This is a genomic window from Stagnimonas sp. FW305-C-60 (assembly GCF_058782965.1).
Genome location: NZ_JBYSYF010000001.1, coordinates 222344 through 277577, shown reverse-complemented (window position 1 = coordinate 277577; position 55234 = coordinate 222344). Strand labels below are relative to the sequence as shown.

Sequence of the window (55234 nt, the reverse complement as noted above, 5' to 3'; positions counted from 1 at the left end):
GCTGCGCGCCAGCTATGGCCAGAAGCTCTCGGCCCTGGCCTCGGCGCAGTCCGACCTCGCCTACCAGCAGACCCATGCCCGCCGCATCCGCGAGCTGCGCGGCAGCGGCGCGGTCTCGCAGTCGGAAGTGGACGACGCCAGCCACACGCTGGATGTCGCCGGCAACCGCGTGCAGGAGTTGCAGCACGATCTGAACGAGGCCTTGGCCCAGCTCAATGGCGATCTCCGGGCGCCGGTGGAAACCCATCCCACCTATCTCGCCGCTGCCGCGTCGCTGGAAAAAGCCCGCCTAGACCTGCAGCGCAGCACCCTGAAGGCGCCCATCGATGGCATCGCCAGCAAGGTGCCGGACCCCGGCACCTACGCCATGCCCGGCCTGCCGGTGATGAGCGTGGTCGCCGAGGAGGAATCCTGGGTGGAGGCCAACTTCAAGGAGTCGGAGCTGGAGCACCTGCGCGTCGGCGCACCGGTCAGCGTTGCCATCGACGCCTACCCGAACACGCAGTGGCAGGGGCGACTGGAAAGCATCGGCCAGGCCACCGGCTCGGAGTTCGCGGTGCTGCCGGCGCAGAACGCCAGCGGCAACTGGGTGAAGGTGGTGCAGCGCATCCCGGTACGGGTGCGGCTGGAGCACCGCGCCGACGAGCCGCCGCTGCGCGCGGGCATGAGCGCCGAGATCAGCGTCGACACCGGAGCCCGCAAGCACTCCGGCATCGCCCGCCTGATGTCGGCCTTCGGGCTCGGCAGCGCCGAGGCGGCGCAGTAGGCCGCCGCTGGCCATGAGCCGCACGCCCGCCGCCCAGCGCGGCCTGGTCGCCGCCTCGGTGATGGCGGCGACCCTGATGCAGACGCTGGACTCGACAATCGCCAACGTCGCCCTGCCGCACATGCAGGGCGGCTTGGGCGCCTCGCAGGAGCAGATTTCCTGGGTGCTGACCAGCTATATCGTCGCCGCCGCCATCGCCACCGCGCCCACCGGCTTCCTGGCCCAGCGCTACGGCCGCAAGCGGGTGTTCCTCACCGCCGTGGTCGGCTTCACCCTGGCCTCGATGCTGTGCGGACTCGCCACCTCGCTGCCGCAGATCGTCGCCTTCCGCCTGCTGCAGGGCCTGTGCGGCGCCTCGCTGGTGCCGCTCTCGCAGCTGGTGCTGCTCGACACCTATCCCAAGGAGCAGCACGGCGCCGCGATGTCGCTCTGGGGCATGGGCGTGATGGTCGGCCCCATCATCGGCCCGACTCTCGGCGGCTGGCTGACCGAAACCTATAGCTGGCGCTGGGTGTTCTACATCAACCTGCCGGTCGGCATCCTTGCCTTCATGGGTCTGTCGGCGGCCTTGCCGGCCGACGCGCCCAAGCGCGGCCTGCGCCTGGACGGCCTGGGCTTCGCGCTGCTGAGCCTGGCCATCGCCTCCTTGCAGCTGATGCTCGACCGCGGCGAGACCAAGGACTGGTTCGGCTCGCCCGAGATCGTTCTGGAAGCCGCGGCGGCGGTGCTGGCCTTCTACCTCTTCGTGGTGCACACGCTGACCGCCCGCGCGCCCTTCCTCTCGCCGCGCATGTTCGCCGACCGCAACTTCGTCACCGGTCTGGTGATGATCGGCATGGTCGGCGTGGTGCTGTTCGCCACCGCCGCGCTGTTGCCGCCGTTTTTGCAGAACCTGCGTGGCTTTCCAGTGATCCTCACCGGCCTGGTGATCGCGCCGCGCGGCATCGGCACCATGGTGGCGATGAAGCTGGTGCCGAAGGTGATCGACCGCTGGGGCGCACGGCTGCCGATCGCCGCCGGCCTGATCGCCACCGCCTGGTCGCTGCACTGGATGACCCGGTTCAGCCTGGACGTGCCGATCTGGGAGCTGGTGGTCTCGGGCGTGGTGCAGGGTGCCGGCCTGGGGCTGGTGTTCGTGCCCTTGAGCACGCTCACCTTCGCCACCCTGGCGCCGGAGCATCGCGGCGATGCCACCGCCCTGTTCAGCCTGGTGCGCAACATCGGCAGCAGCATCGGCATCGCCATGACCTTCGCCTTCCTCAGCCAGAACACCCAGGCGGCGCATGCGCGGCTGGCGGAGCACATCAACCCCTACAACCCGGCCTTGGCGGAATACGCCAACGCCGCCGGTGGCCTGAGCTCCAGCGCCGGCCTGCTGACGCTGGAGCAGGAGGTGCAGCGCCAGGCCAGCCTGCTGGCGACGCTGGCCGACTTCCAGTGGATGATGTTCGGCGTGCTGTTGGTGCTGCCGCTGGTGCTGCTGTTCCGCAGTCCGCGCCGGGTGGCGGCGCCGGTCGAGGCGCTGATCGACTAGGGCGATGCCGTGGCGCAGGCCTCCGGCGCCAGCGTGGTGGCCAGCCGGGTGGCGTGCTGGCGCAACTCCGGCACCGCCGTCGCCTCCCAGGCCTGCGCCTTGAGGAAGGGGCCGACGTAGTGCAACACCCGGGACGCAGCGCCCTGCCGGTTGATCAGGGCGTAACGCTCGTCCACCAGCAATCCCAGACCCAGCTCATCCGGGCAGAGCAGGCCGTCGCGCCGCAGCTGTTCGATCAGGGGTTCGTTCATTACCCGGGTATCGCCTTCCGGGCCGGTGCAATTGATCACCGTAGCGACCTCCAGGGTTTCCGACCGCGTCTGTCCACGGCGGCGCCAGTGCACGCGCACCGAGCCGTCGGCCTGCTCGTCGAATTCCCGTACGCGCCCGGCCGCGACCTGCAGCAGCCCGTCGCCGATCAGGCCGGACAGCGCCGCTGCCAGCTGCGGTGCGCAGCGGTGGCGGTGCACGTCCCAGAGCGCCCGCAGATGGCGCAGGAAGCGCCGGCGTTCGTTACTGGGCAGCTGCCGCCAGATCGCCGGGGTCGCCGAGCGCAGCCCGCCGATCACATCGCGCCAGTCTTTGCCCAGCGCCTGCTCACTCGCCACCAGCTGGCGGAGTGCGCGCAGCCAGCCGCGGGCCGTGGGTGGCGTCGCCAGGAAGCGGGCCGGCAGATGGATTGGCGGCGGCTCGTTGCGGGCGTCGCGATGCGCCAGCGGCAGCAACCCGCGCCGGGAGATGGCGTGCATCGGCGCCCGCTGGCCACGACCGACCAACGCCAGGGCGACATCGAGCATGGTCAGCCCGGTGCCGATCAGCAGCACCGGTCGATCCGGATCCACCGACTCCAGCACGCCGTCCTGCCAGGGGTCGCGGATATAGCGGGGCGAAACGAAAAACTGCCGCGCCGAGGCCGGGACGGGCGGGTCCGCGGGCGAGAAATTGCCCAGGGCCAGCACCACCCGGTCGGCGGACAGCAGGGCGCCGCTGGCCAGCACCAGCCGCGCCCTGGCCCTCTGCTCGTCGACTTCGATGCGGGTGACGGCGTCGAGCCGGGTCTGGAACCGCTCCGGGTAGCTTAGGCGGGCACTGTCCAGCAGCGACTGCAGATAGTCGCCATACAGCCGGCGCGGCACGAAGCTGCCGGCGTCGTAACTGGGGTCGACGGTCTGCACATAGCGCAGGAAGCTGCCAGGGTCTTCGTCGAAGGCCGACATTCGCCCCGCTGGCACGTTCAGCACATGCTCCAGCGCGTGGGTGCCGTAAGCCACGCCGCGCGCCATTGCGTGGCCGCGATTGATCAGGACCACCCGGGCGCCGCTGGCGAGCAGCCGTAGCGAGGTGAGTGTTCCGGTAAAGCCGGCACCGATGACCACCACAGTTTTCATCAGCTTGTTCTCCCTAGCTGCGCTCATTTCGGTGAACGCAGCTTTCGCGCCAACCGCCTATGGCAGCTCCCCCGTCTCAGTCCGCGTAGCGGTCGGTGGCCTCGATCAGCGCCGAGAGGATGCCCGGCTCGCTGGCGGCATGGCCGGCGTCACCGATGATCTTCAGCTCGGCCTCGGGCCAGGCGCGGTGCAGATCCCAGGCGCTCTTGATCGGGCAGACCACGTCGTAGCGGCCCTGCACGATCACCGCCGGGATGTGGCGGATGCGGTCGATGTTGGCGAGCAGCTGGTCGTCGCGCTCGAAGAATCCCCGGTTGATGAAGTAGTGGCACTCGATGCGCGCGAAGGCGTCGGCGAACTTGTCGTCGCCGTAGCGGGCGATCATGTCCGGGCTCTGCAGCAGCTTGCTGGTGGCGCCTTCCCAGGTGCTCCAGGCCTTGGCGGCGGCGGCGCGCACTTTCGGCTCGCTGCTGGTCAGTCGCCGGTAGTAGGCACTGACGTAGTCGCTGCGCTCGGCCTCGGGGATCGCGTCGCGGTAGGCCTCCCACATGTCCGGGTAGATCCAGTTGCAGCCCTCCTGATAGAACCAGTCGAGCTCGGCCTTGCGCAGCAGGAAGATGCCGCGCAGGACCAGGGCCAGCGTGCGCTCGGGATGGGTCTCGGCATAGGCCAGCGCCAGCGTCGAGCCCCAGCTGCCGCCGAACACCACCCAGCGGTCAATGCCGAGCAGGGCGCGGATGCGTTCCATGTCGGCGACCAGATCCCAGGTGGTGTTCTCGCGCAGTTCCGCGAAGGGTGTGCTCTTGCCGCAGCCGCGCTGGTCGAACAGCACGATGCGGTACTTGTGCGGGTCGAAGAACTGCCGCTGCCAGCCCTCGGTGCCACCGCCCGGCCCGCCGTGCACGAAGACGATGGGCTTGCCGTGGGGGTTGCCGCTCTCCTCGACGTAGAGTTCGTGCAGCTCGGAGACTTTCAGGCGGTGAGTGCGGTAGGGCGCGATGGCAGGGTAGGGCGTGCGCAGGGGCATGGGCTTAGGTCGTCGGCAAATTCCTTGGGGAGCTTAGCCCAAGCGCGGCCTGGATTTTGGTCAGGGCAGCGTGCGCAGGAAGCCATACAGCAGCACCGCGAAGCCGCCGATCTCGGCGACCACCAAGAGCCACATGAAGCCGTGGATGGCGAGGGCGGGCAGGGTGGCCTGGCCCAGGCGATGCGGCGCGCGCAGCTGGTTGTCGGTATCACGCAGCAGGCCGTGCAGCACATAGGTGGAGATCGCCAGCGCGAAGAACAGTAGCGGTGCCGCCACCGCCCACAGCGTGCCGGCGGGAGTCAGCGGCGAATAGGGGACGAATTCGCGCAGCAGCAGGGCGCTGAATGAGTACATCAGGCTGCTGCGATGGGCGATGTCGACATAGACCGGCGCCGTGGCTTCCGGCGAGCGGACGATGCAGAGGTATTTCCACAGGCCGGTGAGCAGACCGGTGAGAAAGAACAGGCCAGCGGCGAGCAGGCAGAGTTGGTCGGCGGTCATGGTCGGGGAGGGCGACGAGGTCGGAGTCTGGAGCTTAGCGGCTGGGGCGCGCCGCGATCGCGGCATGGATATTGTTTGCATAAAGTGACAGGCCCCAGGCTTGGGGCTAGCATCCACGGTGATTTCGCTACTCCACGCAGGAACGCCTCCTCCGATGCCGCTGAACCGCAAGCTGACTCTCGCCTTTCTGGTAGTTGGCAGCTCCGCTGCCCTGGCGGATGTGACGGTGCCGGCCCCGGCGCCGGTGATCTACGAGGCCCCGGCGCCAACCGCCATCCCTGCCAGTGCGCCGATGCCGGCCAGCGCGGCTCCGGCAGCGCCGCTACCCGCCCCCGCGCCGGTCGCGCTCAAGGCCAAGGCGGAGCCGGTGGACCCTCTGGCGCACGAGCGCGCGCTGTTTCCGCGTCCGGCGGCGCTGAAAGGCAATGTCGCCTTCTGGCGCAAGGTGTTCGCCGAGTATTCCGAGCGCCAGAGCGTGATTCACGACCTGCGCAAGCCCGAGCGGGTCTATGCGGTGCTGGATTTCCGCGACGAGGCGAAGACGCTGGGGCGCGTGCAGCTGTCCAATCTGCAATCCGCCGAGGAAGCGCGCAGCAAGAAGCGCATCGAGGCGGCGCTGCGCCGGGCTGCCGCCCAGCGCGACAATCCGGAAGTGCTGGACGACGAGGCGCGCAAGCTCGCCGCCCTGTTCGCCGGCGACCGCGGCGGCCTACGCGAGGCCGCCGACAACGTCCGTAGCCAGCGCGGCCTGCGCGAGCGCACCGGCGAGGCGATGGCGATTTCCGGCCAGTACCTGCCGGAGATGGAGCGCACCTTTGCCAACGAGGGCCTGCCGCGGATGCTGACCCGGCTGCCGTTCGTGGAGTCGAGCTTCAACGTCGAGGCCTATTCCAAGGTCGCGGCGGCCGGCCTCTGGCAGTTCATGCCCGACTCGGCGCGCATGTACATGCGCTTCAACCATGTCTCCGACGACCGCCGCGATCCCTGGACCTCCACCCAGGCCGCCGCCGAGCATCTGCGCGACGACTACCGCGTGCTGCAGGACTGGCCGCTGGCGGTCACCGCCTACAACTACGGCCGCGGTGGTCTCGCCCGGGCGCTGAAGGAAACCGGCGGCAACTCGCTGGACGACCTGCTCGCCAACTACAACAACAAGCGCTTCGGCTTTGCCTCCCGCAACTTCTATTCGGAGTTCCTGGCTGCCGCCGATGTCGAGCGCGACTGGCGCGAGCATTTCGGCGACATCCAGCGGCGGGTGCCGCTGAGCTTCGAGACCGTGACCGTCGAGCGCTACACGCCCTATCGCACCCTGGTGCGCCTGGCCGGCGGTGACGATGCCGCGTTCGCGCGCCTGAATCCCGGTTACCGCGCCGAGGTGGTCAACGGCAAGCTCTATGTGCCGGCCGGCGACCGCATCCGCGTGCCGGTCGGTCGTGCCTCAGCTTTCCGTGCCGGCTACCAGCAGCTGGCCAGCAACGAGACCTACAGCCAGCAGCGCGAGATTTACTTGGCGCACCGGGTCGGCAAGGGTGACACCCTGGGTGGCATCGCCAAGCGCTACGGCGTGTCGCAGAAGACGCTGATCGCCGTCAACGGCCTCAAGAAGGGCCGCATCCGCGCCGGCCAGACGCTGAAGGTGCCCAACGACGGCGACTTCACGGCGACGACCCTGGTGGCCAAGGCCGAATCCGAGCCGGGTAGTGGCAAGCGCCACGAGATCGCCATGGGTTCCACTGGCAGCAAGAAGGCCGCCAAGCCGGCGGCCAAGCTCGCCACCCGGGTGCACAAGGTGAAAAGCGGGCAGAGCCTGTCGGTGATCGCCGAGCGCTACGACACCAGCGTGCGCCAGCTGCTGGAACTCAACGGCCTCAAGGACGCCAGCCGCATCCGCGCCGGCATGAAGCTGAAGGTGCCGGCGGCCTGAGCCGCCACCGCCTCGTCGCGTTTGGCGGGTGCCTTCAGGCGTCCGCGTTACTGGCAGGCGCCGGGGCGCTGTCGTCGATGCCGACCACCGTCAGCGCGATGCGCCCTAGCAGCCATTCGATCAGATCCTGGCTGACCTCCGCGCGGCAGGTCTCGTTGAACAGCTCGTGGCGGGCGCCGGGGTAGACCTTGATCTCGATGAACTCCAGCCCGGCCATGCGGTAGGCGGTGGCGAGCTGATGGCTGCCCAGGCCGTTCTGGCAGACCGGGTCTTCGCCGCCGGCCAGCAGCAGCACCGGCAGCGAATTGGGGATGCGCACCAGCCGCTCGGGCGCGGTCAGCGTCTTGCCGGCGTGCAGCAGCTCGGCCCACAGCGAGGCGCTGCAACGGAAGCCGCAATAGGGGTCGGCGACATAGGCGTCGACTTCGGCGGCGTCGCGCGACAGCCAGTCGGAGCCGGTGCGATTGGGCCGGAACTTGCGGTTGAAGTCCTTGAAGGTCAGCAGCTCGGCGAGCGCGCTGCGGTGACCGGCACCCAGCAGCAGCGCTTCCGCGCGCATCAGCCGCTCGCCGAGCGCGCGCAGCGGACCCATGCTGGCGCTGGTGGCGGAAAGGATGGCGCCGGCCAGGCCTTCGCCGTGTTCCACCAGGTAGTGCTGGGTGAGAAAGCTGCCCATGCTGTGGCCGAGCAGGAACAGCGGCACGCCCGGCTGCTCGCGCTCGATCAGGGCGCGCACGCCGTTGATCGCCGCCAGCGCCGTGCTCCATTGCGAACCGCTGCCGAAATGGCCCAGCGACTTGGTGTCGGGCGCGGTCTGGCCGTGGCCGGGCAGATCCTGCGCATACACCGCCAGGCCCTGGGCATTGAGCTGCGCGGCCAGGCGCGCATAACGGCCGCCGTGCTCGGCCATGCCGTGGACGATCTGCACCACGCCCTTCGGCCGCTGCGCGCACTCCCAGGCATGCACCCAGGCGCGCTGGCCATCGGGCAGTAGGTGGTGCTGGGCACTGGTGGGCATGAGCGAGCCTTGGGGAGTCTGGTTATGGGATGCTGAACTGCTATCGAGCAGAATCTTCGCCGGAATCCGCCGGCAAGTCTGCAAATATCCTGCCCAAGGTCCAGCCCGGCCGGATCGGGCGCGGCGCCACCACCATCTGCGAGGAGTACCGATGAGCTTCCTGCTCGCCATCGACCAGGGCACCACTTCGACGCGCGCCATCGTCTTCGACCGCGCCGGTCGCAACCGCGGCGGCGCGCAACGCGAGCTGCCGCAGTCCTACCCCGCCAGCGGCTGGGTCGAGCACGACGCGCTGCGCATCTGGGAAGACAGCCTGGGCTGCGCGCGCGATGCGCTGCGGGCGGCCGGCATCGAGGCGGGCCAGCTGGCGGCGCTGGGCATCACCAACCAGCGCGAGACCACGGTGATCTGGGACCGCGCCAGCGGCCAGCCGATCGCCCCCGCCATCGTCTGGCAGGACCGCCGCACCGCCGAGTTCTGCGCCGCGCATGCCGGCCGCAGCGACTGGCTGGCCGACAAGACCGGCCTCTTGCTCGACCCCTACTTCTCCGCCACCAAGATCGCCTGGCTGCTCGACCAGGTGCCGGGCGCGCGGCCGCGCGCCGAGGCCGGCGAGCTGGCCTTCGGCACCGTCGACAGCTGGCTGCTGTGGAATCTCACCGGCGGCCGCGTCCACGCCACCGACGCCAGCAACGCCAGCCGCACCGCGCTGTTCAACATCCACACGCAGCGGTGGGACGAGGAGCTGCTGGCCTTCTTCCGGGTGCCGCGCGCGCTGCTGCCGGAGGTGCGCGACAGCGCCGACGACTACGGCATCACCGAGCCCGAGCTGCTGGGCGCGCCGGTGCCGGTGCGCGGCATCGCCGGCGATCAGCAGGCGGCCACCGTCGGCCAGGCCTGTTTCACGCCGGGCATGACCAAGTCCACCTACGGCACCGGCTGCTTTCTGGTGCTCAACACCGGCAGCCAATGCCTGCGCTCGCGGCACCGCCTGCTGTCCACCGTCGCCTACCGGCTCAACGGCCGGCCGACCTATGCGCTGGAGGGCAGCATCTTTGTCGCCGGCGCCGCCGTGCAGTGGCTGCGCGACGCCGTGCACCTGATCCAGTCGGCCGGCGAGACCGAGGCGCTGGCGCGCTCGCTGCCGGATGCCCAGGGCGTCTACCTGGTGCCGGCCTTCACCGGCCTGGGCGCGCCCTGGTGGGACCCGCAGGCGCGCGGCGCGATCTTCGGCCTGACCCGCGACACCGGCCTCGCCCACATCGTCCGCGCCGCGCTGGAATCGGTGGCCTACCAGACCCGCGACCTGCTCGACGCCATGGCCGCCGACGGCGTGCGCCCCAACGAGCTTCGCGTCGATGGCGGCATGGTGGTCAACGACTGGCTGACGCAGTTTCTCGCCGATGCCCTGCAGGTTCCGGTGCTGCGGCCGCGGGTGACCGAGACCACGGCGCTGGGCGCGGCCTTCCTCGCCGGCCTGGGCGCCGGCGTCTATGGCTCGCTGGAGGAGATCGCCGCGCTCTGGGAGCAGGAGCGCCGCTTCGAGCCCAGCCTGCCCGGCGAGCAGGCCGACCGCCTGATGGCCGGCTGGCATGCCGCCATCGCCCGCGTGCGCAGCGGCTCGCCGCCACCGCCCGTAGAATAGCCGCGCCCCCTACGCCCGATTGCCTGCCGCCGTGAGCCGTCCCGAAGACCCCAAGACCGAGCCCCAGAGCGGGACGACCACGCACTTCGGGTTCTCCCAGGTGCCGGTGCAGGAAAAGCAGCGGCGCGTCGCCAGCGTGTTCAGCTCGGTGGCCAGCAAGTACGACCTGATGAACGACCTGATGTCGTTCGGCGTGCACCGGCTGTGGAAGCGCTTCGTCGTTGACCTCGCCGGCGTGCGCGCCGGCGAGAAGGTGCTCGATGTCGCCGGCGGCACTGGCGATCTCACCCGCGAGTTCGCCAAGGCGGTCGGCCCCAAGGGCCTGGCCATTCTCTCCGACATCAACGCCGCCATGCTCGGCGAAGGCCGCAACCGCCTCGCCGACGCCGGCCTGGTGACGGTGCCGGCGGTGCAGGCCAATGCCGAGAAGCTGCCCTTCGCCGACGACAGCTTCGACCTCATCACCATTGGCTTTGGCCTGCGCAACGTCACCGACAAGGATGCCGCGCTGCGTTCCATGACCCGCTGCCTGAAGCCGGGCGGGCGATTGATGGTGCTGGAATTCTCCAAGCCGCTGCTGGAGCCGCTGGCCAAGGTCTACGACCAGTATTCCTTCAAGCTGCTGCCGCTGATGGGCAAGCTGGTCGCCAACGACGCCGACAGCTACCGCTACCTCGCCGAGTCGATCCGCATGCACCCGGACCAGGCCACGCTCAAGGGCATGATGGAAAACGCCGGCCTGTCGCGGGTGCAGGTCTACAACCTCAGCGGCGGCATCGTCGCGGTGCATCGCGGCTTCAAGTTGGATTAGTTCCTTGTGACCGCCCCTGCTCTGGTCTGCGCGACCGTCGAGGTCGCGCTCAATCGCACGCTCCGGCTGGAGCCGGAAGTGCTCGCCGATTTCGCCCGGCTGGACCGCCGCCTGCTGGCGCTCACCATCGACGGTCTGGACTGGACCCTGTACGTGGAATGCAGCCCCGAGGGCGTGCGGGTGAGTCCGGAATTTCCGCGCGCCGCCGACGTGCATCTGAAAGGCGGCGCAATCAGCCTGGGTCGCCTGGCGGCGCAGGCCGCGCGCGGCGAAACCACGCTGCCGCCCGGCGTGGTGGTGGAAGGCGACGCTGAGCTCTTGCACCGCTTCAATCGCCTGCTGGCGCGGGTCGGCTTCGACCCCGCCGAAGTGGTCGCCCGCTACGTCGGCGACGGCGCCGCGCAGCGCCTGGTCGGCGGTCTCAAGGAGTTCCTCGGCTGGGGCCGGCGCAGCGCCGCCACCCTGAGCCTGGACACCGCCGAATACCTGCGCGAGGAAAGCCGCGACCTCGCGCGCAAGATCGATGTCGAGGAATGGATGGAGGCTGTCGATACCCTGCGTGACGATGTCGAGCGCCTGGAAGCGCGTCTGCGCCGGCTGGAAAGCCCGGTGCTGCCGGAGCAGAAGGCATGATCGTCGCCAGCGCCCGCCTCTGGCGCATCTACGCGGTGATCCGCCGCTACCGCCTGCAGGAATTCTGGAACGGTAGACCCGCCAACGATCCGCGCCCGCGCGGCGAGCGCCTGCGCCTGGCCTTGCAGGAACTGGGCACAGTGTTCATCAAGTTCGGCCAGGCGCTGTCGACCCGGCCCGACGTGCTGCCGCCCGACGTGGCGATGGAACTCGCCAAGCTGCAGGACCAGGTGCCGCCCTTTGCCAGCGCCGAGGCGCGCCGGGTGATCGAGGCCGAACTGGGCAAGCCGATCGCCGAGCTGTTCGAGCGCTTCGACGACGAGCCTCTGGCTTCCGCTTCGGTCGCGCAGGTGCACACCGCCAAGCTGCATGGCGAGGGTGGCATCGAAGTCTGCGTGAAGGTTATCCGGCCCGGCATCGAGCTGACCATCGCCAAGGACATGGCGCTGCTGCGCGCGCTCGCCGGGCTGGTCGAGCGGCTGCATCCGGAAGGCCATCGGCTCTGCCCGGTGGCGATCGTCGGCGAGTACGAGAAGACCGTCTACGACGAGCTGGACCTGATGCGCGAGGGCGCCAATGCCGCGCAGCTGCGCCGCAACTGGCTGGGCTCGGAGCTGATCTACCACCCGCTGGTGTTCTGGGACTACACCCGCACCAAGGTGCTGACGCTGGAGCGCCTCTACGGCCATTCGGTGCGCGAGCTGGAGCATTTCCGCACCCAGGGCGTGGACTTTTCGGTGCTCGCCGAACGCGGTGTGGAGATCTTCTTCAAGCAGGTGTTCCGCGACAATTTCTTCCACGCCGACATGCATCCCGGCAACATCTTCGTGGACATCAGCAACCCGCGCCGGCCGAGCTATCTGGCGCTGGACTTCGGCATCGTCGGCCAGCTCACCGGGCAGGACCAGCGCTATCTCGCCGAGAACTTCCTGGCCTTCTTCAACCGCGACTACAAGCGCATCGCCGAGCTGCACGTCGAGAGCGGCTGGATTCCCGAGGGCACCCGCGTCGAGGACTTCGAGTCGGCGATCCGCACCGTCTGCGAGCCGATCTTCGGCAAGCCGATCAAGGACATCTCCTTCGGCTACTTCCTGTTGCGCCTGTTCCAGATCGCGCGCCGCTTCAAGTACCAGGTGCAGCCGCAATTGGTCTTGTTACAGAAGACGCTGCTGCAGGTCGAGGGCCTGGGTCGCCAGCTCTATCCCGACCTCGATCTCTGGAAGACCGCCAAGCCGATCATGGAGGACTGGATGAAGAAGCGCCTGGCGCCCTCCACCGCCTTCAATCGCCTGAAGAGCCAGGCGCCGGCGCTGGCCGAGACCCTGCCGCTGCTCGCCGAGAACGCGCTCAAGCGGCTGGAGCGCGGCGAGTCGCTGGGCGGCGGTGTTTCCAACCGCGAGTTCGCGGCCCTGCGCCGCGAGCTGCTGGCCAGCCAGCGCCAGACCCGCGCCCTGCTGTGGGCGGTGGGCGCCTTGATCGCCGCGGTGCTGCTCTACGGCGCCACGCCCTCCTCGCAGCACCTCTGGGGCCTGCCCTGGGGCAGCTGGCTGCTCGGCGGCCTGGCGCTGCTGGGCCTCTGGCGCGCGCGCTGAGAGTCGCCGGTGGACGGTGTACTGATCCTCAAGTGGTGCACCGCCTTCGCCACCCCGCTGGGCTTCGCCTGCCTGCTGATCCTGCTGGGCCTGCTGCTGGCGCGGCGCTGGATCGTGGGGCTGGCGCTGGTCTGGCTGTGGCTGTGGAGCACGCCCTGGGCGGCAAACCATCTGGCCGCGACCCTGGAGCACCGCCAGCCGCTGCTGGCGGCGGAACAGCTGCCGGCCGCCGATGCCATCGTCCTGCTCGGCGGCGCCCTGGGGCCCAGCGTGCCCAACTGGTTGCCGCAGGCCAATCTGAGCCTGGCGGCTGACCGCCTGGTGTTTGCCCGCCAGCTGTATGCCGCCGGCAAGGCGCCCTACATCCTGTATTCCGGCGGCTCGCTGTCGGGCGAGCGGCCGGTGGAGGCCGAGGACGGCGCGCGGCTGTTGCAGGAATGGGGCGTGCCGGCGCAGGCCCTGGTCGTGGAGACGCATAGCCGCACCACCCGCGAGAACGCCCTCTACAGCCTGCCGCTGCTGCGCGAGCGGGGCGCCAGGCGGGTGCTGTTGCTGACTTCCGCCTGGCACTTGCCGCGGGCGCTGGTGAACTTCCGCGCCGCCGCGCAAAGGGCGGGAATGGAGATCGAGTTCGTCCCCGCCGCCTGCGATCCGGTAGACATCCCGGAGGGCAACTTCCCCGGCATGACCTGGCTGCCCAATACCGACGCGCTCAACGTCAGCCGCATGCTGTTCAAGGAATACCTGGGCCTGCTGCACGCCCGCCTGTTCGGCGGCTGAAGGCCGCGCGCGTACGGCGCGTCATCAATCGGAAACTGCCCTGTCACGTTCAGCGCCTAGGCTCAAGCGCTGAAAACTCCGGGGCCTAACTCCAATGGACGCGACGTCCTCCACGACCGCGCTGATACTCAGCCTGCGCCGCACGGTCGAGCCGATCAGTTCCCACACCACGGTCAACGACGCCGCCGACCGCATCCTCGAAGCCGGTTACGCGCAGCTGCTGTGCCTGCCGGTGGTCGACGAGGGACGGCCGGTGGGCACCATCAGTCGCCATCGCTTCAACGAGATCTTCCTGACCCGCTTCGGCCGCGAGATCCACGGCCGCAAGCCGGTGGCGCGGTTCATGAACACCGAGCCGCTGGTGGTGGAATACGACACCGCGCTCGACGAGGCCGCGCAGGCGGTGTCGGCGCAGCTCTCGGCGCCGATCACCGAGGACTTCCTGATCACCCACGAGGGCCGCTACATCGGCATGGGCGTGGTCATGGACCTGCTCTCGGCGATGCAGCTGCGGCTGGCGCAGGAAGCCGCCGCCACCGCCGAAGCCTACCGGCGCCTGCAATCCTCGCAGGCGGCCCTGGTGCAGAGCGAGAAGATGGCCTCGCTGGGCCAGATGGTCGCGGGCGTGGCGCACGAGATCAACACGCCGCTGGGCTATGTGCGCAACAACGTCGAGATGCTGCAGGGCGTGTTCCTGCAGCTCAACGAGGCGCTGGCCGAGCACGAGGCCCTGAGCCAGATGCTCGCCGACCCGGCGGTGGACGAGCAGGCGCTGGCCGCCAAGCTCGACCAGGTCGGCCTGCTCGACCAGCAGCTGCGCGGCAGCGGCCTCTTGGCCGACGCCGAGGCCTTGTTCGGCGACACTCTGTTCGGCGTCGACCAGATCCGCGATCTGGTCATCAACCTGCGCAACTTCTCGCGCCTGGACTCCGCGCACAGCGCCGATGTCGCGCTCAACGACTGCGTCGAGCAGACCCTGGTGATCGCCAACAGCGTCCTCAAGGGCCGCGTGCAGGTGGTCAAGCAGCTGGCTCCGGGCCTGCCGCTGCTGCGCGGCGCCGCCTCCCAGATCAACCAGGTGCTGCTCAACCTCGTCACCAACGCCGCGCAGGCGATCCAGCACGAGCAGGGCCGTATCGTCATCACCAGCTGGAGCGAGGCCGGGCAGCTCTACCTGAGCGTCGCCGACAACGGCAAGGGCATCGCGCCCGAGCATCTGCCGCGGGTGTTCGATCCCTTCTTCACCACCAAGCCGGTTGGCGAGGGCACCGGCCTGGGCTTGTCGATCAGCTTCCAGATCGCCCAGGCGCACGGCGGCAGCCTGAGCGTGCGTTCCGAAGTGGGCCATGGCACCTGCTTCACCCTGGCGCTGCCGGCCAAGGTCGTGGTGCGCGGCGGCACCACCCGCGCGATCGAGGAGGCGGCATGAACGACTCGGAATCCAACAGGGCGGGGCGGGCGGTGATCGGCCTGCAGCACTTCCGCCCCACCGTACTGCTGGTCGATGACGAGGAACGCATCCTGCGCTCGCTGGCGATGCTGTTCCGCCTGCAATACGAGGTGCGCGCCACCACCGACGCCCACGAGGCGCTGCGCATCGTCGAGAACGAGCGCGTGCACGTGATCGTCTCCGACCAGAAGATGCCCTTGATGCGCGGCGCCGACCTGCTGCGCCAGGTCAAGGAGAAGAGCCCGCACACCATGCGTCTGCTGCTTACCGGCTATTCCGAGCTGGACGCGGTGGTCGACTCGGTGAACGAGGGCGAGATCTTCCGCTTTCTCAACAAGCCCTGGGACGCCAACGAGATCCGTTCGACGGTCGCTCAGGCGGCGCAGATCGCCCGCGCCTCCTTCGACGCGCCGCCGGCACCGCTGCTGGAAGCGCCGCCGCTGTCCGCGCCCAGCAGTCAGCAGCTGTTCACCGGCACCGGCAGCTTCGTCGCACCCATGGCCAGCGAGCGCATCCTGGTGATCGACGACGATGCCGAGGTGGCGCGGGTGGTGCAGGAGCTGGTCGGCCCCAGCCAGCCGGTGCTCTGGGCGCGCAGCCTCGACGAGGCCTTCGCGCTACTGGAGCGCGAGTCGGTGGGCGTGGTGGTGTCGGAGCTGGAAGTCGGCGGCGAGCGCCTCACCGGCGTGCTCAAGGCGCTCAAGGCCCAGCACCCGGAGGTGGTGAGCATCGTGCTGACGCCGTTCCAGGACATCGGCACCCTGGTTGGCTTAATCAACGAGGGCCAGGTGTTCCGCCTGCTGCCCAAGCCGATCCGCAAGGGGCCGCTGGCGATGAACCTGGCTTCCGCGCTCAAGCACCACCGGGTGCTGAAAGCCGCACCCAAGCTGGCGCAGCGGCATGTGGTGCAGCCGACCAAGACACCGGAAGACGTCAGCGTCGCCGGACGGGTGATGGGTTTTCTGGCGCGCCTGCGCAGCCGGGTGCCGAGTACCTGAGGCGCTCAGCGCAGGCCGTACAGGCCCCAGGGCGGGTTGGCGTTGATGACGCGACCGATGCGGCAGTCGGCGACGAAGCTGGCGAAGCGCTGGCTGGGGTGGCTGGCGCTGATCGTGTAGACACCTGGCGGCACATTGGCCCAGATCACGCCGCCGTCCTCGGAGGTGGCGGTGGTCGAGTTGTCGGGCATCACGTCAGCGTTGAAATAGATCGCGTCCGGCATCGCCGGCGTGCCGGCGGCGGTGGCGCCGGGCACGCCATGCGGGTTGTAGCTGCGGAACTGCTCGAAAGGCATACCCACCACCTCCGGCTTGCTGACGGTGCTGACAATGGCGCAGCCCAGCACGTCCGCGAGCGGATGCCCGAGCAGAGTCATCAGCAGTGACAGGCTGGCGTAGGTCTGGTTGTCCGGCGTCTGGAAGTTGAGGTTTTCCAGATCGCGGTCGGCCACCAGGGTTTGCAGGTGGATGCTGCGGTAGCCGCTGGCGCTGATGTGCGGCGTCACCGTGCTGCCGGTGGGCACGTTCAGCCGGTAGGCGCCCTTGCTGTCAGTGATCGCGCTCAGCTCCGGCAGCTCGACGATGCCGATGGTGGCGCCGACGATGCGGCACTGGCTCTGCTCGGGCTCGGCGGCGCACTGGTTGAAGGTGTAGGCGGTGCCGCTCAGGGTGGCGGTGGCCGGGTCGCCGTCGGCGTCGCCGCCAGTGCCGTTGTTGCCGCCGCTGTCGCCGCCATCGCAGCCGCTCATCAGGGCCGCGGCCACGAGTAGGCCGCACCGCCGCAGGCTGGGTCCACGCATTTGTTTGCTCCTCGCTATTTATTGTCGTTGGTCCGCGCTCTCCAGCGCGGTGCCGCTACGCTCGGGTAAGCGGCGACGGCCGTCAAGCCGCGGCGCGCCGCTTCAGGCCAGCGGCTCGGCGCGATGCAGCAGCCAGCCCTGGAAGCGGTGTACGCCCAGGCCGGCCAGGACCTCGAACTCCGGCTCCTGCTCGACGCCCTCGGCGACGATCACCAGGCCTAGGTCCATCGCGGTCTGGCTGATGTTCTTGACGATGGCGCGGTTGACCTGGTCTTGATGGATGTCGTGCACATAGCTGCGGTCGATCTTGATGCCGGCCACCGGCAGGTGCTTGAGGTGGCTGAACGAGGCAAAGCCGCAACCGAAATCGTCGACCAGGGTCATCACTCCCAGCGCCCGCAGTCGGCCGATGAACCGCGCCGCGACTTCCAGATCGGCGATGGCGGTGGTCTCGGTGATCTCGATCTGCAGACGCCGCGCGTGCAGCGGGTGCGCTTCCAGCCAGCGCAGGATCTGGTTGGTGAGCGTGGCGTCGTCGAAGGCGCGGGCGCTGAGGTTGAGGCTGTAGGTGTCTTCCTGCGCGGGGTTGCGCTGTTCGAGCACGCGGCACAGCTGCTCGAAGACGTGGCGGTCGACCAGCGAGGAATAGCCGGCACGCTCGGCCGCCTCGATCAAGGGGCCGGCGCTGCTCACGCCCTCGCTGTTGCGGATGCGCGCCAGCACCTCTTGGCCGAGCACCCGCCGCTGGCTGTCGTAGATGTTCTGGCCGTAGAGCAGGATGCGGCCCTCGGAGATCAGCCCCTGCAGTTCGCTGCGCAGGTTCTTGGCCTGCCGGCGCACGTCCACCGCGCTGCGCACGTCCTGATACAGGCGCAAGGCGCTGCCGCCTTCGCGCTTGGCTTCGCGGGCGGCGTACTCGGCCTCGAGCACGAAGCTGCGCGCCTCGCAGGGGCGGGCGTCGATCAGCGCCACGCCGGCGCTGAACGAGATCGGCTTGAGCGGCAGCCCGGCGATGCTGGGATGCGCCTGGAAGCGCGCGTCGAGGCGCTGGTAGAGCGCGCCGATCTCCTCGCGCGTGTGCGGCTCGCAGATCACCACGAACTGGTCCGACACCCAGCGGCCGCAGTAGCAGCTGCGCGGCAGCAGCGCCTGCATGCAGTCGGCCAGGGCGCGCAGCACGCGGTCGCCGGCGGCGTGGCCGAGGCGGTCGTTGATCACCCGCATCTCGTCGATGTCCAGGGTCATCACCAGCGACTCCGGGCTCTCGCCGTTGCAGATGCGCTGGTGGCGGCGGCGGATCTCCTGCTCCACCGCGATGCGGTTGGGCATGTCGATCAGCAGATCGGTGGAGGCCACCTTCGCGATCGCGTGGCGCAGGCGCAGCTCCTCGCTCAGATCGGCGAAGGCGATCACATAGGCGTCCTGCCGGGCTTCCAGCGACCGCGGCAGGCGGCTGACGGTGACCGCCATCCGGCGCTGCGCGCCGGCGCCGGTGCGCAGGTCGAAAATCTTGCCGGAAGGGCTGTCGGCCAGCGCCAGCAGCTGAGCGAACTGCGCCTGCGCCGGGGCTGTTTCCCCCGCCGGCGGTGGCGCGGCGTCCACCGCCGCCAGTTGCAGCCAGGCGCCCAGCTCGCTGCCTTGCAGCTGTTCGGCACTGGCGTCGGTCAGGCGCAGAAAGGCGGCATTGCAGACCTGGATGCGGCCCTGGCAGTCGGTCTTCACCACGCTGTCGCGGATGGTGTCCAGCGTCGCCCTGGTCTCGTCGCGCTGCAGGCGCAGGTGTCGCTCGGCGGCCTTCTGGGCGCTGAGATCGGTGATCGAGGAAATGAAGTGCGCCGGCAGCCCCTGCGCATCGCGCACCAGGCCGGTGCTCAGGTGCGCGGGCAGCAGGGTGCCGTCGCGGCGCAGATAGCGCTTCTCCAGCTGGTAGCCATGGATCTTGCCGGCCAGGGCCTGGTTCAGCAGGCTCAGCTCGGCGGCGAGGTCGTCGGGATGGGTGATGGCCTGGAAGCTCTGGGCGGCGAGGTCGCGTTCGCTGTAGCCGAGCATGCGGCACAGCGCCTCGTTCGCCGCCAGCCACTGACCCTCGGGACTGACCATCGCCAGCCCGGTGGTGAGGGTGCGGAACACCGTCTGTTCGCGTTCGCGGGTGAGCCGGGTCTGCTGACTCTCCAGCTCCTGGGCGTGGACATCGCGCAGGGTGCCGACCACCCGCACTTCCGGCTTGGCCCCGGGGCGGGTCAGGGCGCGCACCGTGGTCCGCACCCAGCGGTAGTCGCCGTGCGGCGAGCGCACCCGGAACTTGGCGTCAAAGCCCGGCCGTTCCAGCCGTGCCGCCGCATCGAAGGCGGCGGCCAGCGCCGCGTAGTCGTCGCCGTGGATGCGCTCGCGCCAGTGCTCGGCGGTTTCGCTGCCGGGATCTTCGCGGCCCAGTTCCAGGATGTGCCGGCACTGTGGGGAAATCGCCAGCCGGCGGCTGGTGGCGTTCCACTCCCAGAGCCCGAGGCCAGCGTCCTGCAACAGGTAGGAGAGGCGGTCCTCGACCAGTGCTTCGGCGTTCTCGTCCTGAGTCGCCGCGGCCAAGGTACTGCCGCGATCCGTCTGATCTTCTGCTGTCATGCCCTACCGACGTCGCCAGGGAACCCCTGACCAAGAATATGGATGCTTACTCGGGGTTCGTCAGTGATCCCTACCGACGACCCAAAGCGGAGTTAACGCGACCAGGGGCTGCAAGTTGACAGGCTGCCAAGCCGACCACCAAGGGTTCGTTGCTGTTCGTCGCAATGAGGGCGATCGCCTGGGGCGCAGCCGCACTTGCCAAATGTACTCTCAGGCCCCAGGTGCGAACAGCGGGATAGAGCTGGATTTATCACCCCCGCCGGCCTGCCTACCGCCACCGCGGACTGGCGGCTGTTCGACACTGGGCTGAGCTGAGCGGCAGGGAGGGACCGATGAACAGTCCTAGCCTCGAATATATCGTTGCTCTTCACGAGACCGGCTCGCTGCACGCGGCCGCGCGCCGCTGCCACGCGACTCCCGGCACGGTGAGCGCGCAGATCTCCCGGATGGAGTCCTAGCTTGGAGTGCGCATCTTCGAGCGCCGATCAGACCCGGCCATCTCGACCGAGCAGGGTCTGCGCATCCTGCCGGAGATGTCCAAGGCGATCGCGCAGCTGCGCGAGGTGCGTAGCTTCAAGGAGAAGAACATCAACGGCCGCCTGGCCAGCATGGATGGCCCGATCAAGGCCTTTGCTCTGCGGGGCATCAAGGACACGCCGCCGTATCTGCACGACGATCGCCTGCTGGCCCTGTAGGTCGTGAGGCGCGCGTGCTGAGGCGGGGCCTGCGGGAGGCTTGAAAGCCCGCAGGCCCCGTCGGTTTGATGGTTCCGGTGGCGCCGGCTCGTTCGGCGGTTGGGGCCAGGCTTAGGTTCTGGGCTGCGTCCCGCTGAATGCGCTGTCGAACCTCAACAGCCGGCGCGCGACCTTGGCCATCGAGCCGCCTACTTCTTGGCGGCCTCGATCAGATGGAAGATCAGTGACAGCTGGGCGTCGGTGATCTGCCGGAAGTCCTTGGCCAGTGCTTCCGGCTCCGGCTTCAGCAGCCAGCGGCCGTCCTCGCCGGTGCCAACCACCGGGCCGTAACTGCCGTTCATTTCGATCCAGGGGAAGTCGCCGTGCTTGGGGCTGCCCATGATGGTGGCAATCGGCTGAATGCCGAAGCCGTTGTAGTTCATGCCTGGAAACAGCCGGCCGCCGCCCATGCCGACCGCGACCGGCTTGTAGCCGCCGTCATCCGGAACCAGCTTGGCGCCCAGCAGACGGGTGCGCAGCACCGGCTCGGCGTTGATGGTCGCGCCCTTGCCCAGGAAGCTGCCGCGCTCGAAGGCCATTTTCTCCAAGCGCACCTCGAAGCCCAGCGTCAGGATGCCGGTGCCCATCGCCTTGCCGATCTTCATGGTGCTGATCGGCATCTGCGGCATCTCTGCCTCGCGCAGCCAGCTCATGAACGGCGGCATGGCCTCCGAGATGCCGCTGTAGGCCACGGCGGTGACCTGGCTGGGGTAGTGGATGGCCCAGGGGTAGAGCCAGGAGTCGGCGTCCTGCTTCTCTTTCTTGGAGGTGCGCTGCGCGGCGTTGGTCAGGTCTTCGATGTGGCCGCTGGGCGGCATCGCCTTGATGCCCGCCTGCAGCTCCGGCAGGTCGAGATCGCGCGGGATCGGCACCACCTCCACCCCTAGCGCCGCGAGCCGCTGCACCACGCGCTCGTAGAGCTCATCGGTGAGCTGCTGGCGCACTTCCTCGGGCAGGTCCACCGTCACTCCGGCGCTCTTGGAGCTCCAGCTGCTGAAGCTGGCGGTGGAGAAGGTCGAGGTGCGCGCCACGTCGTCGCGCAGGCAGAAACGCACCTGGAAGCTGGGGATGATCACCTTCTTGAGCCCGGCGAGGCTCTGGGTGGTGTGGGTGCCGAAGTAGTCCCCGGCGATGCTGCCGGGATTGTTGATCGCCGCGTCGAAATCAAACGGCACCGCCTCGACCCGCTTGGGGTCGCCGCCGCCCAGCAAGCCGGCGTGGCCGGGCGTACTCGCCAGCAGCGGCAGCGAGGCAAGAGTAAACAGGAGGGCGCGACGTTGCAGATTCATGGCGGGCTCGGGGTCAGTGGTGGCCGGGCGCTCTCTGCTACTGCTGCCAGGCCGCCGCCGCGTGGCTGTTCACCAATGCGGCGCTACCTGCTGGAGAGCTACGAGACGATCATCTCAGTCGAGGTAGGGCACCGAGCAGTCCCTATCTGGGGAGGGGCGAGGGCCAGCCGCGCCTCCCGCCGCTAGCCGCCGCCGTCGCGCACATGACGGCGCAGCGCATCCATGGCGAGCAAGCTGATCTCGCCGCGACGGATGCGCAGCCAGCCGCGGGTCTCCAGCGCGCGCAGTTCCTTGTTGACGCTCTGCCGGCTCAGGCGAAGCATCCGCCCCAGGTCTTCCTGCGGCAGCTTCAACCCGATGACCACGCCACCCGGCCTGGTCTGGCCGTAGGCCTGCCCCAGGTCGAGCAGGCGCTGGACGATGCGCACGCTGGTGGGCAGCGCCTCGTCTTCCATGTGCTCCAGCGTCAGCCGCAGCTTGTTGCACAGCACCCGCGCAAAGTCCCGATACCAGGCCGGATGACGGCCGAGCACCTCGCGCAGGGCGGCCGCCGAGACCACCAGGAGCTCGGTATCACCGACCGCGTAGGCGCTGGCCGGGCGCGGCAACTCGTCGAACAGCGAGATCTCCCCGAACCAGGTTCCGGGCGCGTACAGGCCGAGCAGGCTCTCGCTGCCGTCCTTGCCGGCCGAGATCATCCGGATCAGCCCGGACTGCACGCCGTAGAGCGCGTCGCCAGGGTCGCCTTTGGCGTAGAGCATCTGCCCCCCGCCAAGGCGGCGGCTGGTGCCCATGGCGGTCAGCGTCGCGGTCAGCTCCGGGGATGCGATGTCTTGCCAGTGCTGGCTCCAGGCAGCGCTGCGCTTTGCGGACGGATTCATCGAGCCCCCTCCTGCGGCCAGGCTGGCCTAGGGACGCTGAAAGGGTATGGGGCGGCTATTCCACTGGATAGCCTTGGGTCGTATTTATCAGCTCCAACCTGATCCAGGCGCAGGGCGAAAAATCCCGGCGTGAATGTCGGCCGGATGACAGTTCTTTCTGGCCGGCGCTTCTACATTCCGATCCACGCCCCCCTTTCCCCCCCTTCGGAATCCCGACCATGTCTGTACTGCGTCCCCTGACTCTCTCGGCCTTGTGCGCCCTCGGCATCGGCGCCTGTGGCGGCTCTTCCTCCGGTGGCGCCGAGGCGGCTGGCGCGTCGGCGGCGAAACGGGAGGTGCTGGTGGTCAGCAACAACTGGAGCGGCACCGCCGATTTCGTCGATGCCCATACGTTCGAGCGCCTGATGCGCCTGGACATCGTCCCCGACAAGGCGGAGCGCGAGCAGGAAATCTTCACCCGCCCGGATCGCCTCGCGCTGTTCCTGTTCATTCGCCAGCAGATCGGCGAAGGGCATGACCAATATGTGGACGACAGCTATCTCTCGAACGACGGGCGCTACCTCTACGTGTCGCGCCCCAGCTTCGCCGACGTGGTCGCCTTCGACCTCACCACCAAAGCCATCGTCTGGCGCACGCCTATCGCCGGCTACCGCGCCGACCACATGGCGATCTCGCCGGATGGAACCCGCCTGGCGGTATCGGCCTCCACCGCCGACATTGCCCAGATCATCGACACCGCCACCGGCGCCATCGTCGGCCAGTTCGAATCCGGCAACTCGCCGCACGAGAACAATTATTCGGCCGACGGCAGCAAGATCTTCCACGCCAGCATCGGCCTGATCTACACCCCGACCGAGGCGCTCCTCGGCACCGGCGACACCACCAAGGGCAAGCGCTACTTCCAGATCGTGGACAGCGCCAGCAATCAGGTCATCAAGCGGGTGGATATCGGGCAAAAGCTGGCGGAAGCCGGCTACCCGAACATGAGCTCGGCGGTGCGGCCGATGGCCATCGCGCCCGATGAGCGGCATTTCTACTTCCAGCTGTCGTTCTTTCACGGCTTCGTCGAATACGACCTGGATCAAGACCGGATCACCCGCGTGGTCGATCTGCCCAAGCGCACCACCGCGGCCCTGGTCGACTACCAGCTGGATTCGGCGCACCACGGCCTGTCGATCAAGCCGGACGGCAGCAAGCTCTGCGCCGCGGGCACCATGGATGCCTACGCGGCCATCGTTTCCACCACCAGCTTCGCCTACAAGATCATCGACGTCGGGATGAAGCCGTACTGGACTACGCCCAGCAAAGACGGGAAATTCTGCTTTGTCTCCATCAGCGCCGAAGACGCGGTCGCGGTCATCGACTTTGACCAGGAAAAAATGGTGGCCAAGTTCCCGGTCGGCGACCATCCGCAGCGCATGCGGACCGGCAGCGTCCTGAGCTCGGTACTGGACGGAACCTGAGTCAGGCCCAGGGCCGCGCTGCAGGCCTTCGACCACGTCCTCGCGGCTGCGCACCTTGCCTGCGCGTAGCCATTGGCTCATCTCGGCGCGAAGTGGCTGGTCTTCATACGAGATGGTGATGCGTTACGCGCATCTGGCAGCGGACCATCTGAGGACAGCGGCGTGCCGGATTGATGGCACGTTTACGTCACAGAACACGCTGCGACGAGTGGCTTAGTTTCTCGTAAGACCTTGTTTGTAAATGGTGGGCCCTGTCGGACTTGAACCGACAACCAAGGGATTATGAGTCCCCTGCTCTAACCATTGAGCTAAAGGCCCGCCGAGCGCTGCGAGGGCGGGATTTTAAGCGCTGTTGGCTCTGGCGTTGCGCCGCGCCTGGCCGGGGCCGTAGCCGTGGATGCGCTTGAAGCCGCGGCGGAAGGCGGCTTCGGTCTCAAAGCCCAGCTGGCCAGATACCGCCGCCACCGACAAGCGCGGGTCGCGCAGCAGGCGCAGCGCCTCGGTCATCCGCCAGCGGGCGAGGTAGCGCATCGGCGGCTCGCCCAGCACCTCGTTGAAGCGTTGGGCGAAGGTGGCGCGCGACTGGTGGGCACGTTCGGCCAGCAGGGCTACGGTCCAGTCTTCGCCAGGCGCGGTATGGATGGCCGCCAGCGCCGGCGCCAGCCGCGGGTCGATCAGGGCCGACAGCAGGCCGCGCGCTTCGCCGCGCTGCTGCAGGTGGTGGCGCAGGGCGATGACGAACAGGGCGTCGCAGAGCTTGTCCATCACCGCCCGGCTGCCGAAGGCGCGCCGCCGTGCCTCCTCGCGCAGCAGGCTGGCCAGGCCTTGCAGGCTGGGGCCGCCGGCGGAAGCGGGCACCACCAGGCAGGGCGGCAGGGCGCGGATCATCGGCGCGGCGGCCTGGCCTTCAAACTCGAACTCGCCGCAGAGCAGCACCGCGTTGGCGTCGCCGGAGTCCAGCGCAGGTTCGGCGGCGCTGCACAGCAGGTGCGCGGCGCCGCCGGGGAACAGCACCAGGTCGCCGGCATCCAGGCACAGCGGCCGGGGCAGGCTGTCGGCGCGGATGTAGCAGCGGCCTTGCTCCACCAGGTGAAACCAGGCCAGCGGCGCCTCCGGCTCGGGTTCTTCCCAGCGGCCGCAGAGTTCCAGGCGGTCGGTGAGCCGGGCGCGCAGCTGGTAGGCGGTCAGCAGGCTTTGCAGCACCGCCTCGGCGGGGCTGGCGTCCAAATCGTTGGCGGCTGGTGTTTCGGGCATAAATGCTGGACGGCGGCGACCGGCGCGGGCGGCGGGGGCTGCCTAGTATGGCGTCGTTCCTCCACCGAGCCAGCCATGCGCCTCACCGCAATCGCCTTACGCGTGCAAAACCTGCTCGACGCCAGCCGTCGGGCGGACTGGCTGGCGCCCCTGCTGCTGCGCATCTATCTGGCGCCGGTGATGTGGATGGCGGGCTGGAACAAGGCCATGAGCTTTGCCGACACCGTGGACTGGTTCGGCAATCCCGACTGGGGCCTCGGCCTGCCGTTGCCGACGCTGATGGCCAGCCTCGCCATTGCCGCCGAGCTGGGCGGTGCGCTGAGCCTGCTGCTGGGCCTGGGCCTGCGCTACATGGCGCTGCCGATGATGGCGACCATGGTGGTGGCCATTGCCACCGTGCATTGGGAGAACGGCTGGCTGGCAATCTCCGAAGGCATGGGCCTGTTCGCCACCGAACGCACCATGGAGGCGACGGCGGCGCTGGCCAAGGCCAAGGAGATCCTCATGGAAGCCGGCGAATACGAGGCGCTCACCCGCCACGGCTCGCTGGTGGTGTTGAACAACGGCGTGGAATTCGCGGTCACCTACCTGGTCATGCTGCTGTCGCTGTTCTTCACCGGCGCCGGCCGCTGGGTCAGCCTGGACTACTGGATCCGCCGCCGGTTCGATGCATCCGCGGCGGCGCGGTCGGCGTAGAGTGCTGGCGGGCCGCATAGAGCCCGCATCATTTCAATCACGGCCGCTTTGCGGTCACTGCAACCCTGGAGACAACAAACCATGCGTAATCTCAACAAGAAGCCCCTCGCCCTCGCCCTTGGCACCGCCTTCGCCTTCTGCGGCGCGGCGCCGGTGTTCGCGGCCTCCGATCTCTCGTCCGGCTACATGGTCGCCGCCCTCGGCGAGACCAAGGCCGGCGAAGCGAAGTGCGGCGAAGCCAAGTGCGGTGCGGACAAGAAGGCGGCGGAAGCCAAGTGCGGCGCCGAGAAGAAGGCCGCCGAGCACAAGTGCGGTGAGGGCAAGTGCGGCGCTGAGAAGAAGGCCAGCGAAGGCAAGTGTGGCGAAGGCAAGTGCGGTGCCGACAAGAAGGCTGCCGAAGCCAAGTGCGGTGCCGAGAAGAAAGCCGCCGAGGCCAAGTGCGGTGAAGCCAAGTGCGGCGCCGACAAGGCCAAGACCAAGTAAGGCCGCCGGGCTTTCCTGGTTTACCTATGCATACCCGCACCGCGTCTACGCTCAACCCGCGTCTGCGCGGTGCGGGTCTTGGTTTGCGCCGGGCCTTGCTCGGCCCGCTCGCCGAAGTACAGCCGCTGCCCGGTCAGGGCATCGGCTTTCTGGAAGTAGCACCAGAAAACTGGATGCGCATGGGCGGTCGCCTCGGGCGGCAGTTTCGCGCCTATACCGAGCGCTTTCCGTTTGTCGCGCATGGCCTGTCGCTGTCGATCGGTTCGCCGGCGGCGCTGGACGAAGACTTCGTCCGCGCGCTGAAGGTTTTTCTCGACCAGCACGGCATCGCCGATTATTCCGAACATCTCACGTTCTGCTCGGACGACGGTCATCTCTACGACCTGATGCCGATCCCGTTCACCGAAGAGGCGGTGGACTATGTGGCGGCGCGCGTGCGCCGCGTGCAGGACCTCCTCGAACGCCGCATCGCGCTGGAAAACGCCAGCTACTACACCCCGCTGGCCACCGAGCTGAGCGAGGCCGAGTTCATCCGCGCCGTGGTCGAGCGCGCCGACTGCGACCTCTTGCTGGATGTGAACAATGTGGTGGTCAACAGCATCAACCACCGCTATGACGCCATCGGTTTTCTCGACGCGCTGCCGCTGGAGCGGGTGCGCTACCTGCATCTCGCCGGGCATTACGTCGAGGCCGAAGACCTGCGCATCGACACCCACGGCAGTGCCGTCGACGATCCGGCCTGGACGCTGCTGGACCAGGTCTACGCCCGCCTGGGCGCGGTGCCGACGCTGCTGGAGCGCGACTTCAACATCCCGCCGCTGCCGGAGCTGATGCAGGAAATCCAGCGCATCAATGCCGCGCAGGCCAGGGTTCAAGCATCGTTGCGGGTCGCGCATGGCTGAGACCGATCTGCCGCAGCGCTTCCAGCAGTTGCAGTACGCCTTTACCGCGCATCTGCGCGATCCCGAGGCGGCGCCCGGCCCGGCGGGCATCGAGGAGCGGCGGCTGCGCATCTACCGCGAGCTGTTCTACAACAATGTCGAAGGCTTTCTCGCCAACGCCTTCCCGGTGATCCGCCAGCTGCTGGCGGAGGCCGACTGGCACCGTCTGGTGCGTGCGTTCTACGCCGGGCACCAGTGCCGGGATCCCTTGTTCAACGGCATCGCCGAGGAATTCGTGCGCTATCTGCAGGAGGAGCGCGGCGCGCCGCCGGGCGATCCGCCGTTTCTGCCTGAGCTTGCGCATTACGAGTGGGTGGAGCTGGCGCTGTCGATTGCCGAGGACGAACCGAGCCCGGTACTCGGCGCCGCCGATGCGGCCTCTCGCCTTGGCGAGGGGGAGCAAACTGACCCCAACGGCGATCTGCTGGCCGCGCCGCCTTGCGTTTCGCCGCTGGCCTGGACGCTGGGCTACGACTACCCGGTGCACCGCATCGGCCCGCAGTTCCAGCCCACCGAGCCGGGCAGCGAGGCGACCTGGCTGGTGGTGTATCGCAACCGCCAGGACGAGGTGCGCTTCCTGGAGATCAATGCCGTCACCGCCCGCCTGCTGGCGCTGGCGGCCGAACGGCCCGAGGCCAGCGGTCGCGAGCTGATCGCCGCCATCGCCGCCGAACTGGGGGTGGAGCTGGAGAGCCTGCTCGCGCCCGGGCTCGCCATGCTGCAAGGCCTGCGCGAGCGCGACGTGATCGTCGGCACCCGCCGCTAGCTTGAAATCGCACCGCGCCGCCGCATGCTAGCGGCCCCTGAACCGGAACCAAGCAGGCCCATGAATACCGAGAAAGCGACCTTTGCCGCCGGCTGTTTCTGGGGTGTGGAATACAAATTCTCCCGCCGCCCCGGCGTGCTGGGCACGGTGGTGGGCTACGAGGGCGGACAGCTCGCGCAGCCGACCTACAAGCAGGTCTGCACCGACCGCAGCGGCCACGCCGAAGTGGTGGAGCTGCGCTTCGACCCGGCGCAGACCGGCTACGAGGCGCTGGTGCGCTACTTCTTCGAGATGCACGACCCGACCACCCTCAATCGCCAGGGCGAGGACGTAGGCAGCCAATACCGCTCGGTGATCTTCACCCACAGCGCCGAGCAGCAGGCGATTGCCGAGCGGGTGCGTGCCGAGCTCAATGCCGGCGCATTTGCCGGCCGCATCGTCACCCGCATCGAGCCGGCGACGACCTTCTGGCCGGCCGAGGAATACCACCAGAAATACGGCGAGAAGCACCCCGGCCTGGCCTGCGCCTTGTAGGCCCTGTAACCGTGGCGCCGGCGACACCGACATTGCCCCGGTGTAGTCCGCCCCCTGCTCCTGCGCTGGCTGGCTCCCCTCCCCCTTGCGGGGAGGGGTTGGGGGAGGGGGAAGCCCGCAGCGGAGTGCGTTGGCCTTCGCTCGAGCGCTTCTGCCCGCGCTCTGCCCAAACCACAAACGCCGCGGCGCCCCCGCTAAGCCCGCAAGCCGGCATCCCCCAGCGGCTCGTTGCAGGCATCCATCTGCTTGCGCACCACGCCATCCAGGCGCAGCGGCGCGGTGCGTACCCATAGATCGAACTCGGCGGCGGGCATCGCCTTGGCAAACAGCCAGCCCTGCTGCTGGCGGCAGCCCAGTTCGTAGAGCGTCAGCATCTGGCCCAGGCGCTCGACGCCCTCGGCCACCAGGGTGATCTCCAGGCTGGAGGCCAGCGCGATGGTGGCGGCGACGATCTTTGCCGCCTGACGCTGACCTTCCAGCTGGCTGACGAAGCTCTTGTCGACCTTGATCTTGTCGATAGGGAAGCGCAGCAGGTAGCTGAGCGAGGAATAGCCGGTGCCGAAGTCGTCCAGCGCCACGCCGATGCCCAGGCTGCGCAGCTCGCGCAGCAGGCGCTCGGCCAGTTCCGGGCGCTCGATAAAGGCGCTTTCGGTGATCTCCACTTCCAGCCGCTGCGCTGGCAGGCCGGTATCGCGCAGCACGCCGGAGATCATCTCCACCACCCCAGGGCGCACCTGCTTGGCCGAGAGATTGAAGGCCAGCCTTCGGCTCAGCCCGGCGGCATGCCATTGCGCGGCGACCGCACAGGCGCTGCGCAGCAGCTGGTCGGTGAGGGCGTCGAGCTGGCCGGAATCCTCGGCGATGCCGATGAACTCGTCCGGCGGCACGAAGCCGCGCATGGGGTGCTTCCAGCGCGCCAGCGCCTCGGCGCAGACCACCTCGCCGGCGGCGAGGTCGATGATCGGCTGGAAGTAGGGGGTGATCTGCCCCTCGCGCAACGCCACCCGCATCTCGTCGGCCAGGTCCAGGCGCTGGCGGGCCTGCAGGGCGTAGTTGTGGCGGGCGAACTGCACGGTGTTGCGGCCCTGGCGCTTGGCGTGAAACATCGCGGCGTCGGCGGCGCAGACCAGGGCTTCCTGGGTGCTGCCATCGTCGGGGTGGACGGCTACGCCAAAGCTCGCGCAGAACGGCAGCCGCCGACCCTGCACCAGGCCCAGCTCCGCCATGCCCTGGCGCAGCAGCTCGACATGGCTGCCGATCTTGGCGCGGTAGTCCTCGCCGGAGGCGGGCAGCATCATCACGAACAGATCGCCGCTGTAGCGGTAGACGTGCCCTTCGTTGGTCAGGCCGCGCAGGCGTTCGGCGGCGCTGCACAGCACGCTGTCGCCAAAGCGGTGGCCGTAGCCGTCGTTGATGGTGCGGAACTGGTCGAGGTCGGCAAACACCAGCGCGAACTGGCGGCCGGCGCTGATCCACTCCTGCAGATCGGCTTCGAAACGGGGGCGGTTGGGCAGGCGGGTGAGGCCGTCGACAAAGGCGATGTCCTGCAAGTGGCCGGTGAACTGCGAGAGCTCGTGCAGGGCCTGGCCGATCTGGCCGAATTCGTCGGGGCCGGCCACCGGCGGGGCGCTCAGGCGCTCGCCGGCGCTCAGCCGCAGCAGCGAATCGTGGATGCGATTGAGCGGCGGCAGGATGGAGCGCGCCACCACATAGACCAGGCTGAAGATCACCGCGCCCAGAATCAGCAGGGCGATCAAGGCCAGCGCCTGGGTTTCACTTTCCTGAATCCGGGCGTCTTCCTGTGCGCGGTTCAAGTCATGGTTGAGGTCCGTGGCCAGCTGGCGCAGCCGCTGCTCCGCCGGGATGCTGATCTGCGGGAATTCGGCCATCAGCTGCCGGCTGGCGGCCAGTTGGCCGGCGCCGTGTAGCGCCGCTGCCCTCAGGGTGGCGGCCACCAGGCTCTCGCCGGTGGCGCGCAGCGCCTGCTGGACGTCCGGATCTACGCTCTCCAGACCGGCGACGGCGCTCTGGTAGTCGGCCAGTGCGGCCAGGGCGTTGGCGCTCAGTCCGGCGGGGGGCGACAGCTCGGGGGAGGCCAGATCGGCGGTCAGGAACAGCTCGCGGCGCAGCTTTGCGAAGCTGTTCTGCGCTTCCATGACCCGGTCCAGGCCGTGCAGCGTGTGATCGACCCGTTCCATCAGCGCGCGGTCGGCGCGGCGGTCGGTGACGCCGGCCCAGCCCAGGTAGAGGCTGCAGGCCAGCAGGGCGCCCAGACCGGCCAGCAGCAGCCGCAGCCGCAGCCGCACGCCGGTGCCACGTTGCAGCTGAGGCAGTTCGAGGCGGGTCTGCAGGCTGGTCACGGCTGGCTCCATGGCCGCAGCCGACAGGCCGCCCCGGCGCCGCGCCGGGGCGCGGAAACCACCAGCGGCCAGCCTGGCCGGCCCCGGCGCTGCGCCCAGGCCCTACAATGCCCGACCCTGAATTGCCTCCCGCGCCTCATGTCCGTCCTCGAGCGCATCGCGCAGCAAGCCGAGCTGCGCCGCACTTTCGCCATCATCAGCCACCCTGACGCCGGCAAGACCACGCTGACCGAAAAGCTGCTGCTGTTCGGCGGCGCGATCCAGCTCGCCGGCACGGTCAAGGGGCGCAAGGCCACGCGGCATGCGACCTCCGACTGGATGGCGCTGGAGCAACAGCGCGGCATTTCCATAACCACCTCCGTGATGCAGTTCCCCTATAACGGCAAGGTGGTCAATCTTCTTGATACCCCCGGGCACGAAGATTTTTCCGAGGACACCTACCGCACCCTGACGGCGGTCGACTCGGCGCTGATGGTGATCGACGCCGCCAAGGGTGTGGAGGCGCGCACCATCAAGCTGATGGAGGTCTGCCGGCTGCGTGACACGCCGATCATCACCTTCGTCAACAAGCTCGACCGCGAGGGCCGCGCGCCGCTGGAGCTGCTCGACGAGGTCGAGAAGGTGCTCAACCTCAAGTGCACGCCGATCACCTGGCCGCTGGGCATGGGCCGCGACTTCAAGGGCGTCTACCACCTGCTGGAAGACCGCTTCTATCTGTATTCCGGCGACAAGCACCGGGTGTCGGAGATCGAGACCATCGACGGCCTGCGCGCACCCGGTCTGGCCGAGCGCTTCGGCGATGTCTACCAGACCCTGCTCGACGAGATCGACCTGGTGCAGATGGCCGGCGACGGCTTCAACCTCGAGGACTACCGCGCCGCCAGGCTGACCCCGGTGTTCTTCGGTGCCGCCATCAACAACTTCGGCGTGCGCGAGCTGCTCAACGGCTTCACCGACTGGGCGCCGAGCCCCTTGCCGCGCGTCGCCGAGTTCAACGGCGTGGAGCGCGAGGTCTACCCGCAGCACGCCAAGTTCACCGGCTTTGTGTTCAAGATCCAGGCGAACATGGACCCCAAGCACCGCGACCGCGTGGCCTTTCTGCGCGTGTGCAGCGGCGTCTACCGCAAGGGCATGAGCCTGCATTCGGTGCGGCTCAATGGCCCGGTGCGGGTCAACAGCGCGCTCACCTTCATGGCCGCCGACCGCGAGGCGGTGGAAGAGGCCTATCCGGGCGACATCATCGGCCTGCACAACCACGGCGCCATCGCCATCGGCGACACCCTGAGCGAGGGCGAGAACCTGCGCTTCACCGGCATCCCCAGCTTCGCGCCCGATCTGTTCCGGCGGGTGATCCTCAAGGACCCGCTCAAGGCCAAGCAGCTCAACAAGGGTCTGGACCAGCTCTGCGAAGAGGGCGCGACCCAGGTCTACCGGCCGATCACCAACAACGACGTGGTGCTGGGCGCGGTTGGCACCCTGCAGTTCGACGTGGTGCAGTACCGCTTGCAGGACGAGTACAGCGTCGCCTCCGCCTTCGAGCCGGTCACCGTGCACTGCGCCCGCTGGGTGGTGTGCAACGACCCCAAGAAGCTCAAGGACTTCGTCGACAAGAACGAGCTGCGCATCGCCAAGGACCACTACGGCGAACTGGTGTACCTCGCCTCCTCGGCGGTGAACCTGGCGATGGCCAAGGAGCGTTTCCCGGACGTCCAGTTCCTCGACACCCGCACGCATGTAGTGGGGTCGCACGGATAAGCGGGACAGCCAGTGGCTGTCCGCCCATTCAACCCGCCAGCATCGACAAACGCCGCGCGGCGGTGTCCAATCGCGCCGCGCCCTGCGACGGTTTGCGCCGTCGCGACATCCGGGCGGGGAAAGCGTTAGGGTTCAGCCTCAATTCAGTCGTCTGCCTCAGGCTGACCGCGACTCGATAATCACCCACAGGAGGGTGTCATGAAGAAAAAGTCACTGATTCTGGTTCTGTTGGCCGCGCCGCTGGCGTTTGGCGTGGTCGCCTGCAACAAGTCCGACAGCACCGCCGCCCAGGTGGAGCAGCAGCTCGCCGAGGCCAAGGCGCAGGCCGAAAAGGCCGAGCAGGAGCTGGCGATGCTGCGCGAGCAGGAAGCCGCCGCCAAGGCCGAGGAGGCGCAGAAGCAGCTGGAAGCCGCCCAGGCCGAAGCCGAAGCCGCCCGCAAGGAAGCCGAGGAAGCCAAGGCCCGCGCCGCCGCCGCCGAGAAGGCCAGCAAGAAGAAGCAGGCCGCCGTCGCTGCCGCGCCTGCCCCGGTGGTCAGCAAGCCCGAGCCCAAGCCGGTCTGTCAGGACTGCGGCACCGTCGCCGGCGTGACCGCCGTGCAGGTGCAGGGTGAAGGTAGCGGCATGGGCGCGGTGGCCGGTGCCATCGCCGGCGCGGTGATCGGTCACCAGTTCGGTCGTGGCCAGGGCAATACCGCTGCCAAGGTGGTGGGCGCTGCGGGCGGCGGCTATGCCGGCAACGAGATCGAGAAGCGCATCCGTAGCACCACGGTCTATGACGTGACCGTGCAGATGGACAACGGCAGCACCCGCACGGTGCGCGTCGCCGATCCCTCGGGCATCAGCTCCGGCGAGCGGGTGCGGGTGGAAGGCGGCAATCTGGTCCGCATCTAAGGCGGCAGGCGGCAAACTGAAACGGGGCCTGAATAGGCCCCGTTTTTTGTTGGCTGTTTGACCAAGGGCGCTTGCAGTCGGCAGCGCGTGCCCCGGACCTTGCCTCCCGATCAGTTCCCTCCCCCGCTTGCGGGGGAGGGCTAGGGTGGGGGCGTTTGCCGGCCCTGATCTACGGTCCTAGCTCGCGCGCGAGCAGGGGCCGGTTTCTTGAGCGGTGTTGCTTGCTCGTCATCCCTGGCGCGGCGGCGCGGATTCGCCAACCCCCGGCCAGGCCATCCATGGCCTGGCGTTCGCTCGGGCGATTGCCATTCAAGGCAATCGCCTATTTCGCGCTCACCCAAACCGGCGCGAGATAGGCCACCGATTTGTTGTCGGCCCCGCCGTGCACGCGCACGAAGTACCAGCGGGTTTCGCCGCTGGCGGTGGGCACCGGTAGCTGGAAGCGGGCCTCGTCTCCACTCACGGTTTGGATCGGCTCGCTGCTGCCACTGGTGTAGAGGCGGTATTCGCCGGTAAAGGCGCTGCCGTCCTTCTGCGTTAGGCGCACCTGCAGCGGCACGGTCTTGCCGGCCTCGCAGCTCAGCCGTGAACCCATGGGGTGTTCGCCGTCGGCCAGCAGCTCCGCGCGTAAATGCCAGCCGGGCGACAGCGCCATGGTGCGGCGGGCCAGCCAGGCTTCCTTGAAGGCTTCGGCGCTCAGGCCGCTGGCCAGGGTCACGGTTTTCGGCCTGTGCTCCACCGCGTACTCGCCGAAGTGTTCGTCCTCGGAGCCGATCGGCGACAGCCGCCAGCCCTGGTCGAGCGCGCGTTGGTAGTAGGGCAGGTAGCGGTCGTCGCGATTGCCGTCGTTATACAGCTCCATCCCGAACATGCGCTCCACTGCCGCTGGCACCAGCGCGTAGTCGTTCCAGTCGCAGAAGCCGGTGGTCAGCCCCGTGGGGTCGCTCTTGGTTAAGCATTTGTCGTGCGGGTGGTTGAAGTGCGCCAGCGCGTCGTTGCCACCACCGAAGGGCACGTTGGCGCCACCGTTGATGCCGATGCTGGTCAGCGAACCACCCAGCCCCGGGGTGTTCGGATCGCGGGTGAACCACTCCCAGAAGGTCTCCATGGTCAGCGCGTAGCCGAGGTCAGTTTTGGCGTTGGTGAAGTTGGTGGAGAAATAGACGTTGATGTGGCCGAACACATCACTGGTCCATTCGAAGCCGCGGATGCCGAGGAAGTGCTCGCTGCTTGCCTCCTGCGCCTGGGTCAGGGTGGATGCCCACTTCACCAGCTTGTCGGCGGTGGGGTTGAGGAAGCAGTACTCGACCGCGTTTGGGTCGAACTCGCCCGAGGTCGGATCGCAGTAGGCGTGCAGAGTGATGAAGTTGAGCGCGTCCAGGCTATCGGAGTGCTCGGAGCTGCCCACGTAGTCGTAGCCGGCGGTGGCGGCGACGCGGAAGTAGTCGGCGGGGATGGCGGTGGGCAGACCGTCCGAATAGGCCGAGTGCTCGTGCATCAGGCCCTCGTACTGCTTCAGGCCGGCCAGCGCCGGGCCGGTATAAGGATCGCAGGCCTTCGCGCCCGGAGGCGGATCGACGATCGCCGACGGCTCGAACACCGCCGTCACCAGGTGGTGGTTGTCCATGGTCACCACGCACTCGCCACTGCCGGCGCAGGCGCCGCGCCATTCCAGGAAACGGCGCGACTCGCCGGGCTCGGCGGTGAGCCGCACCACGGCCCCTACCGGAAAGCTGCCGGAACATTGGCTGCCGCAGTCGATGCCGGCTGGGGCTGAGACCACGCGCCCCTCCAGCACCTTGCTGACGTTGAGTACGTACTGCGACGGTGGCGGTGGCGTGCCGGTGGCGGCGTCGTTGGAAGAAGAGCAGGCGGCTAGCAGCAAGGCCAGCGCAGCTGCGCACGCGCGCGGGAGGTTCGACATGGAAAACACCAGAGTGCGACGAGGCGCACAAGCCTAGCGGTCGCCGATGACCTGACGATGACGTCTCGATGACGCGCCTAGACCCGGATGCCAACCCAGCCGCGCCGCTGCCAGGCCCGCACGAACAGGCCGGTCTGCAGGCCGCGGTAGGCGAGCATCGCCAGCCAGACCGCGTTCAGGCCCAGGCCCAGCTTGGGACCCAGCAGCCAGGCCAGGGGCAGGAACAGCCCCCATTGCAGGCCCACCGCCACCTGCATCACCAGCTTGGCGGCACCGACGCCGAGCAGGGCGTTCATCAGGATCAGGCCCAGGGCATCGACCAGCACCGTGCCGCCGACCAGTTGCAGCGGCACCCGGCCCAGCGCCACCAGCGCGGGGTCGGCGACGAAGGCGGCTAGGATCAGCTCCGGCAGCAGCAGCATGGCGGCGGCCAGCGGCGCCAGCAGGAACACCGCTTGACGGAACACCTCCCAGGCCCAGCGCTGCGCGTCGTCGACCTGCTTGCGGCCCAGAGCCTGGCCGCAGAGGGTGGCGGCGGCGATGCCGAAGCCCATGCCCGGCAGCACCGTCACCAGGGTGATGTTGACCAGCACATTGGCCACCGCCAGCTCGGCGGTGCCGATGCGGCCGACGATCCAGAACAGCACCACGAAGCCGGCGGCGAACAGCAGTTGCTGCAAGGCGTTGGGCAGACCCAGGCGCACCAGACTCAGGAACTCCTCGCGGCTGGGCCGGCGCTGGAGAAAGCCGCTGCCCGCCGCGTGCCGGCGCGCCAGCCAGAAATAGGTGGCGGTGCCGATCACCAGGCTGATGCTGGTGCCCAGACCGGCGCCGGTGGTGCCCAGCGCCGGCAGGCCGAGCTTGCCGAAGATCAGGCAGTAGTTGAGCGCGATGTTGAGGCTGTGCATCCAGATCAGGTTGCTCATGTACAGCCGGGTCAGCTTCACCGCGCTCCAGTAGCCGCGAAAGCAGAAGTTCATGCCCAGCGCCACCACCGACAGCAGGCGCATCTGCAGGTAGGGCACGCCCTGCGCGGCCACTGCCGGGTCGGGATTGAGCACCGAGAACAGCCAGGGCGCCAGCGCGATCAGCAACAGCGAGATCGGCAGGCCGATCAGCACCGCCAGGATCAAGCCGCCGTTGAGCGGCGCGGCGGCCTGCTCGGGCCGGCCTTCGCCGATGCGCCGCGCGGCGATCGCCTGCACGCTGGCCGAGAGCCCGGTGACCAGGGCCATGGCCATGAAGTTGATGAAGCTGGCGAGGCCGACGCCGGCCAGGGCCGAGGAGCCGAGCTGGCCGACCATCGCCATGTCCACCAGGTTGAGGACGTTCTGCGAGGTCATGCCGCCGATGATCGGCAGCGACAGCGCCCAGATCTCGCGGCGGCGGCTGGCGGTGGCGTTCGGCAAGGGGGTGGTGGTCCTTTAAAGCGGAGTGGCGCGCGGATGGCCGCCGCGCATTGTCGCGACTATGCGTCGCGCCTGCCTTACAGGCAGCCCGGCGCCGGCGCGGGATCGGCGGCGCCGTAGTGCGCGCGCAGCAGGCGTGGCGGGTTCTCGTCCAGGGCCAACACCAGCAGCGGGCCGTAGGAGCTCTCGCAGAAGTCCGGCAGTGCCGGACCACCCAGCGCCGCCAGGATCGCCGGCACGGTATTGCTGTGGCCGACCACCAGCACGGTGGCGGCGTCCTGCGCGCGCACGGCGGCGGTTACCGCCGCGACATGGGCGGCGGTGCCGCCCTCGAAGCCGATGGCCTGCGGCTTCAGTCCGGTTGCGGCGGCGGTCGGCGCGGCGGTGTCGCGGGTGCGGCGCAGCGGGCTGGTGAGGATGGCGCCGACCCTGGCCTCGGCCAGGGCGGCCGCAAGCGCCTGCGCGCGTGCCTGGCCGGCGGTGGAAAGGCCGGGGTCGGCGCCGGGCTCGCTGGCTTTCTCGGCATGGCGCACCAGCAGCACCAGGCTGGGCGCGGCCTGGGCGGTGGCGCTGCCCAGGCTCAGCAAGACGGCGAGCAGCAGCGCGGCAGTGGGACGGGACATGGCGGATTCGCTGAGCGGGAACGTCGCCAGCCTAGACCCGAACCCAGACCGCAGCCAGCCGCGGGGCTTGCCCTGTCCGGGGTGCGCCAGGACGGCCTGGCCTCCCACGCGGGGCGCAAAGCCCCACGCCCGGTTTAGCGTCCGGCGCGACCGATGGCGCCCAAGAGACGCGCCAGTTGCAGCAGCGCCCCGGGCGCCATCGACTTGCCGGTGTTGAGCAGGGCCACTGAGATGTCGCGGCGCGGGTCGGCCCAGCACAGCACGCTGACGAAGCCGAGGTGACCGAAGGCCTCGTGGCTCTTCGGCCCGAACAGACCGAACGGCGACTCGCCGAGCATGAAGCCGGCGGAGAAGCGCAGCGGCACCATCAGCATGCCGTCGTACTGGATCTTGCCGACCGGCCGCACCGCTTCGGCGACGGTCTCGGCTTGCAGCACCCGCACACCATCCAGCTCGCCGCCGTTGAGCAGCATCTGGAACACCTTACAGGCGTCGTCGGCGTTGGCGAAGATGTTGCCGGAAGGCACCACCGAGGAGAGGAAGCCCTCCTCGTTGGCGGCCTCGGCGGCGCGCTCGAAGGAGACGCCGATGATGCGCTGCGCGTACTGCGTCACCGGCCAGAACGGCTTGGGCCCGGTGCCGTAGCTCTTCGGCGCCAGCGCCCGGCGCTCGGGGGTGAGGCCGAAGCTCATGCTGTCCAGCTTCAGCGGATCGGTCAGGGTCTGCCGCAGGTAGTCGCGGATCTCGATGCCGCTGACCCGGCGGATCAGCTCGCCAACGATGAAGCCGACGGTGAGCGCGTGATAGGCCTGCTTCTCGAAGCGCGGGTCGAAGGGCGGCGCCAGGCACAGCAGGTGCACCAGCGCGTCCCAGTGCTGCAGCAGCGAGGGGTCGGGGTGCTTCACCGGCAGCGTCGGGATGCCGGCGCGGTGCGCGAGCAACTGGCGGATGGTGACCGCACCCTTGCCGCGCGCGGCGAATTCCGGAATGTAGTCGGCGACGCGATCGTCCAGCCGCAGCCGGCCCTGCTCGGCGAGCTTGTGCACCAGGAGCGCGGTGATCGCCTTGGAGGCGGAAAACAGGCAGACCGGGGAATCCGGATGCAGCGGCACCTCCGGCCCGATCTCGCCGGGCGCATTGCCCGACACCCGTCCGATCGAGCGCTTGAGCACGATCCGGCCCTGGCGACGCATCACCAAGGTGATCGCCGGATGCGCGCCACTGCGGTACAGGCCCTGCATCGCCGCCCAGATGCGCTCGCGGTCGGCCTCGCTGACGCCGGTGTCCTGCTCGCCGAACTCGGCGGCATGGTCGATGTGACTGAGCGGCCCGAGATCCTTCGGCACCTGCACCCAACGACTCTTGCTCATCCGATCTGTCCCGCTGGTATCTGTAAACGCAGGCCGTCTAGCGCGGCGCTGACCCGAATCTGGCAGGACAGCCGACTCCGCGGCCCCGGCTCCACCGCCGCTTCCAGCATGGCGGTCTCCATCTCGTCCGCCGCCGGCAGCGCCGCGAACCAGGGCGGCTCGACGTAGACGTGGCAGGTGGCGCAGGCGCAGCCGCCACCGCATTCGCCGACGATGCCGGGAATCCGCGCGCCGGTGGCGGCCTCCATCACGGTCTGGCCTTCGGTGGCCTCGACCTCGCGGGTCTCGCCGCCGGGCAGCACGAACTCCAGGCGCACCATCCCGAGCTTCAGGCCGCCGCTTGCAGGTTCTTCAGCGGCTGGCTGTCGTCGGCGAGCTGCTCCGGCGGCAGCACCGCGCCTTCGGCCACCCACTTCTTGGCCAGCATGAATTCGCCGGGACGGCTGACGGTATCGGCGGCGATCAACTTGCCGGCCTTGAGGTAGAAGGCGGCGAAATTGCGCTGGCTGGCCGGGTCGCCGCGCACGACCAGCTGGTCGTAGCCCTGCGAGAGACCGACCATCTGCAGCTTGAGGTCGTACTGGTCGGACCAGAACCAGGGCACGTTCTGGTAGGCCTCGTTCTTGCCCAGCATCGAGCGGGCGGCGATGCGGCCCTGCTCCATGGCGTTCTGCACCGACTCCAGGCGGATGCGACGGCCGGCGAAGTTGCTGGGGTGGTTGCTGCAATCGCCGGCGGCGACGATGTCGGGGTCGTTGGTGCGCGCGTACTCGTCAACGACGATGCCGTTATCGACAGTGATCCCCGCCTCGCTGGCCAGCTCGACATTCGGCACCACGCCGATGCCGACGATGATGAAGTCGGTTTCGATGCGGCTGCCGTCGGCGAGCTTCACCGCGCAGACGCGGTCGCCCTCGGTTTCATAACTTTCGATCTGCGCGCCGGTGCGCAGATCGACGCCGGCCTCGCGGTGCATGCGCTCGAAGAAGCTGGACACCTCCGGCGCAGTGACGCGGGCGAGCACCCGCGGCAGACCTTCCAGCACGGTGACCTGCAGGCCCAGCTTGACCATCACCGCCGCCGTCTCCAGGCCGATGAAGCCGCCGCCGATCACCAGCGCGCGCTGGCCGGCGACGCAGCGCGGTTGCAGCTTCTTCACGTCGGCGATGCTGCGCAGCGGCAGCACATTGCTCTTGTCGGTGCCGGGCTGGTTGAGCATCCGGGCGCGGCCGCCGGTGGTCAGCGCCAGCTTGTCGTAGGGCTGCTCGCGGCCATCGGCGAGCACCAGCACATGGCGGGCACGGTCGATGCGCGCCACCCGGGTAGAGCCCATGAATTCGATCTTGAGCTGTTCCAGCTTGGCCCGCGGGCTGACGTAGAGCGACTCCTCGGTGACCGCGCCCGAGAGAAAGCCCTTGGACAGCGGTGGCCGCTTGTAGGGGATCTGCTCTTCTTCGCCGATCAGCAGCACGCGGCCGGTATAGCCCTGCTTGCGCAACTCGCCGGCGACTTCGCCGCCGGCCTGGCCGGCACCGACGATGACAAAGACGGAATCCGGCTGGCTGCCGGGGGTGTTGCTGCTATCGGAGTCGCTCATGCGGCGTAAGGCCCGTAGGGTGTGGAGCGCAGGCTGCGCGGGGAGCGCAATTATGGCGCGCCGATGTTCGGCAAGCTGGGCGCGGGCGTCTTCGCCCGTTTGCAGTACCGGCGCGGTGCCCGCTCAGCGCGCGTAGTCCTTCAGCGGCGGCTCCTCGCCGACCAGATGCAGCGCCGGCAGGCCGCTGCTCAGCTCGGCTTGCAGGATGCTGACCAGCCCGCTGGCGGCGCCGGTGCTGATGATCTGGTCGGGGATGATCGCCGCCAGGCCGCACAGCGCCGCGCCGCCGGCGCGCTCGGCATTGGCCGGGCCGGGCTGGCTGATCGCGTCCAGCGTGAGCTCAAAGGCCAGACGGTCGGTGAGGCCGATGGTGACGTGGTCGACGAAGCGGCCAGGGCAGAGATCCTGCAACAGCAGATTGCTGACCTTGGGATTGTTCTGCTGCCAGTCCAGCGCCGCGGTCGGCACCGGGCTCACCGGCTGCACCAGTTCGTCGAACTGGGTGTAGAGGTTGGTGTAGTCGATGTCGCCCGGGGTTTCGTCGCCGCGATTGACCGTGGTGGTGAACATCGAGTCGGGCGCGAACTGGTAGACCGCCGCCGGCAGGCCAGTGAGGTTGGGCAGCAGCGGCAGCGCCGGAGCATTGGCGGTACCGTGGTTGGGGCCGGCCTGCAGCACGAAGTCCGCCACTGCCGCGCGCGCCGAGGGCCACCACTTCAAGGCCCAGCGTGGCATGCTCGCGCCCTGGCTGTGGCCGATCATCGCCACCTTGCGGCCGGTCTCGGCGTGGATGCGGCGCAGCGCATGCACCACGTACTCGGCGGAGATCTGCATGTCGCCCAGGCCGCGATCGGGATAGGTCACCGCGCAGACGTCAAAACCACGCTCGCTGAGCAGCGGGATGTAGGTCCACTCGTACTGCTCGGCGCCATTGGTGAAAGTGCCGTGCACCAGCAGTACCGGCGGCTTGTCCGGGTGCTGGTAGGGCGTGCAATGCAGCGCCGCGTCGAGTTGCTCCACCGGAGTTTCCAGCTTGGGCTCGCCGGCCCAGCCGTTGGCGGCGCTGGCGGCATCGCCCTCGCCGCCCCCGCAGGCGCTCAGCAACAGCGCCAAGCTGGCGGCGCCGATCCGGACGCGATTGTTCTTGGCCATGGTTCTCCTCCCGCTGGCATCGGCGCCAAGTATCGCGCCGCTGCCAGCGGCTGCCTCGGCCACTCGGCTGAGGCGGCTCAGAAGCGATAGGTCGCGCTGAGCGCCAGGTTGTCGCGGTCGGCATAGGGCCGCTCGCGGAAGTCCGGCTTGCCGAGAAAGGCGTTGTAGCTGATGCCCAGGGTGAGCTGCTGCAGGCGGGTGAAGCTCAGGCCGATGCTGGCGCGGTAGTCGCCCTCGCCCATCAGCGAGCCCAGGCCGGAGAGGAACGAGGAGTGACCGCCGCCGACTCCGGCGAAGGTGATCGGCACCTGCAGATCCCAGCCGGTGCTGATGTTCTTGCGGTCGATGTAGGAGAGGAAGGAATAGCCCCAGGCGTCGCGGGTATAGGTCAGCGCCGTCGAGCAGCTGGTCGGGCCGCAGGCCTCTTCGACATCGTTGACGTGGATGTAGCCGGTTTCACCGACCAGGGTGATGGAGTCCCAGAACCAGCCCGGGCCGATCACGTACAGCGCCGACAGCAGCGCCTGGCTGACCTTGCCGCGGGTCGGCGTCGGCACCGGGCCGAGCAGGCCGCCGTCGACGTCGACCAGGATGTCGACGCCCTCGCGGTAGATCAGCTCGCCGGCGACGTTGGCGCCGAACAGGCTGGTGGAGAAGCTCAGCGCCGAGAGGTCGATGCCGTCGAAGTAGCGGATGTTGTAGGTCACCGGCACCTGCACGCCGAGCACCTGGGTGGTGATGTCGGGCAGGCCGCCGGCGCCCGGCAGCAGCACCGCGTAGCCGTAGTTCTGCACCGGCGCCGGCGTGGTGTTGTGGTAGCGCAGGCGGTAGGCGCCGATGGTGGTATCCGAGGTCAGCCGGTAGCGCAGGCCCAGGCCCCACTGGCCGTAGTCGCTGGGGCGGATGTCTTCGCGGCGCTGCACGTTGATGTTTTTCGGCGCGCCGTCGAGCACGCCGGTGGCGCCGACCAGGCCGACCACGCCGCGCACCACCTCTGGGATCAGCGGCAGATCGAGGATGGGATTCAGCAGCGGTGACAGCGGCTGCAAGGCCGGGTAGAGCGCCCCCAGCAGGTCCGGCGCGTTGAGGATGGTGTCGGCGAGCACGTCCTTGTGCACCGGATTCTTGATGCCGTAGATGAACTCCGCACCCGGCCCGACCACATCGCTCACCGAGTAGAACTCGCCCACCGGGTTCAGCTCGGTCTCCTTGAACTCCAGCTTGTACTGGCCGAGCAGGGTGAGGTCCTCGTTGAGCGCCAGCTGCAGCGACACCTGGTTGACCGGCAGCAGGATGCTCTTCACGTCGGCGCCCGGCACCGTCGCCTTGGTGGCATCGGCCGGGCCTTGCGCCAAGGCCACGCCGGAGAAGAACAGGCTCTCGCCCCAGGCCACCACCTGTTGTCCGACACGCAGGTTCAGCGCTGCGCTGTCGCCGATGTACCAGCTGGCGAACGCGTAGGCGTCGAGCAGGCGGGTGCGGCGGCCGTCGTAGTAGCGCGCGGCGCCGGTGAATTCGTTCACCGGCCCTTCGGTCTTGTTGATGGTGTCGGGCGAGGTGTTGTCGTTGCCGCGCCGGTAGACGTCGTCGTAGAAGGCGTCGCCGCGCAGCAGCAGGCCGTAGTCGTCCTTCTTCAGCAGCAGCTCGCCGAGCACGGTGAGCCGGTTGTTGATCAGCGAGCCCTTGGCGAAGTTGCGGTCGCCATCGTCGTAATTGTTCGACTCCGGCAGCTTCAGCGCGTCGGGGATCGGAATCTTCGGGCTGGGCGGCGTGGCGATGATGCCCTGGTCCGGCGACTCGGTGCGGATGCCCACGGCATAGCTGGTCTGCAACTGGGTTTCCGCCTCCAGGCCGAACAGCTCGTAGGAGCCGGCCTCGGCCGTGCCCATCGCGATACCACCTGCCAGACCCAAAGCCAAACCTGCCCGGGCACTCTTGCGAGCTGCCATGTCGCCTCCTTGCGTTGGTTTGCGGGCGCCTATTCCTGGCCCCCTCTGCGGCTTCGCGAGCATGCGAAGCACCGCTGCAATGTAGTGGCGCGGCGTGGCGCTTTGCTCCCCCGAACTGAGGAGGAATCGCTTGTCAGCTGCCAGCCTGTACAGGCGACGCCGGATTCATGGCCGGCCTGCCCGCGGCGCTAGGACAGGTAGCGCACGCCGGTGAGCTGTTCCGAGTGCTGCCAGAGCTTGCGCGCCAGTACCTGATCGCCGGCGCGCGGGTGATAGCCCACCTTCACCGGCGCGCCGGCGAACTGGAACAGGCCGCGCGGGCCGTAGTACTCGCCGCCTTGCACGGCCGGGTCGCCGGCGGCGCGCAGGCTGGGTAGGGCGCCGCGCTCGGCGGACTGTGCGAACAGCGCATTGCCCAGGCGCATCGCCAGCTTCTCCAGGGCATTGCGCGCGCCATCGGCGGTGTTGAGCCCGATGTTGGTGGCGGAATAGCCGGGGTGCGCGGCAACCGAGATCGGCGCATGGCCAGCAGTGCGCAGGCGGCGGTCCAGCTCCAGGCTGAACAGCAGGTTGGCGAGCTTGCTGCAGGCATAGGCCTGGGCCTTGTTGTAGGGGCGCCGCTGCCAGTTGAGGTCGTCCACCGCAAAGCCGCTGGCGGCGCGGTGGGCGATGCTGGCCACGGTCACCACCCGCGCGCCGGGCGTGGCCACGAGGCGCGGCAGCAGCAGGCCGGTGAGTGCGAAATGGCCCAGATGATTGGTGCCGATCTGCAACTCGAAGCCATCCTTGGTCTGCGCATAGGGCAGCGCCATCACCCCGGCGTTGTTTACCAACAGGTGCAGCGGCCGCTCGCCAAAGCGCACCGCGAAGCCTCGCACCGAGGCGAGGTCGGAAAGATCCAGGCTCATCAACTCGGCCTTGGCACCCGGCACCCGGCGCTGCAGCTCGGCGAGCGCGGTGGCCGAGCGTTCCGGGCTACGGCAGGCCAGCACCAGGCTGGCGCCGGCCGCCGCCAGGCCGACCGCGGTCTCCAGGCCCAGGCCGCTGTTGGCACCGGTGACGATGGCTTGCTTGCCGGACAGCGAGGGCAGGTCGGCTCGGGTCCAAGGTTTGGTGCTCATGGGGACTGCTCCTGATTGCGGACTCTTCTGAAGCTTTTACGGCGACCTCTCCGACGCCTTCGGCGCCACCTCCCCTACCTGTAGAGGAGGTGAATCAGTACCTCCCCTGCTTGCAGGGGGGCGCGATGCGACGGAGGGGGCGCTTCAGCCCTTGGCGTAGCCCAGGCCTTGCAGCGCCGTGGCGATCTCTTCCAGCGTCTTCGGGTCGTCGATGGTGGCCGGCGCGTTGTAGCTGGCCCCGTCGGCGATGGCGCGCATGGTCGCGCGCAGCACCTTGCCCGAGCGGGTCTTGGGCAGGCGCGCGACCACCGCCACCTGCTTGAGCGCGGCGACCGCGCCGATCTCCTGGCGCACCCGCTCGACCAGCTCCTTGCAGACCTCCTCGTTGCTGCGGCCGACCCCGGCCTTGAGCACCACCAGGCCCAGCGGCAGCTGGCCCTTGAGCGCGTCGGCGACACCGATCACCGCGCATTCGGCGACGTCCGGATGCCCGGACAAGACCTCTTCCATCGCGCCGGTGGAGAGCCGGTGGCCGGCGACGTTGATGATGTCGTCGATGCGCGACATCACCCACCAGTAGCCGTCCTCGTCGACATAGCCGGCGTCGCCGGCCAGGTAGTAGCCGGGGTAGCGGCTCAGATAGGTATCGCGGTAGCCGTCCTCGTTGTTCCAGAGCGTGGGCAGGGTGCCAGGCGGCAGCGGCAGTCTGATAGCGAGGTTGCCGATCTCGCCGGCTTCCAGCTCGCCGCCCTCGGCGTCGAGCACGCGGATGTCATAGCCCGGCACGGCGACGGTCGCCGAGCCCGGCTTCACCGGCTTTTCTTCGATGCCACGGCAGTTGGCGATGGCCGGCCAGCCCAGCTCGGTCTGCCACCAGTTGTCGACCACCGGCACCTTCAGCATCTGCTGCGCCCAGCGGATGGTGTCGGGGTCGCTGCGCTCGCCGGCCAGGTACAGCGCCTTGAAGTGCGAGAGGTCGTACTGCTTCAACAGCTCGCCCTTGGGATCTTCCTTCTTGATCGCGCGGAAGGCGGTGGGCGCGGTGAAGAAGGTCTTGACCCGGTGCTGGGCGATCACCCGCCAGAAGGCGCCGGCATCCGGCGTGCCCACCGGCTTGCCCTCGTACATCACCGTGGTGCAGCCCTGTAGCAGCGGGCCATAGACGATGTAGGCATGGCCGACCACCCAGCCGACGTCGGACGCGGCCCAGAACACGTCGTCGGGCTGGGTGTCGTAGACGGTGTTCATCGAATGCACCAGCGACACCGCGTGGCCGCCATGGTCGCGCACCACGCCCTTGGGCTTGCCGGTGGTACCGGAGGTGTAGAGCACGTAGAGCGGATCGGTGGCGGCCACGCTCACGCAGTCGGCCGGCGTGGCGCTGGCGAGTGCTTGCTGCCAATCGACATCGCGGCCGGCGATCAGCGAGGCCGCGCATTGCGGGCGTTGCAGCAGTATGCAGCGCGCCGGCTTGTGCGTGGAGAGCTCGATGGCATGGTCGAGCAGCGGCTTGTAAGCGATCACCCGACCCGGTTCGAGACCGCAGGAAGCCGACACGATCAGGGTCGGCTTGGCGTCGTCGATGCGCTTGGCCAGCTCCGGCGCGGCGAAGCCGCCGAACACCACCGAGTGCACGGCGCCGATGCGCGCGCAGGCGAGCATGGCGATGGCCGCCTCCGGCACCATCGGCATGTAGATCACCACGCGGTCGCCGGTTTGCACACCCTGCTGGCGCAGCGCGCCGGCGAACAGCGCCACCGCGTCGCGCAGCTCGCGGTAGCTGTAGCTCTTCACCACCCCGGCGAGCGGACTGTCGTAGATCAGCGCCGCCTGCTCGGCGCGGCCGCCATCGACATGGCGGTCGAGCGCGTTGTAGCAGGTGTTGAGCCGGCCGCCGGGGAACCAGCGGTAGAACGGCGGGCGGCTATCGTCGAGCACCCGCTCCCAGGGCTGGTCCCAGTGCAGCTGGGCGGCCTGCTCGGCCCAGTAGTCCTGGGGCTGGTCCAGCGAGCGGCGGTAGGTCGTCTGGTAGTTGCTCATCTCTCCTCCTTGGATTCTGGTTCCGCTCCCCGCGCGAGGGGGAGACGCTCAGTTGGCCGTTGCCGCCAGATGCTCACGCATGAAGGCCAGCATGTCCGCGCGTGCCAGGCGCACTTCCGGGAACAGCGGCTCGAACAGCGGGAAGGCGTGCGGAAGCACCGGCCACACGTCCAGCTTCACCCGCACTCCCGCTGCCTGCGCGCGCCGCGCCAGCAGCACGCTGTCGTCGCGCAGCACCTCGTTGTCGCTGACCAGGAAGTACAGCGGCGGCAGGCCGGCGCAATCCATGTACAGCGGCGACAGCTCCGGGTCCGAGGCATCCCAGTCGCCGGCGTAGAGATCGTCCACCCGCTGCAAGCTGGCGATCGGCAGCACCGGGTCCTGGCGCATCCGCAGCGCTCGCGACGGCGGCGCATGCACGCGGCCCATCTCGGTGACCGGCGAAATCGGGATCGCGCAGGCCGGCATGCCCCAGCCCTGCTTGCGGATGCGCTGCAAGGTGCCGAGCGTGAGATTGCCACCCGCCGATTCGCCGGCAATGACGATGCGGCGCGGGTCGTGGCCGAGGTCGAGCAGCGCCTGATAGCCGCGCTCGCAGTCGTCGAGCGCGGCCGGAAAGCGGTTGAACGGTGCCAGCCGGTAATCGACCATGAAGCCGGAGGCGCCCAGCTCCGCGCACATCCGCGCCAGCATCCAGACGTGGCTCACCGGCACCGCCGGTATCAGAAAGCCGCCGCCGTGCAGGTAGAGGATCACCGGCTTGCTGGTGTCGTCGATATCGCCCACCACATGGCCGGGCGCGCGGCCGAGCACGCGGTAGTCCAGCGCCAGTCCGCTGCTGTCCCGGCAGCGCTGCGAGGCCATTTGCAGCTGCACCTTGGCGATGCGCGTGTAGGAGCCGTTCACCAGCCAGCCCATCCACGGCCGCAGCAGCCAGCGCATCAGCTTGACGATGATCCGGCTGCGCAGGCTCACCCGCACCGCCTTCAAGGGCACCGGGCCGGGGCCGGGCGGGACGGGCGCGCTGGTGGCGCTGGACAGGGTGGGGATGGCGACGGGTTCGGGATTGCGCATGTGCGGCAGTCTATGCCGCCGCCCTCCCGGGGCGTCGTCCGTTCAGGCGAGTGGCGCGGGCAGGCTGTCCGGCGTGGCCTTAGCCGGGGCCAGCGGCCATTGCCGCCAGCTTGGCGACAGTGTTCAGGTTGCGCCCGGTGCCGGTCTTCGCCGCCGGGATCACCAGCTTGGAGTCGGCCATGCCCTCGCCGTAGTGCACGTAGATTTCGCGGGTGCCGAGCGCCAATCGCTCGTCCTTCTGGTGCTTGAGCGTGTGCAGGGCCTCGGGGCTCGGAGCGGCATCGAGAAAGATCGCCACCACGCGATTGCCCGGCGCTTCGGGGTAGGGATTGCGGCGCGCCACCTCGGCCATCTCCGCCGCGGTGCGCAGCAGCACGCCCACCGGCTTGCCGGCGTATTGCTCCAGCCGCGCCTCCAGCGCGGCCTTGATCGCCGCTTCAGTCTGGCTGCTCTCGAACAGCAGGTTGCCGCTGGCGATGTAGGTGCGAACCCGGGCAAAGCCCAGTGCCTCGGCCATCGCCTTCAGCTCGGTCATCGGCAGCTTGCCGGTGCCGCCGACGTTGACCGCACGCAGCAGGGCGACGTAGCTCGTCATCGCCTCAGCGCGTGGCCTTGGCGGCGGTGCGGAAGGCACCGGCCAGATTGAGCCAGCGCACGAGCTTCTCGAAGAAGCGCGGCGCCAGCACGCTCATCGCGACATTGAGCCGGGGCGTGCCCTTCATCAGGATGCTGTCCGGCAGATCCTGCTCGATGGCCCGGATCACCGCCGGCCCGAGCCGCTCCGCCGGCACGGTGCCGACCAGCTTGGGCGCGCTGACGGCGTGCTGCTTCTCCATGTCGGCGAACATGCCGACCCCGGACATGAAGCCCGGGCAGATCACCGAGGCGCTCACCGGCCAGCCGCTGTCCTGCGCGGTCAGCCGCAGGCCGCGGGTGAAGCCGACCAGCCCGAACTTGGAGGCGTTGTAGGGCTCCTCGTAGGCGGTGCCGATCAGGCCGGCCATCGAGGCGATGTTGACGATGTGGCCGCGTCCGCGCGCGAGCATGCCCGGCAGCAGCAGGCGGGTCAGCAGCATCGGCGCCAGCAGGTTCACCTCGATCATCTGCCGCAGCTCGGCGGGGTCGGTCTGCTCATAGCTGCGGGCGGATTCGATGCCGGCGTTGTTGACCAGCACGTCCACCCCGCCGAACTCACGCAGCGCGGTCTCCGCCAGCGCCTTGAGGGCGCCTTCGTCGGCCATGTCGGTAGGCACCGTCAGCACCCGACCGCCGTACCCGCTGCCCAGGCCGGCGGCGACCGCATCCAGGCCCTCGGCCGAGCGCGCCGCCAGTACCAGGTTCAAGCCGCGCTGCGCCAGCGAGTGGACGATGTGGGTGCCCATGCCGCGCGAGGCGCCGGTCACCAGCGCGGTCATGCCTGCTTCGAGTTTCATCGGGACTCCTGAACACGGGCCCGCCCCAATGGCGCGGCTCCAGCGTCCGAAGATAGCCGAGCGCGATGACAAGTACCGGGGTCCGCTCGATCAGGCCAGGCCGGTGCCGGGCCAGCGCAGCGGCAGCTTTATCATCGGCCTCGTCTCCAATTCGCGACGAAGGCCACCGCGATCACCACCGCCGACAAGAGGCCGGCAATGCCAGCCAGCCAGCCGGCCCAGGGCCAGCGCGTGAGCTGCCAGAGCGGCAGCGCCAGCGTGGTCGTCAGCAGCGGGGCAAACAGCAGCCAGGGGATGAAGGCGCGCATGGTCTCCCCGCGTTCAGATGTTTTCGGGCCGGGCGTCCGCGCCCTACATCCGGAACACGCCGTAACGCGGATCGCCGATTGGCGTGTTGAGCGCCGCCGAGATCGAGATGCCCAGCGCGTTGCGGGTGTCGGCCGGGTCGAGCATGCCGTCGTCCCAGATCTCGGAGGTGGTGTACCAGGCGCTCTGCTTGCGCTTGAACTCGCCCAGCACCGGGTCGCGGATGGCGTCAATGTCGGCCTGGCTGAGTTGCTTGCCCTGCTTGGCGAGCTGGCGGATCTTCACGTCGGCGAGCGTATTCGCGGCCTGCTCGGCGCCCATCACGCTGGTCTGCGACTGCGGCCAACTGAACAGGAAGCGGCTGTCGAAGGCGCGGCCGGACATGCCGTAGTTGCCGGCGCCGAAGCTGCCGTGGCACATCACGGTGAACTTCGGCACCTCGCAGTTGCTCACCGCCATGATCATCTTGGCGCCGTCCTTGGTGATGCCGCGGCGCTCGTATTCCTTGCCGACCATGAAGCCGGTGATGTTCTGCAAGAACAGGATCGGCACACGGCCCTGGTTGCACAGCTCGATGAAGTGCGCGCCCTTGAGCGCCGAGTCGTTAAAGAGCACGCCGTTGTTGGCGAGGATGCCGATCTTGTAGCCCCAGAGATGCGCGTAGCCGCAGATCAGGGTCTTGCCGTAGTTGGGCTGGTATTCGTGGAAGCGCGAGCCGTCCACCAGGCGCGCGATCACTTCCTTCATGTCGAACTGCGCCTTGATGTCGCGCGGCAGGATGCCGTACAGCTCGCGGCCGTCGTAGTAGGGCGCTTCGGGGCGTTGCCATTCGATGACCGACTTCTGCGGCCGCTTGAACTGGGCGACGATGTCGCGGGCGATGGCAATCGCTTCTTCTTCGCTGCCAGCGGGGTAGTCGGCGGTGCCGGACACACTGGTGTGCATGTCGCAGCCGCCGAGTTCATCGACGCTGACGTCCTCGCCGGTCGCGGCCTTCACCAGAGGCGGGCCGGCCAGGAAGATCGCACCGGTGCCGCGCACGATGACGTTGTAGTCCGACAGGCCGGGCACGTAGGCGCCGCCGGCCGTGCAGTGGCCGAGCACCACCGAGACCTGCTGCACGCCCATCTTCGAGAGCATGCACTGGTTGCGGAAGATGCGACCGGCCATGTACTTGTCGGCGAAGAGATCCGCCTGCAAGGGCAGGAAGCCGCCGGCGGAATCGCACAAGTGCACCACCGGCAGGCGGTTCTCGATGGCGATGTCGAGCGCGCGCACGGTCTTCTTCACCGTCAGCGGATACCAGGCGCCGCCCTTCACACTGGCGTCGCCGGCATTGATGACCACCTCGCGGCCGGAGACGATGCCGATGCCGGTCACGCAGGCCGCCCCCGGCACCTCGCCGTCGTAGGCCTCGTTGGCCGCCAGCGAGGACAGCTCCATGAACGGCGTACCGGGATCGAGCAGCAGCTCCAGGCGCTCGCGCACCAAGAGCTTCTTCTGCTGGCGCAGGCGGTCGATGTCGCGCTGCGGGCGCGCGTGGCGCACCTTGTCCTGCTTCTCCTTGAAGGCTTCGGCCAGCCGGCGGTTGTGCTCGGCGTTGGCCTGGAAGTCGGCGGACGCGGTATTGAGCTTGCTCTCGATTCTCTTCACTGGTTCGGCTCCAGGCTCAGCAGCAGCGCGTCGCGGTCGAAGGTCTGCGCTTTTTCGTAGGTGACGACGGCGACCACGCCGTCGCGTGGCGCGGTGATGGTGGTTTCCATCTTCATGCTCTCCATCACCAGCAGGGTCTGGCCCTTGGTCACGGCATCGCCGGGCTTGACCGACACGCTGACGATGCTGCCCGGCATGGGGGCGCGGATGTGATCCTCGGCGCTGCCGCCGGCAGCGGCGGCGAGCCGGTCCAGCGGGTGGCGGTAGCGGAGCTGATAGGCCTCGCCATCGAAGTGCACGAACACGTCGTCGCCGCGGGTGGCGATCACCACCTCGTGGTGGCGCTCGCCGACGGTCAGCCAGGCGCGGCCATCGGCGCCGGTCTTGAGATCGACATCGATCACCTGCTCGCCGAAGTGCAGGCGGTAGGCGTTTGCCGAGCGTGACAGCGCGTTGTTGTGCTCGGCCTCGCCAAGCTTGAAGGCATGTTGCATGGTGGGTTCCTTAATTGCGCCAGCCGCCCATGGCGGCGTGCATGTCGGGTACCGCGTCGGCGACGTCGCGCATCGGCCTGGTGCTCAGCGCGGCGGCGGCGAGCAGGGCCTGCAGGGTCTCGGCGGCGAGCTCCGGCTCGGCGGCGATCTGCGGATTGGCGTCGAGAAAGCCGGTATGCACATCGCCGGCGACGAAGGCCGGGTGCGCGATCAGTCGGCGCAGGAAGGCGGTGTTGGTCTTGCAGCCGAGCAGCACGGTGTCGCGCAGCGCGGCATCGCCCTTGGCGATGGCATCGGCGCGGTCGCGGCCGGTGACGATCAGCTTGGCGATCATCGGGTCGAAGGCGGAGGTGACCTCGCCGCCCTGGAGAATGCCGCTGTCCCAGCGCACGCCCTCGCCCTGCGGCGGGTGCAGCACCAGCACCGGGCCGGTGGTCGGCGTGTAGCCGCGCGCGGCGTCCTCGGCGTAGATGCGGAACTCGATGGCATGGCCCTGGGCCTTCACGTCGGTCTGCTCGAAGCCGAGCTGCTCGCCGGCGGCGACCCGCAGCTGCTGCAACACCAGGTCGATGCCGGTGATCTGCTCGGTGACCGGATGCTCCACCTGCAGGCGGGTGTTCATCTCCAAAAAGTAGAACTCGCCCTGCTGACCGAAGATGAACTCCACCGTGCCGGCGTTGCGATAGCCGATGGAGCGGGCGATGCCGGCGGCGGTCTCACAGATCTTCTCGCGCAGCTCGGGGGTGAGCGCCGGCGAGGGGGTTTCCTCGACGATCTTCTGGAAGCGCCGCTGCACTGAGCACTCGCGCTCGAATACGTGCACGACATTGCCATGGCCATCGCCCAGTACCTGCACCTCGATGTGGCGCGGGTTCTCGATGTAGCGCTCGCAGTACAGGCGGCCGTCGCCGAAGTAGCGCGCTCCCTCGCTGCGGCCACGCAGGATCTCCTGCTCCAGCAGAGAAAGATCGCGGACGATGCGCATGCCCTTGCCGCCACCGCCGGCGGAAGGCTTGATCAGCAACGGCGCGCCGACCTTGCGTGAGCGCTCGACGAACGTGGCCGGGTCATCGTCCTCGATCGCCGAGGGCGCGACCGGAAAGCCGGCCTTCTCGACGAAGTTGCGGGCGCGCACCTTGTCGCCCATCAGGTCAATCTGCTCCGGCGTCGGGCCGATGAAGCGGATGCCGGCGGCTTCCACCGCCTGGCAGAAGCCCTTGTTCTCGGAGAGAAAGCCGTAGCCGGGATGGATCGCCCCGGCGCCGCTGGCTAAAGCCGCGGCGATGATCTGCGCGCCGTCGAGGTAGCTGGCCACCGGCGTCGGGCCGGTGATCTCGATGGCCTGGTCGGCCATCTTCACCGCCAGCGTGCCGCGATCGGCCGCGTGGTAGACGACGATGCCCTTCAGGCCCAGCTTCTGCACGGTGCGCAGCACGCGCACGGCAATCTCGCCGCGATTGGCGACCAGCACCGCCTTGAAAGGCCACTGGGAGGTATCGGGTACTGCGCTCATGCACTAGCTCCGCGTTTTCTGCCCTCGCCCCTGACCGGGGTGAAGGGCTGGGATGATTGGTGTACTGCGATGCCCTCGCAGACCAGGGAGGTGAGCTGCTCGGCCAGACTGTCGATGTCCAGCGCGCCGCGGCCGCAGACATAGTTCCAGCTGTGGTGCTCGATGCCGCCGTAGACCAGCGAGCGCAGCAGCGGCGCCGGCAGGTCGGCGCGGAACTCGCCGCCGGCGACGCCGGCCTCGATCACATCGACCAGCAGCTGGGTATAGCGGCGGTTGAGGTCGTGCAGCAGCGTGCCGCGATAGTCGTGCTCGGACTGCACCTCGCGGAACATCAGCCGGCACAGGCGCGGAAAGTCGCGCACCGAGCGCAGGTGGCGCCAGATCAAGAGGTGCAGGCGCGCGCGGTGGCTGGACTGCCCGGCGAGGTCGCGGGCGTAGTCGCCGAACATCTCCTCGTACCAGTACTCCAGCACCTTCAGCAGCAGCTCGCGCTTGGTGGCGAAGTACTTGTAGATGGTGCCCTCGACCACGCCCAGCTTGAGCGCGATCTCGGCGACCGCGGTGGTCTCGTAGCCCTTCTCGCAGAACAGCTCGCGCGCCGCCAGCAGGATCTCGTCCACGCGCTGCTCGCGCGCCAGGCGCGGGGCGTGGACGCGCGGCGGCTTGGTGCTACTCATACGCCTGGACTCCCTCCCCCGCTGGCGGGGGAGGGTTGGGGTGGGGGCGGTTGACGCAGGGGTAGGGTGGGCAAAGGCGCGCAGCGCCGTGCCCACCGTTGCGCAGCCAGCGCGTGGGCACGGCGCTGCGCGCCTTTGCCCACCCTACGAGCGGCGGTTTGCTCATGCGTGGACCAGGCCCTGCTCGATCCAGGCGGCCGGAACCCGCACCGGAAAGTCCATGAGGATCTGCGCCATCATCTTGCCCTGCGGGTCGTAGCGCAGGCTGGCCATGCCGCCGCCGCCGAGCGCGTTGTGGAGCAGGAAGTTGAAGCCGCCCAAGCCCGGAATCTCGAAGCGCTCGACCTTGCTCGGCCTGTAGTGCGCGAAGTAGGCGGCGACCGCTTCCGGCGTGAGCTGGGTGCGCAGCAGCGGCAGGAACTCCGGCTTGCGGGCGAGCACGCCGATGTTGGCGGCATCGCCCTTGTCGCCGCTGCGGCCGTAGGCGAGGGCGATCAGCGGCACGGTGACGCCATCGCTGCCGACCGCCTGGGTCTCGTTGGCGGGCACCGGCGAGGCGGCCGAGAGCGGTGCTTCGCCCGCCGCCGGTGCTACGAAGGGCGCGCCATCGACCTCGATGCCCACCGCCGACTTCGGCACCAGGCAGGAGAACAGCCGCACCAGCGGCGTCGGCGAGGGCCGGCCGCCGGAGAAGCCGGTGATGCCCTGCGCCATCGCCGTCGCTGGTGGGATGAACTCGCGGCCGAAGATTTCCAGCGCGCTCTTGTCGGCGTGGTGCACCGAGAGCTTGAGGATGACCTCGCGGCTGCCGCGGGCGCGGCTCTGGGCGCCCCAGTTGGCCTCGCTGCCCAGCACCTCGACGTCGGTGCGCAGGTAGTCGGCCAGGCCGCGCTGCGCGAACAGCGCGCGGGTGCGCTTGAGAATGGCGGCAGCCACCGCCTCGGCCTTCCGTACCGCGTCGATGCCGCCGATCATCATGGTGCCGCTGCTGCGGAAGCCGTCCTGGTAGGTCGCCGACACCTTGTACTGGTCGGTCGGTGCGCGGCCCTTGGCGCCGGTCACCTCGACGCGGTTGTCGCCGACCTGCCTCAACTGCACGCCGCTCCAGTCGCAGGTCACGTCGGGCAGCAGGTAGGCGGTGGGGTCGCCGATCTCGTAGACGATCTGCTCGGCCACGGTCTCGGGCGCCACACGACCGCCGGTGTTGGCCGGCTTGGTGGCGATGAAGCTGCCGTCGGCCTTGCAGATGGCAATGGGAAAGCCCATGCGATCCCAGTCGCCGCTGACCTTTTCCCAGTCGGTGCTGATGCCGCCGGTGGCCTGCGCGCCGCACTCGACGACATGGCCGACGAGGCTGCCGGCGCTC

Annotated in this window: 48 protein-coding genes, 1 tRNA gene and 2 pseudogenes (2 of these 51 cut by a window edge); 21 read left to right on the top strand and 30 right to left on the bottom strand. The window is 68.8% G+C overall.

The features are described 5' to 3' along the window. Positions 1-766 carry the 3' portion of an HlyD family secretion protein gene (locus tag AC3WT6_RS01305; RefSeq protein ID WP_492651741.1) on the top strand. The gene continues 398 nt to the left of window position 1, outside the view, so only the last 766 of its 1164 coding nucleotides appear in the window; its start codon lies beyond the left edge, outside the window; it ends in the stop codon at positions 764-766. A gap of 13 nt (positions 767-779) precedes the next feature. After that, positions 780-2300 (top strand): MDR family MFS transporter, encoded by a 1521-nt coding sequence (locus tag AC3WT6_RS01300; protein WP_492651740.1) that lies wholly within the window; start codon positions 780-782, stop codon positions 2298-2300. Here the strand turns inward: AC3WT6_RS01300 and AC3WT6_RS01295 are convergent. Genes AC3WT6_RS01295 through AC3WT6_RS01285 form a run of 3 tightly spaced genes read right to left on the bottom strand, consistent with a single transcriptional unit; the run spans position 2297 to position 5216 of the window. Continuing rightward, a complete protein-coding gene (locus AC3WT6_RS01295; RefSeq protein ID WP_492651739.1) occupies positions 2297-3715 on the bottom strand; it encodes an FAD/NAD(P)-binding protein in 1419 nt (472 codons plus the stop codon). The genes AC3WT6_RS01300 and AC3WT6_RS01295 overlap by 4 nt on opposite strands. A gap of 49 nt (positions 3716-3764) precedes the next feature. After that, entirely contained in the window at positions 3765-4715 is a 951-nt protein-coding gene (gene pip / locus AC3WT6_RS01290; RefSeq protein ID WP_492651738.1) for a prolyl aminopeptidase, read from the bottom strand. 60 nt (positions 4716-4775) lie between these two features. Next, positions 4776-5216: a hypothetical protein gene (locus tag AC3WT6_RS01285; RefSeq protein ID WP_492651737.1), complete on the bottom strand. Its 441-nt coding sequence runs from the start codon at positions 5214-5216 to the stop codon at positions 4776-4778. Positions 5217-5370: 154 nt separating this feature from the next. Here AC3WT6_RS01285 and AC3WT6_RS01280 point away from each other — a divergent pair, with 154 nt between their 5' ends. Further along, a complete protein-coding gene (locus AC3WT6_RS01280) occupies positions 5371-7140 on the top strand; it encodes a lytic transglycosylase domain-containing protein (RefSeq protein WP_492651736.1) in 1770 nt (589 codons plus the stop codon). 34 nt (positions 7141-7174) lie between these two features. Here AC3WT6_RS01280 and AC3WT6_RS01275 read toward each other — a convergent pair whose 3' ends face one another. Continuing rightward, positions 7175-8158 (bottom strand): alpha/beta hydrolase, encoded by a 984-nt coding sequence (locus AC3WT6_RS01275; protein WP_492651735.1) that lies wholly within the window; start codon positions 8156-8158, stop codon positions 7175-7177. Positions 8159-8309: 151 nt separating this feature from the next. Between AC3WT6_RS01275 and glpK the strand changes: the two genes are divergently transcribed. The 7 genes from glpK to AC3WT6_RS01240 all read left to right on the top strand — a co-directional run bounded on the left by glpK (position 8310) and on the right by AC3WT6_RS01240 (position 16067). Next, positions 8310-9803 (top strand): glycerol kinase GlpK, encoded by a 1494-nt coding sequence (glpK, locus tag AC3WT6_RS01270; RefSeq protein WP_492651734.1) that lies wholly within the window; start codon positions 8310-8312, stop codon positions 9801-9803. A 31-nt stretch (positions 9804-9834) separates the two neighbouring features. Beyond that, positions 9835-10614, top strand: a complete 780-nt coding sequence (ubiE, locus tag AC3WT6_RS01265; RefSeq protein WP_492651733.1) for a bifunctional demethylmenaquinone methyltransferase/2-methoxy-6-polyprenyl-1,4-benzoquinol methylase UbiE — start codon at positions 9835-9837, stop codon at positions 10612-10614. 6 nt (positions 10615-10620) lie between these two features. Then, positions 10621-11247, top strand: coding sequence for a ubiquinone biosynthesis accessory factor UbiJ (locus tag AC3WT6_RS01260; RefSeq protein WP_492651732.1), 627 nt, complete (start codon positions 10621-10623; stop codon positions 11245-11247). Continuing rightward, positions 11244-12839: a ubiquinone biosynthesis regulatory protein kinase UbiB gene (ubiB, locus tag AC3WT6_RS01255; protein ID WP_492651731.1), complete on the top strand. Its 1596-nt coding sequence runs from the start codon at positions 11244-11246 to the stop codon at positions 12837-12839. Before AC3WT6_RS01260 ends, ubiB begins: the two co-directional genes overlap by 4 nt. 9 nt (positions 12840-12848) lie before the next feature. Beyond that, positions 12849-13619 carry a YdcF family protein gene (locus AC3WT6_RS01250; protein WP_492651730.1) on the top strand — a complete coding sequence of 257 codons (771 nt, stop codon included), beginning with the start codon at positions 12849-12851 and terminating at the stop codon, positions 13617-13619. 94 nt (positions 13620-13713) lie between these two features. Next, entirely contained in the window at positions 13714-15048 is a 1335-nt protein-coding gene (locus AC3WT6_RS01245; protein ID WP_492651729.1) for a sensor histidine kinase, read from the top strand. Continuing rightward, positions 15045-16067 carry a response regulator gene (locus tag AC3WT6_RS01240; protein WP_492651728.1) on the top strand — a complete coding sequence of 341 codons (1023 nt, stop codon included), beginning with the start codon at positions 15045-15047 and terminating at the stop codon, positions 16065-16067. Before AC3WT6_RS01245 ends, AC3WT6_RS01240 begins: the two co-directional genes overlap by 4 nt. A 5-nt stretch (positions 16068-16072) precedes the next feature. Here AC3WT6_RS01240 and AC3WT6_RS01235 read toward each other — a convergent pair whose 3' ends face one another. Together AC3WT6_RS01235 and AC3WT6_RS01230 are read right to left on the bottom strand one after the other, a co-directional pair. Continuing rightward, entirely contained in the window at positions 16073-16867 is a 795-nt protein-coding gene (locus AC3WT6_RS01235; RefSeq protein ID WP_492651727.1) for a peptidase associated/transthyretin-like domain-containing protein, read from the bottom strand. A gap of 102 nt (positions 16868-16969) precedes the next feature. After that, positions 16970-19450 (bottom strand): bifunctional diguanylate cyclase/phosphodiesterase, encoded by a 2481-nt coding sequence (locus AC3WT6_RS01230; protein WP_492651726.1) that lies wholly within the window; start codon positions 19448-19450, stop codon positions 16970-16972. 368 nt (positions 19451-19818) lie between these two features. Here AC3WT6_RS01230 and AC3WT6_RS01225 point away from each other — a divergent pair, with 368 nt between their 5' ends. Further along, positions 19819-19944, top strand: coding sequence for a helix-turn-helix domain-containing protein (locus AC3WT6_RS01225; RefSeq protein WP_492651725.1), 126 nt, complete (start codon positions 19819-19821; stop codon positions 19942-19944). A gap of 96 nt (positions 19945-20040) precedes the next feature. Beyond that, positions 20041-20178: pseudogene (locus tag AC3WT6_RS01220) on the top strand (cytochrome B6); the annotation flags it as partial. Positions 20179-20369: 191 nt separating this feature from the next. Here AC3WT6_RS01220 and AC3WT6_RS01215 read toward each other — a convergent pair. Further along, complete coding sequence (locus tag AC3WT6_RS01215) at positions 20370-21509, bottom strand: hypothetical protein (protein WP_492651724.1); 1140 nt, start codon at positions 21507-21509, stop codon at positions 20370-20372. A 182-nt stretch (positions 21510-21691) separates the two neighbouring features. Continuing rightward, positions 21692-22390 (bottom strand): Crp/Fnr family transcriptional regulator, encoded by a 699-nt coding sequence (locus AC3WT6_RS01210; RefSeq protein WP_492651723.1) that lies wholly within the window; start codon positions 22388-22390, stop codon positions 21692-21694. A 218-nt stretch (positions 22391-22608) separates the two neighbouring features. On the opposite strand from AC3WT6_RS01210, the gene AC3WT6_RS01205 reads away from it, so the two are divergent. Next, a complete protein-coding gene (locus AC3WT6_RS01205) occupies positions 22609-23853 on the top strand; it encodes a YncE family protein (protein WP_492651722.1) in 1245 nt (414 codons plus the stop codon). Positions 23854-23947: 94 nt separating this feature from the next. Next, a pseudogene (locus tag AC3WT6_RS01200) lies at positions 23948-24070 on the top strand (site-specific integrase); the annotation flags it as partial. 25 nt (positions 24071-24095) lie between these two features. On the opposite strand, the gene AC3WT6_RS01195 reads toward AC3WT6_RS01200, so the two are convergent. Both AC3WT6_RS01195 and AC3WT6_RS01190 read right to left on the bottom strand, forming a co-directional pair. After that, a tRNA-Ile gene (locus AC3WT6_RS01195) sits at positions 24096-24171 on the bottom strand. A 24-nt stretch (positions 24172-24195) separates the two neighbouring features. Beyond that, the gene (locus AC3WT6_RS01190) at positions 24196-25107 is read right to left on the bottom strand and encodes a cupin domain-containing protein (RefSeq protein WP_492651721.1); all 912 of its coding nucleotides are present in this window, start codon (positions 25105-25107) and stop codon (positions 24196-24198) included. A 75-nt stretch (positions 25108-25182) separates the two neighbouring features. Here AC3WT6_RS01190 and AC3WT6_RS01185 point away from each other — a divergent pair, with 75 nt between their 5' ends. The 5 genes from AC3WT6_RS01185 (at position 25183) to msrA (ending at position 28527) form a co-directional block, all read left to right on the top strand. Continuing rightward, positions 25183-25803 carry an HvfX family Cu-binding RiPP maturation protein gene (locus AC3WT6_RS01185; protein ID WP_492651720.1) on the top strand — a complete coding sequence of 207 codons (621 nt, stop codon included), beginning with the start codon at positions 25183-25185 and terminating at the stop codon, positions 25801-25803. Between the two features lie 81 nt (positions 25804-25884). Continuing rightward, a complete protein-coding gene (locus tag AC3WT6_RS01180; protein WP_492651719.1) occupies positions 25885-26286 on the top strand; it encodes an HvfA family oxazolone/thioamide-modified RiPP metallophore in 402 nt (133 codons plus the stop codon). Between the two features lie 26 nt (positions 26287-26312). Further along, a complete protein-coding gene (locus tag AC3WT6_RS01175; protein ID WP_492651718.1) occupies positions 26313-27188 on the top strand; it encodes an HvfB family MNIO-type RiPP peptide maturase in 876 nt (291 codons plus the stop codon). After that, entirely contained in the window at positions 27181-27993 is an 813-nt protein-coding gene (locus AC3WT6_RS01170; protein WP_492651717.1) for an HvfC family RiPP maturation protein, read from the top strand. The genes AC3WT6_RS01175 and AC3WT6_RS01170 overlap by 8 nt, the downstream gene beginning before the upstream one ends. Positions 27994-28053: 60 nt before the next feature. Further along, on the top strand, positions 28054-28527 hold the full coding sequence (gene msrA / locus AC3WT6_RS01165) for a peptide-methionine (S)-S-oxide reductase MsrA (RefSeq protein WP_492651716.1): 474 nt from the start codon (positions 28054-28056) through the stop codon (positions 28525-28527). A gap of 194 nt (positions 28528-28721) precedes the next feature. Here the strand turns inward: msrA and AC3WT6_RS01160 are convergent, their stop codons facing one another. Further along, the gene (locus AC3WT6_RS01160; RefSeq protein WP_492651715.1) at positions 28722-30887 is read right to left on the bottom strand and encodes a putative bifunctional diguanylate cyclase/phosphodiesterase; all 2166 of its coding nucleotides are present in this window, start codon (positions 30885-30887) and stop codon (positions 28722-28724) included. A 138-nt stretch (positions 30888-31025) separates the two neighbouring features. On the opposite strand from AC3WT6_RS01160, the gene AC3WT6_RS01155 reads away from it, so the two are divergent. Next, on the top strand, positions 31026-32642 hold the full coding sequence (locus AC3WT6_RS01155) for a peptide chain release factor 3 (protein WP_492651714.1): 1617 nt from the start codon (positions 31026-31028) through the stop codon (positions 32640-32642). A 198-nt stretch (positions 32643-32840) separates the two neighbouring features. Next, a complete protein-coding gene (locus AC3WT6_RS01150) occupies positions 32841-33533 on the top strand; it encodes a glycine zipper 2TM domain-containing protein (protein WP_492651713.1) in 693 nt (230 codons plus the stop codon). A 322-nt stretch (positions 33534-33855) separates the two neighbouring features. On the opposite strand, the gene AC3WT6_RS01145 is transcribed toward AC3WT6_RS01150, so the two are convergent. From AC3WT6_RS01145 to AC3WT6_RS01055, 19 genes are all read right to left on the bottom strand, one after another. After that, positions 33856-35457 (bottom strand): InlB B-repeat-containing protein, encoded by a 1602-nt coding sequence (locus tag AC3WT6_RS01145; RefSeq protein ID WP_492651712.1) that lies wholly within the window; start codon positions 35455-35457, stop codon positions 33856-33858. A 77-nt stretch (positions 35458-35534) separates the two neighbouring features. After that, on the bottom strand, positions 35535-36866 hold the full coding sequence (locus AC3WT6_RS01140; protein ID WP_492651711.1) for an MATE family efflux transporter: 1332 nt from the start codon (positions 36864-36866) through the stop codon (positions 35535-35537). Positions 36867-36943: 77 nt separating this feature from the next. Beyond that, positions 36944-37489: a histidine phosphatase family protein gene (locus AC3WT6_RS01135; protein WP_492651710.1), complete on the bottom strand. Its 546-nt coding sequence runs from the start codon at positions 37487-37489 to the stop codon at positions 36944-36946. A gap of 134 nt (positions 37490-37623) precedes the next feature. Continuing rightward, positions 37624-38859: a serine hydrolase domain-containing protein gene (locus tag AC3WT6_RS01130; RefSeq protein ID WP_492651709.1), complete on the bottom strand. Its 1236-nt coding sequence runs from the start codon at positions 38857-38859 to the stop codon at positions 37624-37626. Then, the gene (locus AC3WT6_RS01125) at positions 38856-39179 is read right to left on the bottom strand and encodes a 2Fe-2S iron-sulfur cluster-binding protein (protein WP_492651708.1); all 324 of its coding nucleotides are present in this window, start codon (positions 39177-39179) and stop codon (positions 38856-38858) included. The genes AC3WT6_RS01130 and AC3WT6_RS01125 overlap by 4 nt, the downstream gene beginning before the upstream one ends. A gap of 8 nt (positions 39180-39187) precedes the next feature. Further along, the gene (locus AC3WT6_RS01120; RefSeq protein WP_492651707.1) at positions 39188-40456 is read right to left on the bottom strand and encodes an NAD(P)/FAD-dependent oxidoreductase; all 1269 of its coding nucleotides are present in this window, start codon (positions 40454-40456) and stop codon (positions 39188-39190) included. A gap of 123 nt (positions 40457-40579) precedes the next feature. Beyond that, complete coding sequence (locus AC3WT6_RS01115) at positions 40580-41608, bottom strand: esterase/lipase family protein (protein ID WP_492651706.1); 1029 nt, start codon at positions 41606-41608, stop codon at positions 40580-40582. A gap of 77 nt (positions 41609-41685) precedes the next feature. Beyond that, the gene (locus tag AC3WT6_RS01110) at positions 41686-43497 is read right to left on the bottom strand and encodes a DUF1302 domain-containing protein (RefSeq protein WP_492651705.1); all 1812 of its coding nucleotides are present in this window, start codon (positions 43495-43497) and stop codon (positions 41686-41688) included. Between the two features lie 248 nt (positions 43498-43745). Continuing rightward, positions 43746-44678, bottom strand: a complete 933-nt coding sequence (locus AC3WT6_RS01105) for an oxidoreductase (protein WP_492651704.1) — start codon at positions 44676-44678, stop codon at positions 43746-43748. 144 nt (positions 44679-44822) lie between these two features. Continuing rightward, entirely contained in the window at positions 44823-46718 is a 1896-nt protein-coding gene (locus AC3WT6_RS01100) for a propionyl-CoA synthetase (protein WP_492651703.1), read from the bottom strand. A gap of 48 nt (positions 46719-46766) precedes the next feature. Further along, positions 46767-47792, bottom strand: a complete 1026-nt coding sequence (locus tag AC3WT6_RS01095; RefSeq protein WP_492651702.1) for an alpha/beta hydrolase — start codon at positions 47790-47792, stop codon at positions 46767-46769. 79 nt (positions 47793-47871) lie between these two features. Next, positions 47872-48387 carry a DUF1697 domain-containing protein gene (locus AC3WT6_RS01090; RefSeq protein ID WP_492651701.1) on the bottom strand — a complete coding sequence of 172 codons (516 nt, stop codon included), beginning with the start codon at positions 48385-48387 and terminating at the stop codon, positions 47872-47874. Positions 48388-48391: 4 nt separating this feature from the next. Continuing rightward, the gene (locus AC3WT6_RS01085; protein WP_492651700.1) at positions 48392-49225 is read right to left on the bottom strand and encodes an SDR family NAD(P)-dependent oxidoreductase; all 834 of its coding nucleotides are present in this window, start codon (positions 49223-49225) and stop codon (positions 48392-48394) included. A 131-nt stretch (positions 49226-49356) separates the two neighbouring features. Continuing rightward, positions 49357-49533, bottom strand: a complete 177-nt coding sequence (locus tag AC3WT6_RS01080) for a hypothetical protein (RefSeq protein WP_492651699.1) — start codon at positions 49531-49533, stop codon at positions 49357-49359. A gap of 43 nt (positions 49534-49576) precedes the next feature. Further along, entirely contained in the window at positions 49577-51184 is a 1608-nt protein-coding gene (locus AC3WT6_RS01075) for an acyl-CoA carboxylase subunit beta (protein WP_492651698.1), read from the bottom strand. Then, entirely contained in the window at positions 51181-51678 is a 498-nt protein-coding gene (locus AC3WT6_RS01070; protein WP_492651697.1) for an acyl-CoA carboxylase biotin carboxyl carrier protein subunit, read from the bottom strand. Before AC3WT6_RS01070 ends, AC3WT6_RS01075 begins: the two co-directional genes overlap by 4 nt. Before the next feature lie 10 nt (positions 51679-51688). Further along, positions 51689-53191, bottom strand: a complete 1503-nt coding sequence (locus tag AC3WT6_RS01065; protein ID WP_492651696.1) for an acetyl-CoA carboxylase biotin carboxylase subunit — start codon at positions 53189-53191, stop codon at positions 51689-51691. Continuing rightward, positions 53188-53868, bottom strand: coding sequence for a TetR/AcrR family transcriptional regulator (locus tag AC3WT6_RS01060; RefSeq protein WP_492651695.1), 681 nt, complete (start codon positions 53866-53868; stop codon positions 53188-53190). The genes AC3WT6_RS01065 and AC3WT6_RS01060 overlap by 4 nt, the downstream gene beginning before the upstream one ends. A gap of 162 nt (positions 53869-54030) precedes the next feature. Next, on the bottom strand, positions 54031-55234 hold the 3' portion of the coding sequence (locus AC3WT6_RS01055; protein WP_492651694.1) for an acyclic terpene utilization AtuA family protein. The gene runs 605 nt beyond the window's last position; 1204 of the gene's 1809 nt are visible here — the last part of the coding sequence; the start codon falls outside the window, past its right edge — the gene reads right to left on this strand; its stop codon occupies positions 54031-54033.

Bases quoted from the DNA above. Each gene is read 5' to 3' on its own strand.
- AC3WT6_RS01300 (WP_492651740.1), top strand. From the start codon at position 780: ATGAGCCGCACGCCCGCCGCCCAGCGCGGCCTGGTCGCCGCCTCGGTG.
- AC3WT6_RS01295 (WP_492651739.1), bottom strand. From the start codon at position 3,715: ATGAGCGCAGCTAGGGAGAACAAGCTGATGAAAACTGTGGTGGTCATC.
- pip (WP_492651738.1), bottom strand. From the start codon at position 4,715: ATGCCCCTGCGCACGCCCTACCCTGCCATCGCGCCCTACCGCACTCAC.
- AC3WT6_RS01285 (WP_492651737.1), bottom strand. From the start codon at position 5,216: ATGACCGCCGACCAACTCTGCCTGCTCGCCGCTGGCCTGTTCTTTCTC.
- AC3WT6_RS01280 (WP_492651736.1), top strand. From the start codon at position 5,371: ATGCCGCTGAACCGCAAGCTGACTCTCGCCTTTCTGGTAGTTGGCAGC.
- AC3WT6_RS01275 (WP_492651735.1), bottom strand. From the start codon at position 8,158: ATGCCCACCAGTGCCCAGCACCACCTACTGCCCGATGGCCAGCGCGCC.
- glpK (WP_492651734.1), top strand. From the start codon at position 8,310: ATGAGCTTCCTGCTCGCCATCGACCAGGGCACCACTTCGACGCGCGCC.
- ubiB (WP_492651731.1), top strand. From the start codon at position 11,244: ATGATCGTCGCCAGCGCCCGCCTCTGGCGCATCTACGCGGTGATCCGC.
- AC3WT6_RS01245 (WP_492651729.1), top strand. From the start codon at position 13,714: ATGGACGCGACGTCCTCCACGACCGCGCTGATACTCAGCCTGCGCCGC.
- AC3WT6_RS01240 (WP_492651728.1), top strand. From the start codon at position 15,045: ATGAACGACTCGGAATCCAACAGGGCGGGGCGGGCGGTGATCGGCCTG.
- AC3WT6_RS01235 (WP_492651727.1), bottom strand. From the start codon at position 16,867: ATGCGTGGACCCAGCCTGCGGCGGTGCGGCCTACTCGTGGCCGCGGCC.
- AC3WT6_RS01225 (WP_492651725.1), top strand. From the start codon at position 19,819: ATGAACAGTCCTAGCCTCGAATATATCGTTGCTCTTCACGAGACCGGC.
- AC3WT6_RS01215 (WP_492651724.1), bottom strand. From the start codon at position 21,509: ATGAATCTGCAACGTCGCGCCCTCCTGTTTACTCTTGCCTCGCTGCCG.
- AC3WT6_RS01210 (WP_492651723.1), bottom strand. From the start codon at position 22,390: ATGAATCCGTCCGCAAAGCGCAGCGCTGCCTGGAGCCAGCACTGGCAA.
- AC3WT6_RS01205 (WP_492651722.1), top strand. From the start codon at position 22,609: ATGTCTGTACTGCGTCCCCTGACTCTCTCGGCCTTGTGCGCCCTCGGC.
- AC3WT6_RS01190 (WP_492651721.1), bottom strand. From the start codon at position 25,107: ATGCCCGAAACACCAGCCGCCAACGATTTGGACGCCAGCCCCGCCGAG.
- AC3WT6_RS01185 (WP_492651720.1), top strand. From the start codon at position 25,183: ATGCGCCTCACCGCAATCGCCTTACGCGTGCAAAACCTGCTCGACGCC.
- AC3WT6_RS01180 (WP_492651719.1), top strand. From the start codon at position 25,885: ATGCGTAATCTCAACAAGAAGCCCCTCGCCCTCGCCCTTGGCACCGCC.
- AC3WT6_RS01175 (WP_492651718.1), top strand. From the start codon at position 26,313: ATGCATACCCGCACCGCGTCTACGCTCAACCCGCGTCTGCGCGGTGCG.
- AC3WT6_RS01170 (WP_492651717.1), top strand. From the start codon at position 27,181: ATGGCTGAGACCGATCTGCCGCAGCGCTTCCAGCAGTTGCAGTACGCC.
- msrA (WP_492651716.1), top strand. From the start codon at position 28,054: ATGAATACCGAGAAAGCGACCTTTGCCGCCGGCTGTTTCTGGGGTGTG.
- AC3WT6_RS01155 (WP_492651714.1), top strand. From the start codon at position 31,026: ATGTCCGTCCTCGAGCGCATCGCGCAGCAAGCCGAGCTGCGCCGCACT.
- AC3WT6_RS01150 (WP_492651713.1), top strand. From the start codon at position 32,841: ATGAAGAAAAAGTCACTGATTCTGGTTCTGTTGGCCGCGCCGCTGGCG.
- AC3WT6_RS01145 (WP_492651712.1), bottom strand. From the start codon at position 35,457: ATGTCGAACCTCCCGCGCGCGTGCGCAGCTGCGCTGGCCTTGCTGCTA.
- AC3WT6_RS01135 (WP_492651710.1), bottom strand. From the start codon at position 37,489: ATGTCCCGTCCCACTGCCGCGCTGCTGCTCGCCGTCTTGCTGAGCCTG.
- AC3WT6_RS01130 (WP_492651709.1), bottom strand. From the start codon at position 38,859: ATGAGCAAGAGTCGTTGGGTGCAGGTGCCGAAGGATCTCGGGCCGCTC.
- AC3WT6_RS01125 (WP_492651708.1), bottom strand. From the start codon at position 39,179: ATGGTGCGCCTGGAGTTCGTGCTGCCCGGCGGCGAGACCCGCGAGGTC.
- AC3WT6_RS01120 (WP_492651707.1), bottom strand. From the start codon at position 40,456: ATGAGCGACTCCGATAGCAGCAACACCCCCGGCAGCCAGCCGGATTCC.
- AC3WT6_RS01115 (WP_492651706.1), bottom strand. From the start codon at position 41,608: ATGGCCAAGAACAATCGCGTCCGGATCGGCGCCGCCAGCTTGGCGCTG.
- AC3WT6_RS01110 (WP_492651705.1), bottom strand. From the start codon at position 43,497: ATGGGCACGGCCGAGGCCGGCTCCTACGAGCTGTTCGGCCTGGAGGCG.
- AC3WT6_RS01105 (WP_492651704.1), bottom strand. From the start codon at position 44,678: ATGAGCACCAAACCTTGGACCCGAGCCGACCTGCCCTCGCTGTCCGGC.
- AC3WT6_RS01100 (WP_492651703.1), bottom strand. From the start codon at position 46,718: ATGAGCAACTACCAGACGACCTACCGCCGCTCGCTGGACCAGCCCCAG.
- AC3WT6_RS01095 (WP_492651702.1), bottom strand. From the start codon at position 47,792: ATGCGCAATCCCGAACCCGTCGCCATCCCCACCCTGTCCAGCGCCACC.
- AC3WT6_RS01090 (WP_492651701.1), bottom strand. From the start codon at position 48,387: ATGACGAGCTACGTCGCCCTGCTGCGTGCGGTCAACGTCGGCGGCACC.
- AC3WT6_RS01085 (WP_492651700.1), bottom strand. From the start codon at position 49,225: ATGAAACTCGAAGCAGGCATGACCGCGCTGGTGACCGGCGCCTCGCGC.
- AC3WT6_RS01080 (WP_492651699.1), bottom strand. From the start codon at position 49,533: ATGCGCGCCTTCATCCCCTGGCTGCTGTTTGCCCCGCTGCTGACGACC.
- AC3WT6_RS01070 (WP_492651697.1), bottom strand. From the start codon at position 51,678: ATGCAACATGCCTTCAAGCTTGGCGAGGCCGAGCACAACAACGCGCTG.
- AC3WT6_RS01065 (WP_492651696.1), bottom strand. From the start codon at position 53,191: ATGAGCGCAGTACCCGATACCTCCCAGTGGCCTTTCAAGGCGGTGCTG.
- AC3WT6_RS01060 (WP_492651695.1), bottom strand. From the start codon at position 53,868: ATGAGTAGCACCAAGCCGCCGCGCGTCCACGCCCCGCGCCTGGCGCGC.